The sequence below is a fragment of the Methylobacterium segetis genome, assembly GCF_004348265.1.
Taxonomy (GTDB): domain Bacteria; phylum Pseudomonadota; class Alphaproteobacteria; order Rhizobiales; family Beijerinckiaceae; genus Methylobacterium; species Methylobacterium segetis.
In genome coordinates this window covers 1-57,671 of record NZ_SMNT01000003.1, presented here as the reverse complement: position 1 = coordinate 57,671, position 57,671 = coordinate 1, and the positions used below count along the sequence as shown (strand labels likewise).

At 69.6% G+C, this 57,671-nt stretch carries 38 protein-coding genes (1 of these 38 running past the window's edge); 12 read left to right on the top strand and 26 right to left on the bottom strand.

Translation table 11 applies throughout. The features are described from left to right. The 6 genes from E1J50_RS01350 to E1J50_RS01325 all read right to left on the bottom strand — a co-directional run. Positions 1 to 471, bottom strand: the 5' portion of a protein-coding gene (locus E1J50_RS01350; protein WP_245516386.1) for a 5-oxoprolinase subunit C family protein. The gene continues 546 nt to the left of window position 1, outside the view; only the first 471 of its 1,017 coding nucleotides appear in the window; the start codon lies at positions 469 to 471; the stop codon falls past the left edge of the window. After that, a complete protein-coding gene (gene pxpB, locus E1J50_RS01345) occupies positions 468 to 1,199 on the bottom strand; it encodes a 5-oxoprolinase subunit PxpB (RefSeq protein ID WP_132249622.1) in 732 nt (243 codons plus the stop codon). The genes E1J50_RS01350 and pxpB overlap by 4 nt, the downstream gene beginning before the upstream one ends. Positions 1,200 to 1,298: 99 nt before the next feature. After that, positions 1,299 to 2,195, bottom strand: a complete 897-nt coding sequence (locus E1J50_RS01340; protein WP_132249620.1) for a hypothetical protein — start codon at positions 2,193 to 2,195, stop codon at positions 1,299 to 1,301. A gap of 62 nt (positions 2,196 to 2,257) precedes the next feature. Next, the gene (locus E1J50_RS01335; protein WP_132249618.1) at positions 2,258 to 2,638 is read right to left on the bottom strand and encodes a DUF3618 domain-containing protein; all 381 of its coding nucleotides are present in this window, start codon (positions 2,636 to 2,638) and stop codon (positions 2,258 to 2,260) included. 5 nt (positions 2,639 to 2,643) lie between these two features. Next, the gene (locus E1J50_RS01330; protein WP_132249616.1) at positions 2,644 to 3,054 is read right to left on the bottom strand and encodes a phage holin family protein; all 411 of its coding nucleotides are present in this window, start codon (positions 3,052 to 3,054) and stop codon (positions 2,644 to 2,646) included. Between the two features lie 11 nt (positions 3,055 to 3,065). Next, positions 3,066 to 3,557 (bottom strand): hypothetical protein, encoded by a 492-nt coding sequence (locus tag E1J50_RS01325; protein WP_132249614.1) that lies wholly within the window; start codon positions 3,555 to 3,557, stop codon positions 3,066 to 3,068. Positions 3,558 to 3,978: 421 nt separating this feature from the next. Between E1J50_RS01325 and E1J50_RS01320 the strand changes: the two genes are divergently transcribed. The 7 genes from E1J50_RS01320 to glgB all read left to right on the top strand — a co-directional run bounded on the left by E1J50_RS01320 (position 3,979) and on the right by glgB (position 23,696). After that, positions 3,979 to 5,400 (top strand): alpha,alpha-trehalose-phosphate synthase (UDP-forming), encoded by a 1,422-nt coding sequence (locus E1J50_RS01320; RefSeq protein WP_132249612.1) that lies wholly within the window; start codon positions 3,979 to 3,981, stop codon positions 5,398 to 5,400. Between the two features lie 39 nt (positions 5,401 to 5,439). Continuing rightward, positions 5,440 to 7,545 carry a glycogen debranching protein GlgX gene (glgX, locus tag E1J50_RS01315; RefSeq protein ID WP_132249610.1) on the top strand — a complete coding sequence of 702 codons (2,106 nt, stop codon included), beginning with the start codon at positions 5,440 to 5,442 and terminating at the stop codon, positions 7,543 to 7,545. 152 nt (positions 7,546 to 7,697) lie between these two features. Continuing rightward, entirely contained in the window at positions 7,698 to 9,500 is a 1,803-nt protein-coding gene (gene treZ, locus E1J50_RS01310) for a malto-oligosyltrehalose trehalohydrolase (RefSeq protein ID WP_132249608.1), read from the top strand. 124 nt (positions 9,501 to 9,624) lie between these two features. Beyond that, a complete protein-coding gene (locus tag E1J50_RS01305) occupies positions 9,625 to 14,529 on the top strand; it encodes a malto-oligosyltrehalose synthase (RefSeq protein WP_132249606.1) in 4,905 nt (1,634 codons plus the stop codon). A gap of 56 nt (positions 14,530 to 14,585) precedes the next feature. Next, on the top strand, positions 14,586 to 17,969 hold the full coding sequence (locus E1J50_RS01300; protein WP_132249604.1) for a maltotransferase domain-containing protein: 3,384 nt from the start codon (positions 14,586 to 14,588) through the stop codon (positions 17,967 to 17,969). Positions 17,970 to 18,128: 159 nt separating this feature from the next. Beyond that, the gene (gene treS, locus E1J50_RS01295) at positions 18,129 to 21,395 is read left to right on the top strand and encodes a maltose alpha-D-glucosyltransferase (protein ID WP_132249602.1); all 3,267 of its coding nucleotides are present in this window, start codon (positions 18,129 to 18,131) and stop codon (positions 21,393 to 21,395) included. Further along, a complete protein-coding gene (gene glgB, locus E1J50_RS01290; protein WP_132249600.1) occupies positions 21,396 to 23,696 on the top strand; it encodes a 1,4-alpha-glucan branching protein GlgB in 2,301 nt (766 codons plus the stop codon). A 154-nt stretch (positions 23,697 to 23,850) separates the two neighbouring features. On the opposite strand, the gene E1J50_RS01285 is transcribed toward glgB, so the two are convergent. The 4 genes from E1J50_RS01285 to E1J50_RS01270 form a co-directional block, all read right to left on the bottom strand. Then, complete coding sequence (locus E1J50_RS01285) at positions 23,851 to 25,548, bottom strand: methyl-accepting chemotaxis protein (RefSeq protein WP_245516385.1); 1,698 nt, start codon at positions 25,546 to 25,548, stop codon at positions 23,851 to 23,853. Positions 25,549 to 25,985: 437 nt separating this feature from the next. Continuing rightward, positions 25,986 to 26,171 (bottom strand): hypothetical protein, encoded by a 186-nt coding sequence (locus E1J50_RS01280; RefSeq protein WP_132249598.1) that lies wholly within the window; start codon positions 26,169 to 26,171, stop codon positions 25,986 to 25,988. A gap of 168 nt (positions 26,172 to 26,339) precedes the next feature. After that, a complete protein-coding gene (gene glgA / locus E1J50_RS01275; protein WP_132249596.1) occupies positions 26,340 to 27,875 on the bottom strand; it encodes a glycogen synthase GlgA in 1,536 nt (511 codons plus the stop codon). A gap of 188 nt (positions 27,876 to 28,063) precedes the next feature. Next, complete coding sequence (locus E1J50_RS01270) at positions 28,064 to 29,665, bottom strand: alpha-amylase family glycosyl hydrolase (RefSeq protein WP_132249594.1); 1,602 nt, start codon at positions 29,663 to 29,665, stop codon at positions 28,064 to 28,066. Between the two features lie 297 nt (positions 29,666 to 29,962). On the opposite strand from E1J50_RS01270, the gene E1J50_RS01265 reads away from it, so the two are divergent. After that, positions 29,963 to 32,494: a glycogen/starch/alpha-glucan phosphorylase gene (locus tag E1J50_RS01265; RefSeq protein ID WP_132249592.1), complete on the top strand. Its 2,532-nt coding sequence runs from the start codon at positions 29,963 to 29,965 to the stop codon at positions 32,492 to 32,494. Between the two features lie 94 nt (positions 32,495 to 32,588). Here the strand turns inward: E1J50_RS01265 and E1J50_RS01260 are convergent, their stop codons facing one another. The 3 genes from E1J50_RS01260 to E1J50_RS01250 all read right to left on the bottom strand — a co-directional run bounded on the left by E1J50_RS01260 (position 32,589) and on the right by E1J50_RS01250 (position 34,323). Beyond that, positions 32,589 to 32,930 (bottom strand): hypothetical protein, encoded by a 342-nt coding sequence (locus tag E1J50_RS01260; RefSeq protein ID WP_132249590.1) that lies wholly within the window; start codon positions 32,928 to 32,930, stop codon positions 32,589 to 32,591. Positions 32,931 to 33,009: 79 nt separating this feature from the next. Next, complete coding sequence (locus tag E1J50_RS01255; protein WP_132249588.1) at positions 33,010 to 33,939, bottom strand: ferredoxin reductase domain-containing protein; 930 nt, start codon at positions 33,937 to 33,939, stop codon at positions 33,010 to 33,012. Positions 33,940 to 33,975: 36 nt separating this feature from the next. Beyond that, entirely contained in the window at positions 33,976 to 34,323 is a 348-nt protein-coding gene (locus E1J50_RS01250) for a hypothetical protein (protein ID WP_132249586.1), read from the bottom strand. A 340-nt stretch (positions 34,324 to 34,663) separates the two neighbouring features. Between E1J50_RS01250 and E1J50_RS01245 the strand changes: the two genes are divergently transcribed. After that, positions 34,664 to 35,032 carry a response regulator gene (locus E1J50_RS01245; protein ID WP_132249584.1) on the top strand — a complete coding sequence of 123 codons (369 nt, stop codon included), beginning with the start codon at positions 34,664 to 34,666 and terminating at the stop codon, positions 35,030 to 35,032. Between the two features lie 3 nt (positions 35,033 to 35,035). On the opposite strand, the gene E1J50_RS01240 is transcribed toward E1J50_RS01245, so the two are convergent. From E1J50_RS01240 to coxB, 12 genes are all read right to left on the bottom strand, one after another. Next, a complete protein-coding gene (locus E1J50_RS01240; protein WP_132249582.1) occupies positions 35,036 to 37,921 on the bottom strand; it encodes an EAL domain-containing protein in 2,886 nt (961 codons plus the stop codon). A gap of 209 nt (positions 37,922 to 38,130) precedes the next feature. Next, a complete protein-coding gene (locus tag E1J50_RS01235) occupies positions 38,131 to 39,426 on the bottom strand; it encodes a M16 family metallopeptidase (protein WP_132249580.1) in 1,296 nt (431 codons plus the stop codon). Between the two features lie 3 nt (positions 39,427 to 39,429). After that, positions 39,430 to 40,842, bottom strand: a complete 1,413-nt coding sequence (gene thrC, locus E1J50_RS01230) for a threonine synthase (protein ID WP_132249578.1) — start codon at positions 40,840 to 40,842, stop codon at positions 39,430 to 39,432. A gap of 76 nt (positions 40,843 to 40,918) precedes the next feature. After that, entirely contained in the window at positions 40,919 to 41,332 is a 414-nt protein-coding gene (locus tag E1J50_RS01225) for a DUF4864 domain-containing protein (protein ID WP_132249576.1), read from the bottom strand. Positions 41,333 to 41,398: 66 nt separating this feature from the next. Further along, positions 41,399 to 42,163 (bottom strand): SURF1 family protein, encoded by a 765-nt coding sequence (locus E1J50_RS01220; protein ID WP_132249574.1) that lies wholly within the window; start codon positions 42,161 to 42,163, stop codon positions 41,399 to 41,401. Next, positions 42,160 to 42,531 (bottom strand): DUF983 domain-containing protein, encoded by a 372-nt coding sequence (locus E1J50_RS01215; protein WP_245516384.1) that lies wholly within the window; start codon positions 42,529 to 42,531, stop codon positions 42,160 to 42,162. The genes E1J50_RS01220 and E1J50_RS01215 overlap by 4 nt, the downstream gene beginning before the upstream one ends. Positions 42,532 to 42,684: 153 nt before the next feature. Further along, positions 42,685 to 43,560 carry a cytochrome c oxidase subunit 3 gene (locus E1J50_RS01210; protein WP_132249570.1) on the bottom strand — a complete coding sequence of 292 codons (876 nt, stop codon included), beginning with the start codon at positions 43,558 to 43,560 and terminating at the stop codon, positions 42,685 to 42,687. Between the two features lie 122 nt (positions 43,561 to 43,682). Continuing rightward, the gene (locus tag E1J50_RS01205; protein WP_132249568.1) at positions 43,683 to 44,294 is read right to left on the bottom strand and encodes a cytochrome c oxidase assembly protein; all 612 of its coding nucleotides are present in this window, start codon (positions 44,292 to 44,294) and stop codon (positions 43,683 to 43,685) included. A gap of 17 nt (positions 44,295 to 44,311) precedes the next feature. Next, positions 44,312 to 44,476, bottom strand: a complete 165-nt coding sequence (locus tag E1J50_RS27070; RefSeq protein ID WP_165937747.1) for a hypothetical protein — start codon at positions 44,474 to 44,476, stop codon at positions 44,312 to 44,314. Between the two features lie 15 nt (positions 44,477 to 44,491). After that, on the bottom strand, positions 44,492 to 45,457 hold the full coding sequence (locus E1J50_RS01200) for a heme o synthase (RefSeq protein ID WP_132249566.1): 966 nt from the start codon (positions 45,455 to 45,457) through the stop codon (positions 44,492 to 44,494). Positions 45,458 to 45,618: 161 nt separating this feature from the next. Further along, complete coding sequence (gene ctaD / locus E1J50_RS01195; protein WP_132249564.1) at positions 45,619 to 47,247, bottom strand: cytochrome c oxidase subunit I; 1,629 nt, start codon at positions 47,245 to 47,247, stop codon at positions 45,619 to 45,621. Between the two features lie 84 nt (positions 47,248 to 47,331). Continuing rightward, a complete protein-coding gene (gene coxB / locus E1J50_RS01190) occupies positions 47,332 to 48,168 on the bottom strand; it encodes a cytochrome c oxidase subunit II (protein ID WP_132249562.1) in 837 nt (278 codons plus the stop codon). Positions 48,169 to 48,525: 357 nt separating this feature from the next. Between coxB and fdhD the strand changes: the two genes are divergently transcribed. Then, entirely contained in the window at positions 48,526 to 49,377 is an 852-nt protein-coding gene (gene fdhD, locus E1J50_RS01185; protein WP_132249560.1) for a formate dehydrogenase accessory sulfurtransferase FdhD, read from the top strand. A 71-nt stretch (positions 49,378 to 49,448) separates the two neighbouring features. On the opposite strand, the gene E1J50_RS01180 is transcribed toward fdhD, so the two are convergent. Beyond that, positions 49,449 to 50,480, bottom strand: coding sequence for a hypothetical protein (locus E1J50_RS01180; RefSeq protein WP_245516383.1), 1,032 nt, complete (start codon positions 50,478 to 50,480; stop codon positions 49,449 to 49,451). A 645-nt stretch (positions 50,481 to 51,125) separates the two neighbouring features. Between E1J50_RS01180 and gltB the strand changes: the two genes are divergently transcribed. Beyond that, a complete protein-coding gene (gltB, locus tag E1J50_RS01175) occupies positions 51,126 to 55,841 on the top strand; it encodes a glutamate synthase large subunit (protein WP_132249558.1) in 4,716 nt (1,571 codons plus the stop codon). Positions 55,842 to 55,939: 98 nt separating this feature from the next. Continuing rightward, the gene (locus tag E1J50_RS01170; protein WP_132249556.1) at positions 55,940 to 57,370 is read left to right on the top strand and encodes a glutamate synthase subunit beta; all 1,431 of its coding nucleotides are present in this window, start codon (positions 55,940 to 55,942) and stop codon (positions 57,368 to 57,370) included. Positions 57,371 to 57,671: the final 301 nt, after the last annotated feature.

The window sequence follows — 57,671 nt, the reverse complement described above, 5'->3', positions numbered from 1 at the left end:
GACGGGCAGGCGGTCGCCCGCCCGCAGATTCCGGCCCTCGAGGCCTCCGAGTGCCGCCCGGAGATGAAGGGCGCGGCTTCCGAGGCTCTCGGGCACGTGGATGCCGCCGGCCACCGCGAGATAGGCGAACAGACCCTGACGCGGCGGCCGGAGCACCAGCGTCGCGCCGTCCGGCACCTGGAACGAGCGGTGATCGCCCACGGCCTCGCCGTCGATCGAGAGCCCGAAGGGTGCGCCGGCGAGCGCGAGGCGCACGCTGCCGCCGGCAGCGCGCAGGCGAGCGCCGGTGAGGGCGAGTTCGAGGGCCGCCACGCCCGGCGCGTTCCCGACGAGGGCATTGGCCGCAGCGAGGGCGAGGCGGTCCATCGGGCCGGAGCCCGAGAGGCCCTGGCGCTGGTAGCCCGGCCGCCCACCATCCTGCAGGCCGGTCGCCGGCCCGCATTCGAGCACGAGGAGATGGGCGCGGCTCACGCATCACGCTCCACGCGTTCCGCCACCCACTCGCCCGCGGCGGCGGCCCGGTCGAGGGCGTCCCACCGGGCGGGATCGGTCGGCATGAAGCGGATCGCGTCGCCGGGCTCGAACAGGAAGACGGGCTCCCGTCCCGGCGCGAAGCTGCGTACCGGGGTGCGCCCGAGGAGATGCCAGCCGCTCGGCGCCGCGATGCTGGCGACGAGTGCCTGTGCGCCGCCGATCGAGATCGTGCCGGCAGGCGTCACGGGCCGCGGGTTCGGGCGGCGGGACAGGGCGAGCCTAGGATCGAGGCCCGCGAGATAGGCATAGCCCGGCAGGAACCCGAGCATCACGACCCGATATTCAGGGGCGGCATGTCGCTCCACGACCTCCCGGGCCGGCATGCCGTGATGCTCGGCGACCCTGTCGAGGTCGATCCCGTGCTCGCCGCCGTAGACGACCGGCACGTGCCAGAGTCGCCGCCGCGCCGGGACGGGGAGGGCACCGCGCGCGAGTTCCCGCACCGCCTCCTCGACGGCGGCCGGATCGGTCTCGAGGGGATCGATGTGGAGCGTGAGCGATCGGTAGGTCGGCACCGTCTCGACGAGGCCGGCGGGGCGGGCCGCGAGGATCCGGGCCTCCAGCGCAAGCACGGCCGCATTCAGGGCGGGGTCGATCGCCTCTCCGAACTCGACCGTGAGCGCCGTGTCGCCGCAGGCGAGGACGCGGAAGCTGGGTTCGGTCAAGGGCATCGAGGCATTGGACGGCGTGAGCGACGCGGATCCTAGCACGATCCGCGTCGCTCACAGTGTTGCGGGGACAGAAACCTGCCCCGGCATGTGGTCTCAGAGCCGGTGCGCCGCCCGCTCCTCGCCCTGGTAATCCGAACCCGGCTGGGCTCCGGCACGCTGGGCAGTCGCGTTGAGATTGTCCGGATCGAGGGCGTTCTCGACGAATTCGCGGCCTCGGTCGGCGAAATCGCGGGCGTAGCGCAGGCCCTGCCCACGCAACTCGTCAGCGTAAGGTCCGAGATTGCGGTCTTCGCTCCGGGTACGCGGCAGCAGGGCTCCGAGGAGCAGACCTGCCGCCAAGCCGACCACGCCGACGAGGAGCGGGTTCTCCTGCACGAAGAGCTCCGCGCTGGAGCGGTGCTGGCGCAGCCGGTCCTGGCCGCGGGCCGCGAGATCCTCGACGCGGCGGCGCTGGTCCCTCTGCATGTCGGAGATCCAGGTCCGGGCGTCGTCGTAGGCTTCGGAGGCACGCTCGCGGACGTCGTCCGCCGCGCCGCGCAGCCGGTCGCCGGCCCCGCTCGCGAAGTCCGATGCGCGGTCGCGCGCCTGTCCCGCGAGGTCGGAGGCTTGACCGGCGGCCTGGGACGCGGCGCCTCGCGCGCGGCCCGCCGCGTCGCCCGCGGCGGAGCGCGTCTCCTGACCGGTCAGGCCTGCATGGCCGCCCGGATCGCGGCTCCCCCCGGCATCGGGGCGGAAGGAAAAGTCCTGCGGCTTGGCATGGGGATCGGTGCGCGCGGCCCCGAGCGGATCGTGGGCGCCGGTCGAGTCGGGGCGCAGGCTGAAATCCTGGGCCTGCGCGTGCGGGTCGAGGTTGCCGCCCGTGGTCCCGCCGGCGCCTCCGCCGGCGTGCTGGCTCCGCGCGGCGCCGGGGCCGCTCGGCATGCCCGCCGCCGCGGCGATGTCGTCGGGCAGGCTGCGGCCGTCCTTCTGGGGATTGCCCGATTCACTCATGGCGATACTCCTCTCGTCTCGTGTCCGGTGCCGCGTCGCGCTCAAGACGCGCGAAGGCGCCGTCAGATCTGTGTTTCCTCGGCGAGTTCGCGGGCCGGCCGGCCGGGTGGCAGGTCGGGGTCGTAGACGCGTGCCGCGCCGGTATTCAGAACGGGAACGCGGTCGGCCGAGCGGCGCGCCCGGCGCAGGCGCCCGGCCCGCGCCGCATCGTCCTGCATGCGGTAGAGGAGCCATCCGAGACCGGCCGCGATCAGCATCACCGGCACGGGATTGCGGCGCACAGCCTCGAGGGCGCCGTCGTAGGCGCCGTTGAGCGGCGTCCGGCGGGCACTGCCCAGCATCTCGTCGACGAGGCTTGCCGGGGACAGGCGGTTCTGGATGCGGTCGATCGTGCTGTCGAGGCGCGCGCGGCTCTCCTCGATCTCGCGCTCCAGCTCGTTCATCGAACTCATCCGGAAACCCTCTCAGACAGGGCGCGGGCATCCTGGCGGACTTGGCGCGTGGTGCGGGTCGGCGCGAGGGTGGAGAGCGACATCGCGCTCCGGCCCCAGAGCGCCAGACCCACCGCGACGATGAGGAGGACGCCGCCGACGATCAGCGCCGAGAGCCATTCCGAGCCGACGATCGTCGCGAGCCATTTGACGAACGCGTCGATCAGCACGAGCAGCGCCACGACCGCGAAGACCGCTGCACCCACGAGGCAGGCCAGGCCAATGAAGAGGGAGCGCACGTTGCTCGCCATCTCGGCGCGGAACAGGGCGATCTCCTTGCGCGCGAGCTCGTTCGTCTCGCGCAGGGCATCGCCGACGAGGCTCTGGATGCTCGTCGGCGCGCCGTTCGGATGGGATCCATTCGACATCTCGCGATCCCTCAGGAGGTGCGACCGTCGTACCGATCGCGGCCGAAGCGATTTTCCACCGGCAGGCTCGACGACTTGATGAACCGGGCCGCGATGAAGCCAGCCACGAAAGTGCCCACAGCGACGGCGACCGGCGCGCGGCGCGCGAAGGCCTCGGCATCCTCGTAGAAATCCGAGAAGCTGCGGGCATCGATCGAGCCGCCGAGCTGCTCCAGTCCCTCCGCCGCGCTATCGAAGAACGCCTTGATGTTCGGTCGGTCGTCGAAGGTCTTGCTCGAATCCCGGATCGTCCGGGCAAGATCGTTGACGGATTGCGCGGCATCGGACTTGCGGCGCTCGACGTACTCCTGCGCCTGGGCGCGGGCGGCGTCCATGAGGCCGCGGCCGCGCTCGACCGCGGTGTCGCGGATGTCCTCGACATCGTCCTTCAGGGTGCGCCAATCGGCCGGATCGCCCGTGCCCGCCGGCCCGTCGGATGGATTGGGAGACGCGTTGGCGGCCATGGGCTTACTCCTAGCACTGCAGGGCGGAGGGGCGTGTCGGCTGAGTAACCGCCCCGGTCGCCCCCGGTTCCGCCGCACCCCCTGCCGCCGTCGCAGCCGCGGTGCCGGCCTCCGTGCCGTTGCGCCATGGCGGCTCAGCCTTCGTTCAGGCAGGGCGGGGCAGGATTGTCGAGCTTGGCGGCACGGCTGGATTCCGGGGCTTGACGGGACATGAGAGAGGCCGCGATCCGCGGACGGCGATGCGGGACGACCCGCGACTTTCTTCGTGCACCTGCGAAAACTGCATCTTGACCCGAAGGGGACGATCGCGCTTGGCTAGTGCCAACGGATCGCGCTTGGCTTCCGCGCGTTCACCCGAGGACACGTTATGGCCGGGCGCGGGCACCCTCGCGCCCGCGTTCTGAGGACCGGAGCCGGCTTCGTGGCACGCCTTGTCATCGTATCCAACCGCGTTGCAGTCCCCGAAGAGGGCGGCAAGGCGGTCGCAGCCGGCGGCCTCGCCGTCGCCGTGAAGGAAGCGTTCACCGCCTACGAAGGTCTCTGGTTCGGCTGGAGCGGCAACATCGCCGACGATCCCTCCGAGGAGCCGACGCTGATCGACCGGGGCCGCGTCCAGTACGCCGTCGTCGACCTCTCACCGCAGGATCACCGGGAATACTACGCCGGCTTCGCCAACCGGGCGCTGTGGCCGATCATGCATTATCGGCTCGGGCTCGGCGCCTTCTCGCGCTCGGATTACGCGGGCTATTGCCGGGTCAACCGCATCTTCGCCCGCCAGCTCGCCAAGCTGATCGAGCCCGACGACATCATCTGGGTGCACGATTACCACCTGCTGCCGCTCGCATCCGAGCTGCGCGGCCTCGGCATCGCGAACCCGATCGGCTACTTCCACCACATCCCGTGGCCCGCCGCCGACGTGTTCAACTCGCTGCCCGCGAGCGGCGACCTCCTGCGCGCCATCGCCGATTACGACCTGATCGGCCTGCAGACCGACCCGGACGTGCAGAACCTGCACCGCAACCTCTGCGACACGCTGCGGGCGATCCCCCTCGGCGGCGGCTCCCTGATGGTGGACGGGCGCCGCACGCGCATCCGCTCCTTCCCCATCGGCATCGACGTCGCGGGATTCAGGGAGGCGGCCGAGCGGGCCGGCTCCAACAAGGTCGTGCGGGACACGATCGCGGGGCTGCGCACCCGCAAGCTGCTGATCGGCGTCGACCGGCTCGACTACTCGAAGGGTGTGCCCGAGCGCATGGAGGCGGTAAACCGCTTCTTCGCCTCGAACCCGGACCAGCGCGGCAACGTCGTCTACATCCAGATCACCCCGAAATCCCGCAGCGAGGTGCCGGAATACGAGCAGCTCTCGCGGGAGGTGAACGAGACGGTGGGCGAGATCAACGGCTCGCTGGGCGAGCCCGCCTGGACGCCCATCCAGTACGTCACCAAGGCCTATCCCCGCACCGTGCTCGCCGGCCTCTACCGGGCGGCCCGGGTCGGCCTCGTGACACCGATGCGCGATGGCATGAACCTCGTCGCCAAGGAATACGTCGTCGCCCAGAGCGAAGAGGATCCGGGCGTGCTCGTCCTCTCGAAGTTCGCGGGCGCGGCACGCCAATTGCCAGAGGCGATCCTCGTCAACCCGTACGACCATTTCGAGGTCGCGGAGGCGATCCGCACCGCACTCTACATGCCGAGGGGTGAGCGGCTGGAGCGCTGGAGGCCGATGGCCGAGCGGATGACGCGCGAGGACGTGGATTGGTGGGCGCGCAACTTCCTCTCGGAACTCGAGAATTTCCGCACCGTCGAGCGCGAGCCGCCGACGGCCGCTGCGGCGGCGGAATAGTCCCGCGCACGCCGCCGCCTGGCTTCTGAGCGCGCCCCGATGATCGGCCTCGACGACGGCGTGCCGGCTCCCCTCGGAGCGCATTTCGATGGCCGCGGCGTCAACTTCGCGCTGTTCTCCGAGCACGCCACCGCGGTCGATCTCTGCCTGTTCGAGCCGCACGAGCGGCACGAGACCCGCACGATCCGGCTGCCCTGCCGCACGGACGATGTCTGGCACGGGTATCTGCGCGGCGTGCTGCCGGGGCAGCTCTACGGATACCGCGTCCACGGGCCCTGGGACCCGGCAGCCGGGCACCGGTTCAACGCGGCCAAGCTCGTCCTCGACCCATATGCGCGGGAGATTTCGGGCCGCATTCACTGGCACGATTCGCTCTACGGCCACCGCCGCGGCCTGCAGCGGCCCGACCAGATCGACCGTCGCGACAGCGCGCTCCACATGCCCAAGGGGGTCGTCACCGCGCCCGAGGTGTCCGACCTCGCCCTCCAGCCCCTGCGCCGGCCGCTCTCGGAGACGGTGATCTACGAGGCGCACGTCAAGGCGCTGACGGAGATGCATCCGGACGTGCCCGAGGCCGAGCGCGGCACCTACGCCGCGCTCGCGCACCCCGCCATCATCGAGCATCTGTGGAAGCTCGGCGTCACCGCGCTGGAGCTCCTGCCGATCCAGGCCTTTGCCGACGACCGCTTCCTCGTCGAGCGCGGTCTCGTCAACTTCTGGGGCTACTCGCCGCTCAACTATTTCGCGCCCGATCCGCGCTACCTCGGCGAGACCGGCATTCCCGGCCTCAAGGCCGCGATCCGGGAGCTGAACGCGGCCGGTATCGAGACCATCCTCGACGTGGTCTACAACCACACCGCGGAGGCCGACCACACGGGGCCCACGCTCTCCTTCCGCGGCATCGACAACGCGAGCTACTACAAGCTGAACCCGGAGGATCCGCGCCGGGAGATCGACTGCACGGGCTGCGGCAACACCTTCGACGTGGCGCACCCGCGCGTGCTGCAGCTCGTGCTCGATTCGCTCCGCCACTGGGTCACGGCCTACGGCGTCGCGGGCTTCCGCTTCGACCTCGCCTCGTCGCTCGGCCGCGCGCCGCACGATTTCTCCCCCCGCGCCGCCTTCTTCCAGGCGGTGGCGCAGGACCCGGTTCTGGCCCGCGTGAAGCTCATCGCCGAACCCTGGGACATCGGCATGGGCGGCTACCAGCTCGGCGGCTATCCCCGCGGCTGGAGCGAGTGGAACGACCAGTTCCGCGACAGCGTGCGCGGCTTCTGGCGGGGTGATCGCGGCGAGTTGCCGAAACTCACGCAGGGGCTCGCGGGCTCGCGGGAGATCTTCGCACCCTCCGGTCGCTCGCCGCTGGCGAGCATCAATTTCGCAGCGAGCCACGACGGCTATACGCTCGCCGACGTCGTTGCCTACGAGGAGAAGCACAACGCCGCGAACGGCGAGGAGAACCGCGACGGCCACGGCCACAACGTCTCGCGCAATTATGGCGTCGAGGGTGCCACGGAGGACCCCGAGATCCTGGCCCTCCGCGCCCGGCAGGTGCGCAACATGCTGGCGACGATCTTCCTCGCGCAGGGCGTGCCGATGCTGCTGATGGGCGATGAGCGCGGCCGCACGCAGGGCGGCAACAACAACGCCTACTGCCAGGACAATTCGACGAGCTGGATGGACTGGGCGCAGGATCCGGACCCCGATCTCGGCCTCTTCGTGGCGAACCTGACGCGGCTGCGCCGGGAGCAGCCGGGCCTGCGCCGCCGCAGCTTTCTCGACGGAGCCCGCCTCGATCCGGACGAAGCCTTGCGTGACGTGCACTGGCTCGCTCCGACCGGCTCGGAGATGGAGCCCGAGGATTGGGCCGACGCGGATCGTCAGGCTTTCGGCATGCAGATCGGCAACGACCACGAGCACGGCGACCGTCTGCTCATCCTCGTCAACGGCGCCGAGGAGGGCTGCGCGTTCCAGCTCAGCGCGGCGATCGGCGGTCCGTGGAGGCCGATCTTCGACACGGCTTCGCCGACCGGCGCCGTGTCGAAGGCTCATCCTGCCTACCGGGAGGCAGCCCTCGTCGATCTGCCCGCGCGCACGATCCTCGTCCTCGCAGCGCCGAACGGCGCAGGGACTGGCGGCGCCTGAATTTTGAGCCTGGACCATTCCGGGCCACGGTTGCCGACCGTTGCGGACGCCTTAGTTGCGGTGCGGGGAACCAGACCGCTCGGGGCAAGCTTCTCAGGAAGGCGGAGCCCGACACGCCAGCTTCAATTGCGAGAGACGAGGATGGTGGCCTGATGCGGCGCGCCCACACGATGGCCTTTGGCAGCGAGATCGTCCCGGACGGCGTGCGCTTCCGTCTCTGGGCGCCCACGGCGCAGGACGTCGTCCTCGTCGCCGACGGGTCCGATCACGCTTTCCCGGACGTGGGGGAGGGCTGGCGCGAGGCGACGCTGCGTGACGCCCGGGCCGGCGCCCGCTACGGCTTCCGCGTCGATGGCAATCTCGTGGTGCCGGATCCCGCCTCGCGCTTCCAACCGGACGACGTCTCCGGCCTCAGCGAGGTGATCGATCCCGCCGCCTTCGCCTGGAGCGACGGCGCTTGGACTGGCCGCCCCTTCGAGGAAGCCGTGATCTACGAGGTCCACGTCGGCACCGCGACGCCGGAGGGCACCTATGCGGGCCTCGAGAAGCGCCTGGAGGAGTTGCGCGATCTCGGCGTCACCGCGATCGAGCTCCTGCCGATCGCCGACTTCAAGGGCAGCCGCAACTGGGGCTACGACGGGGTGCTGCCTTATGCGCCCGACGCCGCCTACGGCCGGCCGGAGGACTTGAAGCGGCTGATCGACCGGGCGCACGCCCTCGGCCTGATGGTCTTCCTCGACGCGGTCTACAATCACTTCGGCCCGGCCGGGAACTATCTCCACGCCTACGCCAAGACCTTCTTCACCGAGCGCCACCAGACTCCCTGGGGCGCGGGCATCAATTTCGACGGCGCCGAGAGCGGCCACGTGGTCCGCCAGTACTTCCTCCAGAACGCCCTCTACTGGCTGGAGGAGTACCATTTCGACGGGCTGCGCTTCGACGCGGTGCACGCGATCCTCGACGATTCCGAGCGCCACTTTCTGGCCGAGCTCGGCGAGACCGTGCGGGAGCGGCTGCCGAACCGGCATATCCATCTCGTTCTCGAGAACGAGGCGAACCAGGCGCGCTGGCTGGAGCGCGACGACAGCGGCACGCCCCGCCAGCACAGCGCGCAATGGGCGGACGACCTCCACCATTGCTGGCACGTGCTGCTGACGGGCGAGGATGCGGGCTATTACGAGAGCTTCAGCGACCGCCCGGTGGAGCACCTCGCCCGCTGCCTTTCGGAGGGCTTCGCCTACCAGGGCGAACCCTTCAAGACGCTCGACAACCACCCGCGGGGCGAGCCATCCGGCCACCTGCCTCCCTCGGCCTTCGTGACCTTCCTGCAGAACCACGATCAGGTCGGCAACCGGGCTCTCGGCGAGCGCCTGAGCGAGCTTGCCGCCCCGGATCGTCTCGCGCTCGCCAGAGCGGGCCTCCTGCTCGCGCCGCAGATCCCGATGCTCTGGATGGGGGAGGAATGGTCGGCCTCGACGCCGTTCCTGTTCTTCGTCGATTTCGCACCGGACGAGGACCTGAACAGGGCGGTTCGCGAGGGCAGGCGGCGCGAGTTCAAGAGCTTCGCGGCATTCGCCGACGATACCTCCGTGATCCCGGACCCGACCGAGGCGAAGACCTTCACGGATTCGAGGCTGGATTGGTCCGAGCGCGAGCGCTCGCCGCACCGCGAGGTTCTGGCCGATACGACGCGCCTGCTCGCCCTGCGCAGCGAGGTCGTGGTGCCGCTGACGAAGACCCGATACCTCGGCGCGACCGCCACGCTTCCGCGGCAAGACGTGGTGGATTGCACTTGGCGCTTCACGGGCGGCAGCTACCGCTTCGTCGCCAATGTCGGCTCGGAGCCCTTCGCGGCCGATTTGGCGGGCGGGCGCGTGTTCTGGACGAACGCCCCGGACGAGAGCGGGCATCTGCCCGGCTGGACCGGGATCTTCCTGAGAGGGAGCGAGGCGTGAGGGACGGGAGCGTCTTCGCCGCTCCCGGCGGGACGCGGCGTGTCATCGTCTCCGGTTCGGGAGAGGGTGACGGCGCGGACGCCTGCACTTCCGATTTTCCGATGCGCGAGATGGACCTGATACTTTGACCGGCAACCTCGAACGGCTCGCAGACCTCGTCGGCGTCGCGGCGGGCTACACCGACGCTTTCGGGCAGCGGGTCGAGACATCGCTCGACGCGCGGGCCGGCCTGCTCGATGCCCTCGGCTTCGCCGTCGGCGACGACGCGGAGATTGCCGGCAGCCTTCGCCGGGTCGAAGCCCTGCGCCGTGGCCTGATCCCGCCGCTCCTGCCCATCGAGGCGCGCCGCAGCCATCGGGTGCCGGTGCAGGCGGGAGAGGGGACGCTTGTCGACGGGATTCTCGTCTGGCGCCTCGTCGACGAGCGGGGACAGGCGCGCGAGGGTCGCGTCACGCTCGGTGGGTCGGATCCCACACTGGAGCTGCCGCCCCTGACGCCGGGCTACCACCACCTCTCCGTGACGCTCGGCGAGCGGAGCGCCGATTCCTGGGTCATCGCGGCACCCCAGCGCTGCTGGCGCCCGCGGGCCTACGCCGATGAGGGCGCCCGCGACTGGGGCCTCGCCGCGCAGCTCTATGGCCTGCGCTCGCCGGGCAATCTCGGCATCGGCACCTACGCCGATGCCGGCCGCGCCGCCAACGATGCCGGCCTGCGGGGCGCCTCCTTCCTGGGGCTGAGCCCGGTCCACGCTCTGTTCGAGAGCGACCGGACTAAGATCTCGCCCTATTCGCCCTCCTCCCGCCTGTTCCTGGAGACGCTCTTCATCGAGCCCGGCGCGCTGCCGGGCTTCAAGGGCTCGCGCGCCGACGCTCTCCTCGCGGAGCAGGGCAAGCGCGTCGAGGCCCTTCGCGATGCCGCCCTCGTGGACCATGCCGGGGTCTGGGAGGTGCTCTCGCCGGTTCTGCGCACCCTCTGGGCCGATTCGCCCGCTCGCGCCGGGACGGACCCCGGCTTCAACGCCTTCCGGGAGGAGGGCGGCGAGGATCTGCGCTCGCACGCCGTCTTCGAGGCCCTCTCCGAGCATTTCCGGGGGCAGGGCGCCCACTGGCTCGGGGATTGGCCGGAGGAGTATCGCCGCGCCGAGACCGAGGCCGTGCGCAGCTTCGCCGATTCGCAGGCCGACGAGGTGGCCTACCATGCCTGGCTGCAATATCTCGCCGACCGGCAGCTGGAGGAGGCGTCCGCGGCAGCTCTCAAGGCCGGCATGCGGATCGGCCTCTACCGGGATCTCGCCGTCGGCGCCGATCGCGGCGGTTCGGAGGTCTGGTCGCATCCCGAGCGCTTCGCCAACCGCGTCTCGATCGGAGCGCCGCCGGACCTTTTGGCGCCGAAGGGCCAGGATTGGGGCCTGCCGGCCTTCGATCCCCTGGAAATGGAGCGCGACGGGCTCGCGGCCTTCCGCGCGCTGGTGCGGGCCAACATGCGCCACGCCGGCGCAATCCGGATCGACCACGCCTTCCAGCTCGCCCGGCTCTACCTGATCCCGCTGACGGGGAGCGCGCGCGAGGGCGCCTACGTCGCCATGCCCTTCGAGCCCATGCTCGCGGTCCTGCGGCTCGAGAGCCACCGCAACAAGTGCCTCGTGATCGCCGAGGACCTCGGCACGGCGCCGGAGGGCTTCTCGGACGCGCTGATGCAGGCGGGCGTCCTGAGCTACCGCATCCTCGCCTTCGAGCGCGAGCACGAGGGCCGGTTCAAGGCGCCGGACGCCTATCCCCGCGACGCGCTCACGGCCATCACGACGCACGATCTGCCGACCTTCGTCGGCTGGTGGCGAGGCGTCGACACGGATACCCGCCAGTCCCTCGGCCTCTACGATTCCGATCGGGCGGATGCCGAGCGCGCGGAGCGCGTGAGCGAGCGCGCCCGCCTCACCGAGGCGCTGGCCGGGGAGCAACTCCTCGCCTCCTACGACCCGCCGGAAGCCGCGCCCTTCGAGGCCGCCGCGCGCTATCTCGCCCGCGCGCCCGCCATGCTGACGGCCGTGCAGTACGAGGACGTGGTCTCGGAACTGAGTCAGGCCAACGTGCCGGGCTCGACCGAGGGCTACCCGAACTGGCGGCGCAAGCTCGACCGCAACCTCGACTCCATCGCAGCGCCCGGCGGTCCGCTGGCCAAGCTCGCCGCCTCCCTCTCGGCGGAGGATCGCGGACCCCGCTCGGGCGCGGCACGCCTCGCCTCCGAGCCGCCGCGGGCAACCTATCGCCTGCAATTCCACAAGGACTTCACCTTCGCGGACGCGGAAGCCATCGTGCCCTATCTGGCGCGGCTCGGCATCAGCCACGTCTACGCCTCGCCGCTGCAGAAGGCGCGGCCCGGCTCGACCCACGGCTACGACATCGTCGATCACGGCGCGATCAACCCGGAACTCGGCGGGGAGGCGGGCTTCGTGCGCCTGTCCGATGCGCTGCGTGCCAACGGGTTGAGGCTCCTCGTCGATATCGTGCCGAACCATATGGGCGTCGGTGGCGCGGACAATCCGTGGTGGCTCTCGGTGCTCGAATGGGGGCCGCTCTCGCCCTTCGCACACGCCTTCGACATCGACTGGGAGCGACAGGGGGCGAACCGCAACCTCGTCATACCCTTCCTCGGCGATCGCTACGGCGAGGCCCTGGAGAAGGGGACGCTGGAGCTGAAATTCGACGCGGCCGCCGGCGCCTTCAGCGTCTGGCACTACGAGCACCAGTTCCCGATCCGCCCGCTCAACTATCCGACGATCCTCAACCGGGTTCTCGCGGCGCTCGGCGAGGTCGGCGACGACGCCTCGGCCGAGCTGCTCACCATCTCCGAGCGGCTGCGCCGCATGGGCGAGGAGACCACGCGCGAGCGCCGCCTCGCCTTCCCGGAGGAGGCGGAGGGGCTCAAGCAGCGGCTCGCGAAGCTGGTCCGGGGCACGCCCGCCATCGGCGACGCGGTGGCGCGCACCCTCAAGCTCCTCAATGGCTTCAAGGGCCATCCAGAGAGCTTCGGGCCGCTGCACCGGCTTCTGGAGAGCCAAGCCTACCGCCTCGCGCATTGGCGGGTGGCGTCCAGCGACATCAACTACCGGCGCTTCTTCGACGTGAACTCGCTCGCAGGGCTTCGCGTCGAGAAGTCCGACATCTTCCACCGCTCCCACGAGACGATCTTCCGGCACGTCCGCGAGGGCCGCATCGACGGATTGCGCATCGACCACATCGACGGGCTCGCCGATCCGCTCGGCTACGCGAGGGCGCTTCAGGCGGCGGTCGGCCCCGGCTTCTACGTGGTGGTGGAGAAGATCCTGGAGCCCGGCGAGCGGCTGCGGCCCTGGCCGGTCGCAGGGACCACCGGCTACGACGTGCTGAACCAGCTCGACGGCATCCTGGTCGACAAGGAGAAGCGCGCGAGGATCAAGCGCCTCTACGAGTGGGCGACGGGCTTCGACGAGCCCTACGGCTTCCAGCTTCGCGCCGCCAAGTCCGAGATCCTGGAGATCAGCTTCGCGAGCGAACTCGAGGTGCTGACCGCCGATCTCAAGGAGATCGCCGATTCCGACCGGCGCACCCGCGACTTCTCCCTCAACGCGATCCGCCGTGCGCTCATCGAGATCATCGCGCGCTTTCCCACCTACCGCAGCTACCTGCCGCCCGATCTCGACGAGAGCGAGGTGGAATCCGAGGACGTGCGCCTGATCGAGGGGGCGGTCGCCAAGGCCAAGCGCTGGAGCGCGCTGCCCGACCGCTCGGTGCACGATTTCGCCGCCAATGCCCTCCTCGGGCGCGTCGACACGTCGGGACCGGGCCGGCCGGACCCGCGCGTCGTGCTGCGCTTCCGCCGCCGCTTCCAGCAGCTCACCGGGCCGGTGATGGCCAAGAGCCTGGAGGACACGCTCTTCTACCGCTACGCCATGCTGCTGGGGCTGAACGAGGTCGGCGGCGATCCGGGCGAGTACGGCATCGACGCGGAGCATTTCCACGCGCTCCAGGCGGCTCGCGCCCGCGACTGGCCGAACGCCATGATCGCCACGGCGACCCACGACACCAAGCGCGGCGAGGATGCCCGCACGCGTCTCCTCGCCCTCTCGGAGCTGCCGGAGGAGTGGGCCCGCGCCTGGGACATCTGGCGGGAGGCCGCAGGCCCCCATCTCGGCAGCCTCGACGACGAGCCGGCACCCGACCCGAACGACCAGTGGATGTTCCTGCAGGCGATCCTCGGCGCGTGGCCCCTCGAACTCCTGGAGGGCGACGACGCAGGGGCCATCGAGGATTTCCGGGCGCGGCTCACCGCCTATTCCGAGAAGGCGATGCGCGAGGGCAAGCGCCGGTCGAGCTGGGTCAACGTCGACGAGGCGTATGAAGGCGCGGTGCGCGCCCTGTTCGAGGCGATCGTCGCACCGGGCTCGGCCTTCCTCACGAAGCTCCGCCCCTTCGCACGGCGCCTCGCCCATCTCGGCATGATCGCGAGCCTCGGGCGCACGGTTCTGAAAGCGACGCTGCCCGGCCTGCCCGACACCTACCAGGGCACGGAGTTCTGGGACTTCTCCTTCGTCGATCCCGACAACCGCCGTCCAGTGGATTACAAGGCTCGCGCAGCGGCTCTCGAGACGGGCCGGGCGGCGGCCGACCTGCTGCCGACCTGGCAGGACGGGCAGGTGAAGCAGGCCGTGCTGGCCGCCCTCCTGCGCGACAGGGCGGAGCGCGCGGGCTTCTACGCCGAGGCCGGCTACGAGCCACTCGCCGCGAGCGGCGCGCACGCGGATCATGTCATCGCCTTCACACGTTCCGATGGCACCGCGGAAGCCGGCGAACTGCTCGTCGCGGTTCCACGCCTCGTCTCGAAGCTGATCGGGGACGGGCCATGGACCGGCGAGACGCTCGCCGGCACGGGGCTCGACGCGCCGGGGGCGTGGCAGGATCTGCTGACGGGCGAGCATCACGCGGGCGGCCGGCTCGATCTGGGGCGCCTGTTCGCGCACCTCCCCTGCGCCGTCCTGCGGCGCGTGGGTTAGGGCGAAGCAGGCCGGCTCGCGCCGAACGACATCATGAGAGACACGCCGAGGGCAGCATGAACGCACCGACCACAGCCACGGGGACCCACAAGGCGACCGGCGCGAAGGCCGTCGCGCTGCCGGCGGGCCTCGCGCCGCGCGCGGAGGGCCCGCGGATCTACAACCTGTTCCCGCTCCTCGTGGGCCGGGTCTCGGATTGGACCCGCGAGTTGCCGCGGATCGCCCGTCTCGGCTTCGACTGGATCTACCTCAATCCGTTCCATCAGACCGGCGGCTCGCGCAGCCTCTACGCGGTGGCCGATACGGACGCCCTCGACGAGCGCCTGCGTGACCTCGACGGGACGCCCGACGACGAGCAGATCCGCCGCTTCTGCGCGGCCGCCCGCGCGGAGGGCCTGCGGGTGATGACAGACCTCGTCGTCAACCACACGGCCAATGACGGGCGCCTCGCCCGCGAGCGGCCGGACTTCTTCGTGAAGGACGAGACCGGCCAGCCCGCCAGTCCCTACGCGGTCGATCCCGACGACCCGACGAAGCGCACAATCTGGGGGGATCTGGCCGAGCTTGACTATCATTCCGAGCAGGCACGCCGCGAGTTGACCCGGATCTGGGACGAATACGTCGCGCGCCTGCAGGGGCTCGGGGTCGCGGGCTTCCGCTGCGACGCCGCCTACAAGGTGCCGCCCGACGTCTGGCGCGGGCTGATCGGCGGGGCGAAGGCGCGCGACCGCGCCTGCCTGTTCGCGGCCGAGACGCTCGGATGCACCTTCGAGGAGGCGAGGGCGACGGCGGGCGCGGGCTTCGACTACCTGTTCAATTCCTTCGCGTGGTGGGACCTGCGGGCACCCTGGGCTCTCGAGCAGTACGAGCGGCTGCGCACCATCGCGCCCTCGATCGCCTTCCCCGAGAACCACGACATGGCCCGGCTCGCCGCCGAGCTGCCGGGCGAGCCGGACGCCGTCGCGAAGGGCCTCCTCAACCGCTATGCGCTGGCCGCCTTCTTCTCCGCCGGCGTGCTGATGCCGATCGGGTACGAGTGGGGCTACCGGCGGGCGCTGCACGTGGTCGACACGAACCCGGGCGACCGCGAGACCGAGAGCGGCCTCGACATCTCAGTCGGAATCGCCGCGATCAATGCCCTGCGGGCGGAGCTGCCCGCCGCCAATGTCGAGGGCGCCCAGGCCCGGATCTCGGCGCCGGATGCGGGGTTCCTGGCCCTGGCGCGCTTCGACACGGGGCATCCGGCCTCGGCGCGCCACGCGATCCTCGTCCTGTTCAACCCCGGCTCGCGCCCGGTCCCGGTCGATGCCGGCGCGCTGATCGCCCGAACCGGCGGTCAGCTCGGCACCTTCGTCGACCGGACGCCGCAGGCCGAACCGATCGCCTTCCATCCGGGCTCCGCCATCGACCTCGTGCCGGGCGAGTTCCGCATCCTCGCCGCCGACCGGGCCGTCGTCACAGAATTGCCGAGCCGCGGCACCCCGCGGGGCGAAGGCCGTGTCGTGATCGAGGCCGTGAGCCCCGAGATCGACGGCGGCCGCTCCCCCGTGAAGCGGATCGTCGGCGAGACCCTGCAGGTCGAGGCGGACATCTTCTCCGATGGGCACGAGATCATCAACGCCGCGATCCTCTCGCGCCCCGTCGGCGAGAGCGCGTGGCGCCGCGACCCGATGGTGTTCATCGACAACGACCGCTGGGGCGGCCATTTCCCCCTGGAGCAGAATGGCCGCTACGAATTCACCATCGAGGCGTGGCGGGACGGCTTCTCGTCCTGGGTCCGCGACACGCTGAAGAAGCGGGATGCCGGCATCGATGTGACGCTGGAGACGATCGAGGGCATCGCCATCGTCGAGGCCGCCGCGAGCCTCGCCACGGGCCGCGACCGGGAGCGCCTCGCCGCCGTTGTCTCGGCGCTCGGCGCCGAGGAGACGGGCTCGGCCGCGCAACTCCGGCTGATCCTGGAGCCCGAGACCACGAAGCTCATCCGCCGCAATGCCGAGCGGGTCAACGCCTCGCGCTACCCCGTGACGATTCCGGTCATCGCGGATCGGCTCGCGGCCCGGTTCTCGGCCTGGTACGAGATCTTCCCCCGCTCGCAATCGGGCGATCCGAACCGCCACGGCACGTTCGACGACGTGATCCGGCGGCTGCCGGAGATCCGTGAGCTCGGCTTCGACGTGCTCTATTTCACGCCAATCCACCCGGTCGGTCGCACCAACCGCAAGGGCAAGAACAACACGCTCAAGGCAGAGCCGGGCGATGTCGGCTCCGTCTACGCGGTGGGCTCGGAGGAGGGCGGCCACGAGGCCGTGCACCCCGATCTCGGTACCTTCGCCGATTTCGAGCGCCTCGTGGCGGCCAGCCACGCTTACGGCATGGAAATCGCCCTCGACTTCGCGATCCAGTGCTCGCCCGACCATCCCTGGATCAGGGACCACCCGGAATGGTTCGAGTGGCGCCCGGACGGGACGCTCAAGTTCGCCGAGAACCCGCCGAAGAAGTACGAGGACATCTCGAACGTCCATTTCTACGGCGGCGCGCTGCCCTCCCTCTGGATCGAGCTTCGCGACATCGTGATGGGATGGGCCGCGCGGGGGGTGCGCATCTTCCGCGTCGACAACCCGCACACCAAGCCGATCCCGTTCTGGGAATGGATGATCGGCGAGGTGAACGGGCGCTATCCCGACGTGATCTTCCTCGCCGAGGCCTTCACCCGGCCGAAGATGATGAAGAAGCTCGCCAAGGCCGGCTACCAGCAGAGTTACACATACTTCACGTGGCGCAACACGAAGCAGGAGCTGACCGACTACGCCCTCGAGCTCGCGGGCGAGATGGGCGAGTATTACCGGCCGAACTTCTTCGCCAACACGCCGGACATCAACCCCTACTACCTCCAGACCAGCGGCCGGCCGGGCTTCATCGTGCGGGCGACGCTGGCCGCAACGCTCTCCTCCGTCTACGGCATCTACAACGGCTTCGAGTTGTGCGAGGCCGCGCCCTATCCGGGCAAGGAGGAATACCTCAACTCCGAGAAGTACGAGCTGAAAGCCTGGGACTACGACCGGCCCGGAAACATCCGCGAGCACATCGTCAAGCTCAACCGCATCCGCCGCGAGAACCCGGCCCTCTGGGACTTCCGGAACGTCGTCTTCACGGGCGCCTTCAACGATCAGATCATCGCCTACGCGAAGATGTCGCCGGAAGGGGACAATTGCATCTTCGTGATGGTCAACCTCGACCCGAAGAACCGCCAGGAATGCACCTATGAGGTGCCGCTCTGGCTGTTCGGGCAGGGCGATCACGGGGCCGTGGCGGTGGAGGACCTGCTGCAGAGCTACCGGTTCGAACTCTACGGCAAGTCGCACCGCATCGCCCTCGATCCCGCCGAGCGGTCCTGCATCGTCTGGCGACTCAGCCTGCCGCGGCGGGTTGCGGACTGAGGGCGTCGGTGTCACGAGATCGCAGCCGCGCGGCGCCCGTCGTCGCGCTGTCGCCAAGATGATGGGGTGGAAACCCCACCGAACGTTCACGGACCGACCGACCCCGTCGTGCGGCAGCCAGCGAACATCCAAAGTTCCGTTTCATGAGGCAGCGACGCGATGATCGATCGCAGCGATCCGCAGTGGTACCGTGACGCCATCATCTACCAGATCCACGTCAAGTCGTTCTTCGACTCGAACAATGACGGGATCGGCGACTTCGAGGGGCTCACCCAGAAGCTCGACTACGTGCGCGATCTCGGCGTCACCGCGATCTGGCTGATGCCGTTCTATCCCTCGCCGCTGCGCGACGACGGCTACGACATCGCGGATTACCGGGACATCAACGCCTCCTACGGCGACATGGACGCGTTCCGGCGCTTCGTGGAGGCGGCGCACGAGCGCGGCCTTCGCGTCATCACGGAGCTCGTGATCAACCACACCTCGGACCAGCATCCCTGGTTCCAGCGTGCCCGCGAGGCGCCTCCCGGCTCGCCGGAGCGCGACTTCTACGTCTGGTCGGACACGGACGAGCCCTACGCCGACACGCGGATCATCTTCCTCGACACGGAAGCCTCGAACTGGACCTGGGACCCGGTCGCCAAGCAGTACTTCTGGCACCGCTTCTACTCGCACCAGCCGGACCTCAACTTCGACAACCCGAAGGTGCTGGACGCCGTCATTGAGGTGATGCGCTACTGGCTCGACATGGGCGTCGACGGGCTTCGCCTCGACGCGATCCCCTACCTGATCGAGCGCGACGGCACGAATTGCGAGAACCTCGCCGAGACGCACACCGTCATCAAGAAGATCCGCGCAGCGCTCGACGCGAGCTATCCGGACCGGATGCTGCTGGCCGAAGCCAACCAATGGCCGGAAGAGACGGCGCAGTATTTCGGCGACGGTGACGAGTGCCACATGGCATTCCACTTCCCGCTGATGCCGCGCATGTACATGGCGATCGCCCGCGAGGACCGGCACCCGATCACCGACATCATGCGCCAGACCCCGGAGATCCCGGAGGGCTGCCAGTGGGCGATCTTCCTGCGCAACCACGACGAGCTGACCCTCGAGATGGTCACGGCGGAAGAGCGCGACTACCTCTGGTCGTTCTACGCCGCCGAGCGCCGCGCCCGCATCAATCTCGGCATCCGTCGCCGCCTCGCGCCGCTGCTCGAGAACGACCGCCGCAAGATCGAGCTGATGAAGTCCCTCGTCCTGTCGATGCCGGGCACGCCCGTGCTCTATTACGGCGACGAGATCGGCATGGGCGACAACATCTATCTCGGCGACCGCGACGGCGTGCGCACGCCGATGCAATGGGGGCCGGACCGGAACGGCGGGTTCTCACGGGCAAACCCGCAGAAGCTGTTCCTTCCTGCGATCCAGGACCCGATCTACGGCTTCGACGCGATCAACGTCGAGGCGCAGACCCAGGCGCAGACAAGCCTGCTCAACTGGACGCGGCGCATGATCGCGATCCGCAACAACAGCGTCGCGCTCGGCCGCGGCACGATGCAGTTCCTCTACCCGTCGAACCGCAAGGTGCTGGCCTGGATCCGCGAGTTCGAGGGCGAGCGGGTGCTGTGCGTGGCAAACCTCTCGCGCGCGCCCCAGGCCGTTCAGCTCGACCTCTCCGAGCTGCGCAGCGCCGTGCCGATCGAGTTGACGGGCGGCACCGAGTTCCCGCCGATCGGCGAGCTGCCCTACCTGCTCACGCTGCCCTCCTACGGCTTCTACTGGTTCACGTTGAGCGCCGCGAATACCGGCGCGGTCGGACCCCAGCCCGAGGCGCCGGAACTGTTCACCCTCGTGCTCACCGGCGGGATCGAGACCCTGATGGCGGGGCGCGAGCGCACGGCCTTCGAGCGCACGGTCGTGCCGCCCTTCCTGGCGAGCCGCCGCTGGTTCGGCGCCAAGGGCTCGCGCATCAAGGCCGTTCAGGTGACGGATACCGCCGCCCTGAAGGACGGTTCGGGTGAGGCCAGGTTCCTGCTGCCGCGGGTCGCGGTGCAACTCGCGAATGGCGAGCGGCAGGAATATTTCGTCCCCGTCGGCGTGGACGAGGGCCGCGAGGACGAGGGATTGATGCCGCACGCGGTCGCCCGCGTCCGCCGCGGTCCCCGCCTCGGCCTCCTCTACGGCGCGGCCGCCTCGCCCGCCTTCGCGATCAGCCTCGTCGAGAGCATGCGCGCCGGCCGCGAGATCCCGACGGAGACGGGCACCCTCGTCTTCACGGCGACCTCCGCCTTCGATCCCGAGATGCCCTTCGAGGAAGGCGAGGTGCGCCGCCTCTCGGCGGAGCAGAGCAACACGTCGATCGCCATCGGCGCCAAGATGATGCTGAAGTTGCTGCGGCGGCTCCAGCCCGGCACGCATCCAGAGATCGAGGTCGGGCGCTTCCTCACCGAGAAGGCGCATTTCGCCAACACGCCCGCCCTGCTCGGCACACTGGAACACGTCGCGGCGGACGGGACCCGCACGGCGCTCGCTCTCCTGCAGCGCTACGTGCTCAACCAGGGTGATGCGTGGACCCTGATGCTCGAGGGATTGCGCCGCGACTTCGACACGGTGGTCCTCGCTCCCGAGAGCGAGGCGCCGACGCCGGACGAGGCCTTCAACGCCCACCTGCGTTGGGCCGACCTCCTCGGCCGCCGCACGGCGGAGATGCACAACGCCTTCGCCCTGGAGACCGACGACCCGGCCTTCGCGGCGGAGCCCTTCACGAGCGAGGATCTCGACGTGCTCGGGCGCGACGCCCGCCATCAGGCGGAGCGGGCCTTCCGCGGGCTGTCCGCGATGGCCGATCGCGGCCTCGATGCCGGCCGGCCCGCGAGCGCGGCTCTGGCTGCCCGCCGGGGCGAGGTCGAGGGGTTGATCGAACGTCTCACGGCCGAGCCGCCGCGAGGCGCCTGGAAGACGCGCATCCACGGCGACTATCACCTGGGCCAAGTGTTGGCATCCGAGGGCGACCTCGTCATCGTGGATTTCGAGGGCGAGCCCTCCCGCCCGGCGGACGAGCGCCGCGCCAAGTCGACGCCCCTGCGGGACGTGGCCGGCATGCTGCGCTCCTTCGCCTACGGCGCGGAGACCGTCACCCGCGAGATCGCGAGCCGCTTCGCCGATTCGGAGGAGCGCGCCCGAAACGCCTCGATCGCGTGGCGCGGCATGATCGATGCAGCCTTCCTGGACGGCTATGAGACCGCCGTGCGCACGAGCCGGGCCGCCGTGACCGATCCGGAGACCCACGCGCGGCTGCTCAAGCTCTGCGTCCTCACCAAGGCGCTCTACGAGGTCGACTACGAGGCGAACAACCGGCCGGACTGGATCGAAATCCCGGCCCGTGGGGTTCTCAACATTCTGGACGAAGCCAAGAGAGGCATGTGAATGACGGGCATCGACGAGACCTTCGCGACCAAGGCCGCTCCAGCATCGGGCGCGGCTCGTGCCACCGAGGTCCCGCCCACCGCCCCGAAATCCGCGACGACGACCGATGAGGCGAAGACGGTCCACAAGGACGCCGTCGCCGCCGTCATGGCGGCGAACCACGGCGACGCCTTCGCCGTGCTCGGTCCTCACCAGATCGGGCCGAAGGCCTGGGAGGTGCGCGCCGTGCTGCCCGAGGCGAAGGGCGCGACGCTCGTCGTCGGCGACGCGCGCATTCCGTTCGAGCGCCGCCATCCCGACGGGTTCTTCGTGGCCAAGGTCCCGAGCGAGGGCCGTCCCCTCTATGAGATCGAGGTCGAGCTCTGGGACGGGCAGAAGCGGCGCCGACACGATCCCTACAGCTTCGGCTCCTCTCTGGAGCAGCACGACGTCAACGCGCTCCGCGAGGTCGGCACCAACGTCGTCTACCGGATTCTCGGCGCGCAGGCCGGAAAGCTCGACGGCATCGACGGGTTCCGCTTCGCGGTCTGGGCTCCGAACGCCAAGCGCGTCAGCGTCGTCGGCGAGTTCAACGACTGGGACGGCCGCCGCCACCCGATGCGCCTGTGGCGCGACGGCGGGATCTGGGAATTGTTCGTCCCGGGCCTGAAGGCCGGCGCGACCTACAAGTACGAGGTGCGCGGACCGGACGGCGCCCTGCTGCCGCTCAAGGCCGATCCCGTCGCCTTCGCGGCCCAGCAGCCGCCGGAGACGGCCTCCGTGCTGCACGGCCTGGGCGAACCGGACTGGCGGGACGCGGCGTGGATGGAGAGCCGCGGCCGGAAGGACCCGCGTCACGCGGCGATCTCGATCTACGAGGTCCATCTCGGCTCGTGGGCCCGGGTGCCAGACGAGGGCAACCGCTACCTGACCTACAAGGAGCTCGCCGCCCGTCTCATCCCCTACGTCAAGGAGATGGGCTTCACCCATATCGAGCTTCTGCCGATCACCGAGCACCCGTTCGACGGGTCGTGGGGCTACCAGCCCGTCTCGCTCTTCGCCCCGACGAGCCGGTTCGGCTCACCGGAGGATTTCGTGCACTTCGTGAACGCGGCGCACGAGGCCGGCATCGGCGTCATGCTCGACTGGGTGCCGGGCCACTTCCCGCTGGACGCGCACGGGCTCGGCCAGTTCGACGGCACGCACCTCTACGAGCACGCCGACCCGCGCCAGGGCTTCCACCAGGATTGGGGCACCTACATCTACAATTTCGGCCGCACGGAGGTCTCGACCTTCCTCGCCGCCAACGCCCGCTTCTGGCTGGAGCATTACCACCTCGACGGTTTGCGCGTGGATGCCGTCGCCTCGATGCTCTACCTCGACTACTCGCGGCGCGCGGGCGAGTGGATCCCGAACCAGTACGGCGGCAACGAGAACCTCGACGCCATCCACTTCCTGCGCAAGACCAACGAGGCGACCTACAGCCACGCGCCAGGCACCCTGACGGTGGCCGAGGAATCCACCTCCTGGCCCGGCGTCTCGCACCCGACCTACACGGGCGGTCTCGGGTTCGGCTTCAAGTGGAACATGGGGTGGATGCACGACACCCTGCAGTTCATCTCGAAAGAGCCGGTCCATCGGCGCTATCACCACCACGACCTCACCTTCGGCCTGCTCTACGCCTTCTCCGAGAACTTCATCCTGCCGCTCTCCCACGACGAGGTGGTGCACGGGAAGGGTTCGATGCTCGGCAAGATGCCGGGTGACCGCTGGCAGAAATTCGCGAACCTCCGGGCCTATTACGGCTTCATGTGGGGACACCCGGGCAAGAAGCTGCTCTTCATGGGCGGCGAGTTCGGCCAGGAGCGGGAGTGGAACCACAACCAGTCGCTCGACTGGCACCTGCTCGACGATCCCCTGCACAGGGGCGTCAAGGACGTGATCCGCGACCTCAACCACCTCTACGTATCGACTCCGGCCCTCTACAGCCGCGACGTCGAGGCAAGCGGCTTCCAGTGGCTGGTGGCAGACGACCAGGACAACAGCGTCATCGCCTGGGCGCGCAAGGGCAAGCAGCCGAACGAGATCGCGATCGTCGTCTCGAACTTCACCCCCGTGCCGCGCGAGGGCTACCGCATCGGCGTGCCAGCGCCCGGCTTCTACCGGGAGGCGTTCAACTCCGACGCCGCGGGATATGGCGGCTCGAACGTCGGCAACATGGGCGGCCTCCACGCCGACGGCAGCGAGAGCCACGGTCAGGCACAGTCCCTCTGCCTGACGCTGCCTCCGCTCGGGACGATGATCTTCGTGCTGGAGGCCTGAACTCGGCGGGGGTTCGGGACCTCGGAGGCGATCCTCGGCCACCCGAGGGCCGACCCGCGCCGGGCTGATGCTCCTCGTCACGACGCCTCAGGGCGCGGGGATGCGGCAGTGCCGGCAGGCGTCGGCCTTCAACTGGTCGAGGAGCGGTCAGCGTTCAGGCCGCGCGCACTTCGGCCAGGAAGCGCGCCACCTCAGTGCCGAGATGCTCGGCTTGGCGCGACAGGCCGGAGGCCGAACCCAGCACCTGCGCCGCCGCCGCTCCGGTCTCGCCGGCCGCATCGGCGACGCCCGCGATATTCCGCGTCACCCCGCCCGTGCCCGAGGCGGCCTGCTCGACGCTGCGCACGATCTCCCGGGTCGCCGCACCCTGCTCCTCGACCGCCGAGGCGATCGTCGTCGCCACCGTGCTTATCTCCTCGATTCGGGCGCCGATGCCGCCGATTGCGGCCACGGCCTGACGGGTCGCGTCTTGGATACCGCCGATCTGACGCGAGATCTCGTCGGTGGCCCGCGCCGTCTGGCTCGCGAGTTCCTTGACCTCGGCGGCGACGACGGCGAAGCCGCGGCCCGCCTCACCGGCCCGCGCCGCCTCGATCGTCGCGTTGAGCGCCAGAAGGTTGGTCTGCCCGGCGATGGCCGAGATCATCGCCACCACGTCGCCGACCTGCGTGGCCGAGTTGCTGAGATCGCCGATCAGAGCCGCGGTGCGGCCCGCCTCCGACACGGCCGCTCTCGCGAGAGTGGCCGATCCCTCCACCAGTCGCGCGATCTCATCGACGGAGGCGCCGAGCTCTTCGGCCGCCGAGGCCACGCTCTCCACGTGGGCGGATGCCGCCGAGGCTGCCGAAGCGACGTCAGCGGACCGGCCGGTCGTCTCGGCGGCCGTCTCGCTCATGCTCCGGGCCGTCGATTGGAGTTCGTCGGCGGAGGCCGCGAGCCGCCCGACGATCGTGCCGATCGTCGCCTCGAAGGCGTCCGCCATCGCGGCGGTGCCGGCACGCCGCGCACGCGCCTGCTCGACCCCCTCGCGCAGGCGCCGCTCCTCCTCGGCTCGGATCAATCCCTGCTGGAGCGCTTCCAGGCGCCGGGCCATGTCGCCGACCTCGTCGGAGCGCTCACGCCCCGGAACCGCGTGCTGGTAATCGCCCTCTGCGACCGTGGCCATCGCCGCTCCCACGGCCGCGTAGCCGCCCACAAGGGCCCGGTAGGCGAAGAAGCCCAGCGCCAACACGGACGCGATCGTGAAGGCGAGTGCCCCGAGCACCACCCGGGACCACAAGGCCGCATCCGCCTCGTAGCGCGAGACGGTCTCCGTCGTACGGACCTGGAGGAGCACGTAGAACTCGTCCAACGGCCGCATGATCGCGGCCTTGAAGCGATGGTACTCTCCCGAATGAACGAGAGCCGCCGCGCGCGTCCGTGCCGCCTCGCGGTCCAACTGCGCGAGGGGAGCGCCCTGGGCATCCTTGCCCTCGACGAGGTTCATGGCCTCGACCTCAAGTCTGACGAGGCCGTCCGAGTTGCGCACGGCCTCCGCCAGCTTGCTCGTCTCCTCGGCGGTGAAGCCCAGCCGGTCCATCAGGGTGCCGATGGCGACCGCCTCGCCGTCCGGGCGTGGCCTCGCCTCGCCGCCGGCCACGAGGTCCCAGTAGATGCGGTGATAATCCGTGGGCCGCGGGCGCCGCCCCGCGCGGATGGCCAGCACATCCTCATAATGCTGCTTCCAGACGGGATCGCCCGTGACCACGTAGGTCCGGCCGAGGCGCGTCAGGTCGTCGGAACTCTGGCGGATCTCGTCGGCGAGAAGGAGCGATTGGAGCCGGGTCTCGTGAGCCCGCACCACGCGCGCCACGGCCGCCTCATTCTGGTAGATAGCTCCCGCCAGAGTTGCGCCCGCGATTATACTGACAACGCACAGTGCAGAAAATGATCTGACCAGCTTACCCACGGCATTACCCCCAAGATTGTGAGGAATAAGACAATATACCCGTCAACAAACGCTTATGATACGGGGCCGGCGGAGAGACCGCCGGATGGCCCCTCGGATTGGTCCGCCTTCTTCCGTACTGGAGGGACGATGGCCGGGCCGCTCCCAGGCTCTCCCGAGCCGATGCGCCTGCTCCCTGCGAACCGTGAGCCTCGTCGCTCCGGAGTATCCCCAGACGTCGCGGAGGAGGGTGAGGAGTTCCGCCGCGAGCGCCGCGTCGGCGATCTCGTCGAAGCCGTAGGTCCGCCAATCGTTCAGGGCTCGTCCCGGCGGCGCGAAGCCCGCTGCGCAGGCGTTCCACCCTATCGGGCGTCAGGAGCCTTGTTGCCGTCCCAGAATGTGTCGTGGCCGACCCGCTTCTCTCGGACGATCGCCGTGACGTTTTGCGGGGCCTCGTCGATCAGGGCGTCCGCCTCGGCGCAGAGGGCAGAGGTCTCTTGCGAGCGCCGCGAGAAGTCGAGCACCGGCCGGAGGATGGGAAACCGCATGACGGGAATGTCGCGCTCCGCCTGGGCGGGAACCGCGGCAAGGCCGGGAGCGGACGCGCAACTGCTCGCTCCGGCGCCGAGAACCGGCGACGCGGGAGCGGACAAGAAACGTTCGGGTGAACGAAGGAGCGAATTCCTCAGGGCGATCGGAGGATCGCGGATCGCGATCTAGGCCGCGCGCCAGCGCACGGCCGCGTTGTTGCCGAAGGCCCGCGTGTAGAGCGACGTGTAGCTCGTGGCGGCCTCGTCCCAGCCGAAGGTCTTCGCCATCGCGTTGCGCCGCATCGCGTTCAGGCGCTTCTTCTCGCCGAAGGTGTCGAGGGCCCGGCGGACGGCGCCGAGGAAGCCCTTCGGCGACGAATCGGCGAAGGTGAAGCCCGTCACCCCGTCCTCGACCGTGTCGGCGAGGCCACCCGTGCGGCGCACGATCGGCAGAGACCCGAAGCGCTGAGCGTACATCTGCGCGAGGCCGCAGGGCTCGAAGCGGGAAGGCATGAGCAGGAAGTCGCTGCCCGCGAACATGCGGCGCGCATCGGTCTCGGCGAAGCCGACATGGACGCCGACCGAATCCGGATGGAGCCGGGCCAGACCGCGCAGGGCCTCCTCGAACCGGCTCTCGCCCTGGCCGATCACGACGAGCTGCCCGCCCTCGGCCACGATGGTCTCGGCGGCCTGGATCGAGAGGTCGATGCCCTTCTGGTGCACGAGGCGCGAGACGATGGCGAAGAGCGGGCCACGTGAGACGGCGAGGCCGAACTGGTGCCGCACCGATTCGGCGTTGGCGCGCTTGCCCTTCCAATCGTCGGCCTCGAAGCGCGTGACGAGGTGCGGGTCCGTGCGCGGGTCCCAGGTCTCGTCGATGCCGTTGAGGATGCCGGTGAGCCGGCCCTGGCCGGCGCGGGTCCGCAGGAGCCCGTCGAGGCCGCAACCCGATTCCGGGGTCATGATCTCACGGGCGTAGGTCTCGCTCACGGTGGTGACGTGCGACGCGTAGTAGATGCCGGCCTTGAGGAAGGAGAGCTGCCCGTAGAACTCGACGCCGTCGATCTGGAAGGCGTGCTCGGGCACGCCGAGGCGGGCGAGGTTGTCCCGCGGGAAGAGGCCCTGATAGGCGAGGTTGTGAATCGTCAGGACGCTCGGCACCCGCAGCTGGCGCCAGGCGAGATAGGCCGGGGCGAGCGCCGCCTGCCAGTCGTTGAGGTGGAGAAGGTCCGCCGCCCAGGCGGGGTCGGCGCCGAGCGCAATCTCGGCCGCCGCGAGGCTGAGTCGGGCGAAGCGCAGATCGTTGTCGGGGAAGTCGCCGGCCCCATTCCCGTAGGGCGTGCCGTCGCGGTCGTAGAGGTCAGGGCTGAGCAGTACGTAGATACGCAGCCCGTCGCCCGTCTCGACGAGGCCGAGGTCGCAGGGCGGCACGGCGGCCTGGGCCTCGAGGCGCGCCACGACCGGGATCTCGGTGAAGGCGTCGACCACCTGCCGGTAGCCAGGGATGAGCACCCGGACATCGAAATTGTTTCGCAGCGCCCGGGGCAGGGCGCCCGCGACCTCGCCGAGTCCACCGGTCTTCACGAAATCCGCCATCTCGGGGGTCGCGTAGAGGATGCGGGGCTGAAGGGAAGTCCGGAGGTCGGGGAGGGAGGCGCGGAAGTCGGCAGGCGGAACGGGCGCTCCGAACCTCGGAGCGTCCGCGAAACCGGCATAGGCCATCAAAGCGTCCCCACGGCGAGCGATTAGCTCGTGACGGGCGCCCCTGCCCGCGACCGACGTCGTCATCGTCAACGTTCCTGTGCCGCACTCGTTCCGCTGCAATGCACAAGTCAGGCCACGATGTCGGTTAACGCTTCCTTGCTGCGAGGGCAACCGGCATCGCATTGCAGCAAGAAGGACGCCTGCTCTCAGGACAGCAGCAGGAGGACACCCTCAGAGGGCTCCAGAACCAGATCGCCGCGGAGCCGCGTGCCGGCCTGCCCGGCCCGGCTCGACAGGAGCACCGTCCAGCCCGTGCCCTCAGGCAGCGGCAGGCGGTGGGCGGCTTCGCCGAAGTTCAGGATCACGCGGATCGTCGTGCCGTCCTCGAAACGCTCGTAGGCGAAGACCTCGTCGACGCCGAGGGGCACCGTCCGATAGCTGCCCACCGAGAGGGAGGCGTGCTCGCGGCGCAGGCCGAGGAGCCGGCGGTAGAGGGTCAGGATCGAGTCGGCGGCGTCGCGCATCTCCTCGACGTTGCGGGAGACCGCGTCCGCCGAGAGCGGCAGCCACGGTTCCACGGTTGAGAAGCCCGCATACGGCCCGTCGTCCCACTGCATCGGCGTGCGCTCGGGGTCGCGTCCATGCCCGGGCTCGTTGCGCTCCCAGGGGTCCTGCACCCGGTCCGGCGGGATCGAGACGTGGTCGAGGCCGATCTCGTCGCCGTAATAGAGCGTCGGCGTGCCCCGTAGCGTCAGCAGGAGGATCGCCGCGATGCGAGCCTGCGGCAGGCCGATCCGCGCGGCGATGCGGGGTTGGTCGTGGTTGCCGAGCACCCAGTTGGGCCAGCCGCCCGGGGGGAGTGCCGCCTCGTAATTCTCGACGAGGTCGGCGACCGCGTCGGCGCGCCAGGGCGTCTGGATCAGCTGGAAGTTGAAGGGCAGATCCGCGCAGTCGAGGTCGGGGCCGTAATAGGCCACGAGCCGCTCCATCGGCAGGTAGATCTCGCCGATCAGCACCCGGTCGCCGTAGGGCGCGAGGACGCGCCGCATCTCGGCGATGACGTCGAAAACCTCCGGCCTGTCGGCGGAGTAGACCTGCGCGAAGCGGTTGATCTCGGGCTGGTGGGGCAGGAAATCCGGGTTCTCCGGATTGTCGCGGAACCCCTCGTCCTTGATCAGGTGCCAGATCACGTCGACGCGGAAGCCGTCGACGCCGCGCTCCAGCCAGAAACGCAGCACGTCGTGCATCGCCGCCCGCACGGCGGGGTTGCGCCAGTTCAGGTCCGGCTGCTCGCGCAGGAAGGCGTGATAATAGTACTGGCCGGTCGCCTCGTCCAAGGTCCAGGCCGGGCCGCCGAAATTGCTGAGCCAGTTGTTGGGCGGCCCGCCATCCGGGGCCGGGTCGCGCCAGATGTACCAGTCGCGCCGGGCATTGTTGCGGGACGCGCGGGCCTCGGTGAACCAGGGATGGGCGATCGAGCTGTGGTTCGGGACGAAGTCGAGGATCACCTTGAGGCGGCGCCGATGGGCCTCCGCGACGAGCTCGTCGAAATCGTCGAGCGTCCCGAAAATTGGATCGATGCCGCAATAATCGGCGACGTCGTAGCCGAAATCAGCCATCGGCGAGGGGTAGATCGGCGAGATCCAGACCGCGTCGACGCCGAGCCAGGCGATGTAGTCGAGCCGGCGCGTGATGCCCCGCAGATCGCCGATCCCGTCGCCGTTCGAGTCCTGGAACGAGCGCGGATAGACTTGATAGACGGTGCCGCTCCTCCACCAGACCGTTGGGCTGCAGACGGTGCCGCTCATGCGTCGTCTCTCCAGTAGGAAGCAGGCCCGGCGGAGGTTGCCTCATTCAGCTTCTCTTCAAGACCGGCGCGCCAAATTGATGACGGGTTTTGCAGGCAGGCTCCGATCTGTGTCCACGCGGTCACAGGCGCGGGGCGGACCGCTCGTCGCCGCGGGCGGACGCCGCTTCGGCACTCGACAGGGCGGCCGCGCGAACTCACGATGTCTGGTTTCACATCCCGGGTCGACCGCCGCCGGAAGAAGCGGGCGGGGCCTGGACTGGATGCTCGAAGAGCAGCCGCGAATTGGGGGTTTCCCGTGTTGAACGACCTTCTGACCGCTACCGACAAGGCCGAGGACAAGAGCCCCGCCGCGTCCCGCCCGCCGGAAGCGAACGCGGTCCCGGCCTGGAGCGCCCCCGTTCGCGCCACCTCCGGCGACGCCGTGGCCGACCTGCGCGAGGCGATCCTCGCCAAGCTCGCCTACGGGATCGGCAAGAGCCCGACGACCGCCCGCGAGCGCGACTGGTTCGCCGCGACCGCCCTGGCGCTGCGCGACCGGATCGTCGATGCCTGCATGGGCGCGGGCCAGGCGGTACCGAACAAGCGCGTCTATTATCTCTCCCTCGAATTCCTGATCGGACGCCTGCTGTCCGACGCCATGAACAATCTCGGCCTCGTCGAGACGACGCGCGCGGCGCTGGCCGATCTCGGCATCGATCTCGGCACCGTCGAGGGCGCGGAGCCGGACGCGGCGCTGGGCAATGGCGGCCTGGGGCGCCTCGCCGCCTGCTTCATGGAGAGCATGGCGAGCATCGGCATCCCGGCGATCGGCTATGGCATCCGCTACGACCACGGCCTGTTCCGGCAATCGCTGGAGGACGGCTGGCAGCGCGAGGCGCCGGAGACCTGGCTCGCCGAAGGCAATCCCTGGGAGTTCGTGCGTCCGGAGGCGACCTACACGGTGGGCTTCGGCGGGCACGTCACCATGTCGGCGGTGTCCGAGGGCGTGATCCGCCGGCAGTGGCACCCGGCCGAGACGGTTCGGGCCGTCGCCCACGACGTTCCGGTCGTCGGCTGGCGCGGAGCGCACGTGAACACCCTGCGCCTCTGGAAGGCGGAGGCCGAGGCGCCGGTCGATCTCGCCCAGTTCAACGGCGGCGACCATGTCGGCGCGGTCTCGAGCCGTTCCCGGGCCGAGGCGATCTCGCGGGTGCTCTATCCGAGCGATTCCTCGATGGCCGGCCAGGAGCTGCGCCTGCGCCAGGAATATTTCTTCACCTCCGCATCCCTGCAGGACCTGATCCGCCGCCACGTGGCGGAGCGCGGCGATGTGCGCAGCCTGCACGATCACGCCGCGATCCAGCTCAACGACACCCATCCCGCCATCGCCGTTCCGGAGCTGATGCGCCTCCTCCTGGAGGATCACCACCTGTCCTGGGAGGATGCGTGGCACGTCACCTCGAACACGCTGCACTACACGAACCACACCCTCCTGCCCGAGGCGCTCGAGACCTGGCCGGTCGAGCTGATGGAGCGGCTGCTGCCGCGCCACATGCAGATCATCTACCTGATCAACTGGATGCACCTCGAGGAGCAGGGCAAGCACGGGCGGCACGATGCGGCCCATCTCGCCTCCGTCTCGCTGATCGACGAGAGCCACGGCCGGCGCGTGCGCATGGGGCATCTCGCCTTCCACGGCGCGCGGCGCGTCAACGGCGTCTCGGCCCTGCACACGGAGCTGATGCGCTCCACGGTGTTCCGGGACCTGCACGCCCTCGAGCCCGAGAAGATCGTCAACAAGACGAACGGCATCACCTTCCGGCGCTGGTTCCACAACGCCAATCCGGGACTGACGCGCCTCGCCGTCGAGGCGGTCGGCCCGCGCGTCCTCGACGATCCGGAGGCCCTGCGCGACCTCGAGCGCTTCGCCAGCGACGCGGGCTTCGTCAGGCGCTACGCGGCGGTGCGCCGGGGCCGCAAGGAGGCCCTCGCGCAGATCGTTTCCGACCGCACCGGGATCGACATCGATCCGTCGGCGCTCTTCGACGTGCAGGTGAAGCGCATCCACGAGTACAAGCGCCAGCTCCTCAACGTCATCGAGACGGTGGCGCTGTACCAGGCGATCAAGGCTGAGCCGCACCGGGACTGGACGCCGCGCGTCAAGATCTTCGGTGGCAAGGCGGCCCCGAGCTACACCCAGGCGAAGCTCATCATCAAGCTCGCCTGCGACGTGGCGAAAGCGGTCAACGACGATCCCGAGGTGGCCGACCGCCTCAAGGTCGTGTTCATGCCGAACTACTCGGTGAGTCTCGCCGAGGCGATCATCCCGGCCGCCGACCTCTCCGAGCAGATCTCGACCGCCGGCATGGAGGCGTCGGGCACCGGCAACATGAAGTTCGCGCTGAACGGCGCGCTGACGGTCGGCACGCTCGACGGCGCCAACATCGAGATCCGTCAGCATGTCGGCCCGGAGAACATCTTCATCTTCGGCCTCGACGCGGCCGGAGTGCAGACCCGGATGGCGGTGCCGAACTACGCCCGCGACGCGATCTGGGCCTCGCCGCGCCTCGCGGCCGCCCTCGACATGATCGCCTCCGGCCGGTTCTCGCCCGAGGAGCCGAACCGCTTCCGGCCTCTCGTCGACGATCTGCGCCACCGCGACCAGTACCTGCTCACCGTCGATTTCGACGATTACTGGCGCGCCCAGCGCGAGATCGACGCGGCCTGGGCCGACCCGGCCGGATGGTGGCGCAGGGCGATCCTCAACACCGCCCGGATGGGCTGGTTCTCCTCCGACCGCTCCATGCGGGAATACGCCGACGAGATCTGGCGGGTCCGGCTCGGCTGAGGCCGCGCGGGGGCGGGGCGACACGCTCGCGTCCCCGCGAACCGTTCCGCTCGGGCGCCGGCGCTTCCACCTGATCGCTCGGCGGCCAGGCTTTTCAGTGCAGGGTCTTCCCCTCGGCTCCGGAACTCTCGCGCGCGCCGATCTTCCGGCCGATCAGCCAGAGGGCCGTTCGGATCAGGGAATCCACGGCAGGGTCGCCGTAGGCGGCGCTGTGCTCGCACGCATAGGCCAAGCCGTCGATGACGCCCTCGACCGGATCGTGCGGTTCGGAGATGAGCAGGCTCTTCAGGGAAGTCCGGCCGGCCTCGCCGCGGGCCTCGGCGCGCGCCGCGATGGCGCGCGAGGTCTGCACGGTGGCGCGCAGCTTCTCCGTGAGGTCGTGCAGATCCCTCACGAGATCACGGGTCCGTCTGGCTTCGGAGAGGTCGAACGGCACGGAGGGCTCCCGCCACGCGGCCCGAAAGGTGCCCCGCCTTGGCCTTAGGGTCAATCGCGCGAGAGGCCTCGGCCAGCCCTCATGCCCCGGGGACGAGGAGCGGATAGCAGCGCGCTCCGGCGGCAGCCGCGAGGACCTCGACGGCGCCGACCGTCGAGCCCGATCCGGCCACATGCACCACGTCGGTGGTCCGCAGGGGCGGCACGTGCGCGGTGAGGGGTCCCGGACGCACATCCGGCGGTCGCTGGCGGCTCCGGTCGGCCACGAGGGTAATCCGTCCGATGCCGGTTGCGCGCAGCCAGTCGATGGACGGGCGCATGTAGAGGTCGAGCGGGTCGCGGGCGCCGATGACGAGCGCCATGTCGCGGGCGGGCTCGATGTAGCGCGCGGCCCGCGCCACGGCCCAGACGGGTGCGAAGCCCGCCCCGTCCGAGACGAGGATCAGACGCCCGCCACCCGGCCGGTACTGAGCGCGCCCGACAGGGCCCCGCACCTTGGCGGCGGCGCCGACCGCGATGGAGGCGGCCGGTCCCGGTGCGGCGGGATCGTGCGGAAGGTGGAAGACGAGTTCGTTCAGCTCCGCGGAACCGTCCACGCGCAGGGTCGGGGAGAGGGTCAGCGGCTCAAGCCCATCGAGCGCGAGGACGACCTGATGGCCGGGCTCGAGCGGCAGGCGCCGGGTCACCGTGACCACCACCTCGATCACGCGGGGCGAGAGCGCGCGCATCTCCGTGACCGTGCCCGTGCGCTTGACCGGCGCAGTGGCCGGCACGGCCGGCAACGTGATCGTGGGCTGCGGCCGGGGCAGCGGCAGCTTCGTCATGTCGGGCCGGTGACCGCGTCCGGGCATCCGTCGCGCTGCCGGCGCGGCGTGGCCGGGCGCTGCGGCCCCGTGCATCCCTTGCGGGGACGCGATCATACCCTCGGCGAGCGCGGCCTCCAGAGGCGTATCGCCGGTGGAGACACGCACGGACTTGCCGTTGACGACGAGTGAGCAGCGGGCGCTCATGGTCGTCTCCTGGTTCTTGTCGATGATCGGTGCGGGTCAGCGCTGCGCGTTCAGGATGCCGTCGACGAGCGTCGCCCAGCGGTCGCGGACGGCGCGTGCCTCCTCGCCGACCGGCTCGGGGCCGGTGACGCTCCGCACCGTCGCCCGAAGCTTCGCCGTCTCGCGGCGTTCGGCATCGAGGACCGCCTTCATCACGGTCATCTCGGCCCGCAGGCGAACGAGATCGCCGGGCTCGTCGGAATCCTCGTCCATCGGCGTCGCCGCCGGCGAGGATACCGGGACCGGCACGTGCCGCGCGACGTCGAAGCGGATCGGCCGCGCGATCAGCCGCCGCACGAGGTCGGACCCGCCGCCATCACGTACCCGCCGCGCCACATCGGCCATCACGCGTCTCCCACAGGGCCGGACTCCGCAGACGGACGCCGCGACCGAACCGAGATCCAGTCTTCGACCATCATGGTTAAGGGAGGTTTAAATGCATCGCTCAAGATGCCAGTCACCGCGGCCTGAAGGTTCCGCGAGCCGGCAAAAATAAATCTCGCGCCGCGCCTCCCGCCGTTCCCGCAATCGCGTTGACGCGCCCGGTTGCCCGCCGCATCCTGACCCGGCAGCGCGGCGGTGCTTCGGCAGCGGCCGGGAGGCCGCGACGCGGCGCTGTGCAAACCCCTTTCGCACGACATGGAACGAGCCGCGGCTCGCTCAGGCGCCTGTCTGGGAGCGATCGATGTTGACTGGCCGAAAGGTCCTCATCGTCGAGGACGAGATCCTGATCGCGATGGAACTGATGGACATCGTCGAGGACGTGAACGGGTGCGTGGTCGGCCCCGCGCGCACGAACCGCGACGCGATCCGCCTGATCGAGGCGGAGCGCCTCGATGCCGCCATCCTCGATCTCAACCTCGCCGACGGAGAGGCGACGCCCGCGGCCCACCGGCTCATCGCGGCGCGCATACCGGTGCTCATCTGCACGGCCGGCATCCTGCCGCGCGAGATGCGCCTCGCGTGGCCGGACCTGCCGATCCAGCGCAAGCCGGTCGAGGCCCGCCGACTGGTTGCGGCCCTGGCCTCGCTCTGCGCGCGCGCGCCGGCCTGAATATCAGGCGGCTTCCGGCGCCGCGCCGACGAGTTGGCGGGCCTGATGCATCGTCATCGGCTCGCCGAACGCGTAACCCTGCGCGTACTCGCAGCCGAGTTCGGCCAGCGCCTGCGCGTCGGCCTCCGACTCGGCGCCCTCGGCGATGATGGCGAGGCCGAGCTCGGTCGCCATCTTCACGATCGAGCGCAGGATCACGCTCTTGCCCGAGGCCATCTGGCGGACGAACGACTGATCGATCTTGATCGTGTCGAAGGGGAAGCGCTGCAGGTAGGACAGCGCCGAGTAACCGGTGCCGAAATCGTCGAGCGACAGCCCGGCGCCGAGGTCGTGGATCCGCGCCAGCATCTGGGCGGCATATTCGGGGTTCTCCATCACGAGGCTCTCGGTGAGCTCGAGCTTGAGCGAGCCCGGCAGCACGCCTGAGCGGGCGAGCACGGTCTTCACATCGTGCAGGAGATCGTGCCGGAGAAGCTGGCGCGAGGAGACGTTGACGCTCGCGAAGATCGGCGGCTCGACATCGAGCGAGCGTTGCCAGGCAGCGAGTTCGAGTGCCGTTCGCTCCAGCGCGAACACGCCGAGATTGACGATGAAGCCGCTCTCCTCGGCGATCGGGATGAAGGTCGAGGGCGGGATCCGGCCGAGTTTCGGGTGGTCCCAGCGCAGCAGCGCCTCGAATCCGGCCACCGTGCGATCCTCGAGCCGCACGATCGGCTGGAACAGGACCTTGATCTCGTTGCGCTCGATCGCCCGGCGCAGGTCGCTCTCCAGCATCAGCCGGTCCGAGCGCTCGTTGCGCATATGGGCGCGGAAGACTTCGAGGCGGTCGCCGCCGCCGCGCTTGGCCTGGACCATCGCGATCTCGGCGTTCTTGAAGACCTCCTCGCGCTTCTGCGCCGCCCCGGTCTCGTGCAGCGCGATGCCGACCGAGACGGTGAGGAAGATCTCGCGGTCCGCGTAGGTGATCGGCGTGGCGATCGTCCGCCGGATCATCTCGGCGAAGGCGAGGATCCGGTCGGGATCACGCTCCGAGACCAGGATCACGGCGAACTCGTCGCCTGCGACCCGGGCGAGGGTGTCCTGCGGGCGCAGCAGGCGGCCGAGGCGGCGGGAGAGCGTGAGCAGGATCGAATCGCCGGCCGAGAGACCGATCGCGTCGTTGATGGCCTTGAACCGGTCGATGTCGAGCACGATCACGGTGGGCTTCAGGCGTGGGTCCTGGCTCGCGAAGGCGAGCGCCGCGTCGAGGCGGTCACCAAACAGCTCGCGGTTCGGCAGGCCCGTGAGGCTGTCGTGGACCGCGTCGTGCAGGAGCCGTTCCTCGGCGGTCTTGAGCTCGGTCACGTCGGCGATGGTGCCGACGATGCGGATGACCTCGCCGTCCGAGCCGATCACGGGCCGGGCCTTCAGCCGGTACCAGTAATAGGCACCCGAGGCCGCGCGCAGGCGGAAATCGTGGACGATGCGGCCGCGCCGCTCCTCGATCACCGTGTCGAGGGCCGCGGAGTAGCGCTCGACGTCGAAGGGGTGGAGGAGGTTCAGCCAGTTGGCGGCCGGACCCTCGAGGGCGCCCCGCTTGAGGCCGAGCTGGCCCTCGATCTCCTGGCCGGCGAAGACGCGGTCGCCCGGCACGTCCCAGTCGAACACCACGTCCCCGGCGCCTGTCAGCGCGAGCGCCCGCCGCTCGGTGTCGGAGACGAGGGCGTGGGTGAGGCCGCCACCCGCGAAGGCGTGCTGCATCACCGTGAAGCCGATCAGCATGACGACGAGGACGAGGCCGCCGATCAGCGCCGGCTGCACGAGGTCCGATCCGATCTGCCCCGTGATGGCGAAGCCCGCCGCCACCACCCAGACGAGAAGGAGCGCCCAGGTCGGGACCAGGAGGATCGCCCGGTCGTAGCCGTTATGCGCGGCGAGATAGACGATGAGCAGCAGGCCGACGCCGGCGACCGCTGCCATCGAGATGCGGGCGACGCCCGCCGCCACCGGCGGATCGAACACCGCGAGCCCGACGAGCCCGGCGAGGAAGGCGAGCCAGAAGAAGGCGACGTGGCTGTAGCGCACGTGCCAGCGGGCGAGGTTCAGGTAGGCGAACAGGAAGACGAGGAGCGTGGCGCCGAGGATCGCCTCGGCGGAGGCCCGGTAGACCCGCTCGGCCACCTCGGTGACGGGGAAGACCCGCTGCAGGAAGCCGAAATCGATGCAGGCATAGGCGAGCACGGCCCAGGCGAGCGCGGCCGCGGCGGGGAAGATGATCGCGCCCTTCACCACGAAGATGATCGTCAGGAACAGGGCGAGGAGCCCCGCAATGCCGATGATGATGCCCTTGTAGAGCGTCAGGCCCGTCGACTTCTTGCGGTAGGCTTCTTGGTCCCAGAGGTAGACCTGCGGGATGTTCGGCCCTCTCAGCTCCGCCACGAAGGTGACGGTCGTGCCGGGATCGAGGGTAATGACGAACTGGTCGGCTTCCGGGTTCTCGTCCCGCTCCGGCCGGATGCCCTGGCTCGCGGTGATGGCGGCGATGCGCGAGCCGCCGAGATCGGGCCAGACCACGCCCGAGCCGACGAGGCGGAAATGCGGGGCGACGAGGAGCCGGTCGATCTGCTCGTCGGTGTCATTGGTGAGGGCGAACACCATCCAGTCGGGCCGCGCGCCCGCATCGCGCGCCTTCACCACGATGCGGCGAACGATCCCGTCCTTGCCCGGCGCCGTCGAGATCTGGATCAGGTCGCCGTCCGAGCGGTAGCGCTCGATCATCGGCGTCAGGTCGATCACGGGGGAGTCGAGGGTGACGCGGACCGCCTCGACCGCGCGCGCCGGAGCGCTGAGGAGCAGCGATCCGACGAGAGCCGTGACGAGGGCGGCGAGGACGGTGGCGAGGATGCGCAACGGGCGTGAATTCCGGCCGGGCGGCGGCAACGATACGGCTCAGGTTCCGGGCAGTGGTAAAGGCCGCCCCCGCCAGCGGCAAGGCGAGCAGCCCGGGCCGGGAGAGGGCGCCCACCGCTTCCTGCCGCGACACCGGGGGAGTCGATCGCGCGCTTTTGCGGCCAAAACAAGTTGGGGACGGGAGGCGGATTCCGCTTCCCAGCCGGGGCTCAGGCCGCCTTCAGCTGCGCGGCGACCCGATCGAGACTCGGCAGCTTCGCGATCGGGCCGATCGCGGCAAGGGTCGGCGCGCCCCCGAGGAGCGCGCGACCGGCTGCCCGCACGTGGTCGACCGTGACCGCATCAACCTTGGCGATCACCTCGTCGGAGGGGATCACCCGGCCCCAGGCCAGAAGCTGGCGGGCGTTGCGCTCGATGCGCCCGCCCGGAGTTTCCAGCGCCGTGAGCAGGGCGACCTTGAGCTGCGCCTTGGCCCGGGCGAGTTCAGCCGAATCGAGGTCGCGCGTTGCCCGCACGGTGGCGTCCAGCGTCACCTCGACGAGTTGCGGCAGGTCGCGGGCCGAGGTGCCCGCGCCGATGCCGAACAGGCCGCAATCGGAGAAGGGCCAATGGAAGGCCTGGATCTCGTAGGCGAGACCCCGGGTCTCGCGGACCTCGTGCCAGAGCCGCGAGGTCAGGCCGCCGCCCAGCACCTGCGCGAAGATGTGGAGGGCGTAGTAATCGTCGTGGCGGAAGGAAAGGCCGGGCAGGCCGAGGACGAGGTTCGCCTGCTCCAGGCGGCGCTGCAGGCGCCGCTCGCCGCCGCCATACACGCCCGGCGCCGCCTCGGGCGCGGTCGCGCCCCCGAGGCCGCCGAAATGCCGCTCGGCCGCCGCGACGATCTCGTCGTGCTCGACGGCGCCCGCCGCGGCCAGCACCATCCGGTCCGGCGTGTACTCGCGGGCGAGATATCTCTCGATGGCACCGCCGTCGAAGCTCGCGATCGTCTCGGGGCGACCCAGGATCGGGCGGCCGATCGGCTGGTCGGGGAAGGCCGCCTCGGTGAAGGCGTCGTAGACGACGTCGTCCGGCGTATCCTCGACGGCGGCGTATTCCTGCAGGATCACGCCCTTCTCGCGGGCGAGCTCGTCCGCGTCGAAGACCGAGTTCGTGAGGATGTCGCCGATCACGTCGAGGGCGACGCCGGCATCCTCGCCGAGGACGCGGGCGGTGTAGCTCGTGCTCTCCGCGCTGGTGGCCGCGTTGATCTCGCCGCCGACATTCTCGATATCCTCGGCGATGACCCGGGCCGAGCGGCTGCGCGTGCCCTTGAACGCCATGTGCTCGAGGAGGTGGCTCAGCCCGTGCTCGTCGGCCCGCTCATGGCGGGAGCCCGCGCCGACCCAGACCCCGAGCGTCGCGGTGGCGACGCCGGGCATCGCTTCCGTGGTCACGGTCAGGCCGTTGGCGAGGCGGCTCACCTTCAGGCCGGGGGAGGCTCCGTGCGTCGCGAAGTGCCGGTTCATCGCTCAGGCCCCCTTCGTGATGCGGGCGCGCTCGCGGATGAAGGCCTCGACCGACGCTTGGTCATTGGCGACCCGCGACAGGCGTTCCGGACGATCCATGAGGTCGGCGAGGTGGGGCGGCAAGGCGGGCCGGCCGGCGCCGGTCGCCCTGACGACGGCGTCGGGGAATTTCGCCGCGTGGGCGGTCGCCAGCGCCACGACCGGGGTCGCGGGGTCCTTCTCCAGAAGGCGGCGGCCGGCGCGCACGCCGATGGCGCTGTGCGGATCGAGCACGATTCCGGTCGCCGCGTAGGTCTTGGCGATCTCGTCGGCAACGTCGGGCTCGGGCACGGCAACGGCGTCGAACTCGGAGCGCACGGTGGCGAGCACCGCCTCGTCCAAGGTGAAGCCGCCCGATTGCTTGAGGCCGGCCATCAGTCGGCTCAGGGTCGAGGCGTCGCGGCCGAGGGCCTCGAACAGCAGGCGCTCGAAGTTCGAGGAGATCTGGATGTCCATCGAGGGCGAGGTGGTCGGCTCGACGCCGCGGACCTCGTAGGCGCCATGCTCCAGCGTGCGGGCCAGGATGTCGTTGGCGTTGGTGCCGATCATCAGGCGCCCGACCGGCAGGCCCATGCGCTTGGCGACCCAGCCGGCGAGGATGTCGCCGAAATTACCGGTCGGCACCGCGAAGGAGACGGGCCGGTGCGGCGAGCCGAGCGCCACCGCGCTCGTGAAGTAGTAGACGGCCTGCGCCGCGACCCGGGCCCAGTTGATCGAGTTGACGCCGGACAGCCGCACGGCGTCGGCGAAATCGGCATGCTGGAACATGCCCTTCACGATGTTCTGGCAATCGTCGAAGGTGCCGTCGATGGCGATGGCGTGAACGTTCGCATCCGCCACCGAGGTCATCTGGCGCCGCTGCACCTCGGAGACGCGGCCGTACGGGAACAGCACGAAGACATCGACCTGATCGAGCCCGCGGAATGCTTCGACCGCGGCCGAGCCGGTGTCACCGGACGTTGCCCCGACGATGGTGGCGCGCGCATTGCGGGCGCGCAGCACGTGGTCCATCAGCCGCCCGAGGAGCTGCATCGCCACGTCCTTGAAGGCGAGCGTCGGGCCGTGGAAGAGCTCGAGCAGGAACAGGTTGTCGTCGAGCTGCGTCAGCGGGCAGACCGCCGGGTGGCGGAAGGTGGCGTAGGAGGCCTCGATCATGGAATCGAGGGCCGCGTCGTCGATCTCGCCGTCGATGAGGGGACGCAGGACGCGCTTGGCGGCATCCGCGTAGCGAACTCCGGCGAGCCCGGCGATCTCGCCCCGGCCGATCTGCGGCCAGCTCTCGGGCACGTAGAGGCCGCCGTCGCGCGCAAGGCCGGCCAGCAGGGCATCGGAGAACGAGAGCGGCGCGGCGGCGCCGCGGGTCGAGACGTGAAGCAAAGGGGCCTCCGGAGAAGGCGCTCCCTCTACACGAAGCGGGCGCCCCTGTCGAAGCCGGGTTGCGAGAGGCAGGTCCTCAGAGCGACGTCCCCGGCGCCTTCGTCAGGCGGCAGCCCGTGATGCGCCACTCGCCGTCTGCCTGGCGCTGCAGGCTGTAGGAGGCCGTCCAGTCGACGCCGTAGGCATCCTGGATCGCGACATCCTGTGAGAGGCCGGTCTCGCCATCCTCCCGCGCCTCGCCGAACACGAAGCGGCGGTGTCGGTAGATCGCGCCGTAATTCGTGCGCACCATGCCGATGAACACGTCGGGGGTCGGGAACAGGGCCTGGATCGCCGGGGCGGCGAGCGCATAGGCCGCGGGCGCGTCGTCGCGGCCGAGTGCCTCGACCTGCCGGGTGATCGCGGCACGCGCAGCCTCGCGCGAGGCCTCGTCGGCGGCGAGGGCCGGGAGCGTCAGGAACGCCAGGACGAGACAGAGGATCGCGCGCATCGAAAGCCACTCCGCTCCGGAGGAGAGGAGTGTAAGGCGCGGACCGGCCGCGGCAAGCTCCGCAATTCAGGTCGGCGGGCCGTCCTGAAGGCGCCGCCAAGCATAGACGGAGAAGACGCCGACGAGGCATCCGGCGATGCCGAACCACGTGAACGCGTATTGCAGGTGGTTGTTCGGCAGGTCGACACGCAACTGGCCGCCCCGCGGCCAGCTCGTCTGGCCCGGCACCGCATCCGCCTCGACGAGGACGGGCGCCGCGTCGGCGAGGCCGCGGGAGGCCGCGATCCCCGCGACGTCTCGGTTGAACCACTCGCCGCGAGCAGGATCGGGGGCGGGCACGAACATCGAGCGCGCCTCGCTCGCCCGCAGGATGCCGGTCACCGTGGTCTCACCCTCCACGATCCCGTCCTGACGGTCCTCGGGCCGCTTCAGCTCCGTCGGCACGAAGCCGCGATTGACGAGAACCGGACCGCCCTCTGCCCGCACCAGGGGCGTGATCACGTAATATCCCTGCAGCGCCCGGCCCGGCGTGTCGCCCGCCGCGAGGCCGTGCACCAGGGTCTCTTGATCGTTGAGGAATCGCCCCGTGACGCGCACGTGCCGGAACTCGTCGCGGCCCGCATCCCAAGCACCCGGGGCGGGGAGGGGGCCGGGCTCGGCTTTCGAGCGGGCGACGATACGCCCGATCAGCGCCTCCTTCTCGGTCTTGCGCCCCACCTGCCATGTGCCGAGGCCGAGCAGGATCGCGAGCGCGACGAGAGAGGCGAGCCCCGGCGCGAGAAGATCGCGCCAGGCGGCACGGGGAGCGGCACGGGGAGCGGCCTGCGTCACTGGCGGAAGCGGCCCTCCTCGGCCTTGTTGGCGAATTGCAGGGCGATCAGCAGGCCCTTCAGCGGGCGCACCAGCAACAGGCTGAGGCCGATCGAGAGGGAGCCCGCGACCAGGGCATGGACCCAGATCGGCGGCTCGTAGGTGATCTCGAGGAAGAGGGCGAGCCCGACGACGAGAAGCCCGACGATCGACATGACGAAGAAGGCTGGCCCGTCCGCGGAGTCGAAGCTCGAATAATCGAGGCCGCAGGCCTCGCAGGAGGGGCGCAGGGTCAGGAATCCCTGGAACAGGTGGCCGTCGCCGCAGCGGGGGCAGCGACCGCGCAGGCCCGTCGGGATCGGGGGCGGAAGGCTGTGAGTATGGTCCAAGACGGCTCCTCGGATTCCTGTGTCGCACGCGAGGCCGAGTGGCCGCGTGCCCGCATTCCCCCCACCCGCCGATATGGGGTTTCGGGCGACGGCGCGCATGAAAAAGGGCGGCTTGCGCCGCCCTTCCCCTGCATGCCTTGCATGCGGACCCGGTCAGTGGGCGGCGTGGCCGACGCCCGAGCCCCAGACGTAGATGGCGGCGAAGAGGAACAGCCACACCACGTCGACGAAGTGCCAGTACCAGGCCGCGAACTCGAAGCCGAGGTGCTGCTGGGGGGTGAACTGGCCGGCATAGGCGCGGAACAGGCAGACCGCGAGGAAGATCGTGCCGATGATCACGTGCGCGCCGTGGAAGCCGGTCGCCATGAAGAAGGTCGACGAGTAGATGCTGCCCGAGAAGCCGAAATGGGCGTGGCTGTACTCGTAGGCCTGGCAGGCGGTGAAGAGCACGCCGAGGATGATCGTCAGCCACAGGCCGTATTTCAGGCCCTTGCGGTCGCCGTGCAGGAGGGCATGATGCGCCCAGGTCACGGTGGTGCCGGAGGTGAGCAGGATCAGCGTGTTCAGGAGCGGCAGGTGCCAGGGATCGAACGCCTCGATGCCCTTCGGCGGCCAGACGCCGCCCGTGAACCCAACGCGGGTCGCCTGGATCGGGTCGGCGGTGTAGAGGGCCGCCTCGAAATAGGCCCAGAACCACGCGACGAAGAACATCACCTCGGAGGCGATGAACATCATCATGCCGTAGCGGTGGTGCAGCTGGACGACACGGGTGTGATCGCCGGAATTGGCCTCGTGGACGACGTCCTTCCACCACGAGAACATGGTGTAGAGCACGCCGATCGCGCCGGCGCCGAAGATGTAGGGGCCGACGGCGAGATTGCCGATCGAGAGGCTCTTCATCCAGAAGACGGCGCCGAACGCCATCAGGAAGCCGGAGAAGGCGCCGATCAGCGGCCACGGGCTCGGGTTGAGGATGTGATAGTCGTGATTCTTGGCGTGCGCCTCGGCCCTCTGTCGTTCTCTCCTCACCCCCGGCCCTTCGCCGTTCCCGGCCTAGGCCCTTGTTGTCGCGACCCGGAGGGCGGAACTCTCCGAACCCTCAAGCTTGGAACCCATTAGGTGCGCGGCGTGCCCTTGTCACGCGCACGCGATCAGAAATTCGACTTCTTGCCCGCCTCTCCGCCGGTCGCAAGCGCGGCCGTCGCAGGCGCGCCATTCTTCGAGGGGAAGTAGGTGTAGGAGAGTATCATCTCACTGAGATGGCTCGTGTTGGAATCCTGGCGCATCGCCGGGTCGATGTAGAACACGACCGGGAAGTCCATGGTCTCGCCGGGCTGCAGCGTCTGCTCCTTGAAGCAGAAGCACTCGACCTTGACGAAGTAGCCGCCCATCAGGCCGGGCTGCACGTTGAAGGTCGCGATGCCCGTCGAGGGCGTCGGGCTCGTGTTCGTCGCGCGAAAGAACACTGTCGTCGTCTCGCCGAGGCGCGCCTCGACCTTGCGGGTCTCGGCCTTGAACGACCAGGGCAGGCCGCCGCCGACATTCGTGTCGAAGCGCACGACCATGCTGTCGTCGACGGAGGGAGCCGCAGCGCTCCGGCGGACACCCTGGATCGGCGTCCCGTCGAACCCGGTCGCCTTGCAGAACGCGTCGTAGAGGGGGACCGACGCGAAGGCGAGCCCAGTCATGCCCGCGACGAGAGCGGCGCAGGCGAGCGCCGTGCGGTTGGCTTTCCGGTTCGAGTTATTTTGCGGGTCGGACATGGTTTCCGAGGTCGAAGCTAGAGCGGCCGGTTGAGGACCTGCGGCCCGAGCTTGGCGATGGTCAGGACGAAGAAGATGAGGACCATGGCGCCGAGCGCGAGGGCGATGGCGATGGAGCGCTTGCGGCGGCGGCGCTCCTCCTCCGGAGTCAACGGCCGGTAGCCGGGTAGGGGATCCTGCATCGGGAACTCAAACACTCAGGCGAACGTCACGGGCCGGAACAGGCCGAGCCCCTGCTCGGCGAGGAGCGCCGAGAAGAGCAGGAACAGGTAGAGGATCGAGAAGGCGAACATGCCCATCGCCGCGCGCTTCTCCGCCTCGCCCGCGCGATGGCGGAACACTTGGACGCTGAAGGCCAGCATGCCGAGGCCGCCGAGGGCGCCGACGATCGCGTAGAGCAGGCCGCCGAAGCCGAGGAAGACCGGCGCGAGACCGAGCGGCGCCAGCAGCAGGGTGTAGTAGACGATCTGGCGGCGGGTCGATTGAGGGCCCGCCACGTTCGGCATCATCGGGATGCCGGCCTTGGCGTACTCGCCGGCCTTCACGAGAGCCAGCGCCCAGAAATGGGGCGGCGTCCAGATGAAGATGATCAGGAACAGCACGATCGATTCGATGCCGACCGTGCCCGAGACCACCGCCTGACCGATCACCGGGGGGAGGGCGCCGGCGGCGCCGCCAATGACGATGTTCTGCGGCGTCGCCCGCTTCAGCCACATCGAGTAGATCACGGCGTAGAAGACGATCGTGAAGGCGAGGAGCCCGGCGGCGAGCCAGTTCGCGGCGAGCCCCAGGATCAGGACCGAGCCGACCGACAGGGTCAGGCCGAAGGCGAGAGCCTCGCCGGGCTGGATGCGGCCGTCCGGGATCGGTCGCTTGGCGGTCCGGGTCATCACCGCGTCGATGTCGGCGTCCCACCACATGTTGAGGCAGCCCGAGGCGCCGGCCCCGACCGCGATCATCAGGAGCGAGATAGCGCCGATGGCCGGGTTCACGTGGCCGTGCGAGACCACCATGCCGACCAGCGCCGTGAAGATCACGAGGACCATCACGCGGGGCTTCAGGAGGGCGAAGTAGTCCGGCACGTCACCGCCGACGATCGACGGGGCGTGGGCGAAGCCCTGGGCCTCGGCGCCGACGGGCAGGCTGTTCGTCAGGCTCGTCATGGTACTCGCGGATCTCGGTTCAGGTGGCTCGCTTCGCGCCATCCGCGGCGCCGCCCCTTGCCGGATACCCCCGAAAGCGGGGCCGTGAGGGTATCCGGGAAAGAGCGAGGACCGCCGGGGCGGTCCTCGCGAGGGTTTCTCGACGGATCGGATCCCGACCGTCAGTGGTGGCCCGGCTCGTCGACGATGCGGGGCAGCGTCTCGAACTGGTGGAAGGGCGGCGGCGAGGACAGGGTCCATTCCAGCGTCGTCGCACCCTCGCCCCAGGGGTTGTCCGCGGCGCGGGTCTTCGAACGGAAGGCGAGGACGACGCCGATCACGAAGACGAACATGCCGAGGGCGAAGATGTGGCCGCCCCAGGTCGCGACCTTGTGCCAGCCGGCAAACGCCTCCGGGTAGTCGGCGTAGCGGCGCGGCATGCCGGCCAGTCCCAGGAAGTGCATCGGGAAGAACAGGACGTTCGCGCCGATGAAGGCCAGCCAGAAGTGCAGCTTGCCGGCCCATTCCGGGATGACGTGGCCGGTCATCTTCGGGAACCAGTAGTAGACGCCGGCGAAGATGATGAACACGGCGCCGAGCGAGAGCACATAGTGGAAGTGCGCCACGACGTAATAGGTGTCGTGCAGGTACTTATCGACCGCGGAGTTCGCGAGCACGACGCCGGTGACGCCGCCGACGGTGAACAGGAAGATGAAGCCGACCGCCCAGTGCATCGCGGCGGTGAAGCGGATCGAGCCGCCCCACATCGTCGCGATCCACGAGAAGATCTTCACGCCGGTGGGCACCGCGATGACCATCGTGGCGAAGACGAAGTACGACTGCGTCTGAAGCGAGAGGCCGACCGTGTACATGTGGTGGGCCCACACGACGAAGCCGACGACGCCGATCGCGACCATCGCGTAGGCCATCGCGAGGTAGCCGAACACGGGCTTGCGCGAGAACGTGGCGATGATGTGCGAGACGATGCCGAAGGCCGGCAGGATCATGATGTACACTTCGGGGTGGCCGAAGAACCAGAACAGGTGCTGGTAGAGGATCGGGTCACCGCCGCCGGCCGGGTCGAAGAACGTCGTGCCGAAGTTGCGGTCGGTGAGCAGCATCGTGATCGCGCCGGCGAGAACCGGGAGCGACAGGAGCAGCAGGAAGGCGGTGACGAGCTCGGCCCAGGCGAAGAGCGGCATCTTGTGCAGCGTCATGCCGGGGGCGCGCATGTTGAGGATCGTCGTGATGAAGTTGATCGCGCCGAGGATCGAGCCGGCACCCGAGAGGTGCAGGGCGAAGATCGCGAAGTCGACGGCAGGGCCGGGATGGCCCACGGTCGAGAGCGGCGGGTAGACGGTCCAGCCCGTGCCGGCGCCGCTGGCGCCCGGTGCGCCCTCGACGAAGAGCGAGCAGAGCAGGCTGCAGAAGCCCGCCACCGTCAGCCAGAACGAGATGTTGTTCATGCGCGGGAACGCCATGTCCGGCGCGCCGATCATGAGCGGCACGAACCAGTTGCCGAAGCCGCCGATGAGGGCCGGCATCACCATGAAGAACACCATGATGAGGCCGTGGCCGGTCACGAACACGTTGTAGGTGGCCGGGTTGGAGAAGTACTGCAGGCCGGGCTCCTCCATCTCCATGCGGATGCCGAAGGAGAGGAACGCGCCGATGATGCCGGCGCTGAAGGCGAACAGCAGGTAGAGCGTGCCGATGTCCTTGTGGTTCGTGGAGAGGAACCAGCGCGCGAAGAAGGAGGGTTTGTGATCGGCGTGGGCGTCATGCCCCGCATGTGCTGCGGCGGTAGCCATCGATGCTGACCTTGCTCGTTTCTCGTAATCTCTCGAATGGGTGCGATCGGAGCCGGCCCCGCCGGCCCCGATTGGGCCGGGCCGTTAGCGGGCGTCGGCGAGCTTGGAGCCGTCGTCGATGCGGGCGTACTTGGTCTTCGCCTCGGTGAGCCACTGGGCGTAGGCCTCGTCGCTCACGACGCGGACGGTGATCGGCATGTAGGCGTGGCGCTGGCCGCAGAGCTCGGAGCACTGGCCGTGATAGGTGCCCTCGCGCTCGGCCTTGAACCAGAACTGGTTGAGGCGGCCGGGCACGGCGTCGATCTTGAAGCCGAAGGAGGGCACGGCCCAGGAGTGGAGCACGTCGGCGGCGGTGACCTGGATCTTCACCACCTTGTTCACCGGCACGACCATGTCGTTGTCGGTGCCGAGCAGCTTCGGCTGCTTGTCCTCGTCGAGGTTGGCGTCGAAGGTGAAGCCGCCGCCCTGGTCGGCCGGGTACTCGTACGACCAGTACCAAGCGTGGCCGATGACCTTCACGAGCACGTCGGCCTTCGGGTCGGAGAGCTGCGTGCGCAGAAGGCGGAAGGAGGGGATGGCGACCGCCACGAGGATGAGCACCGGGACGATCGTCCAGGCCACCTCGATCAGGGTGTTATGAGTGGTCTTCGAGGGGGTGGGGTTCGCCTTCGCGCTGAAGCGGAAGACGCAGTAGAGGATCAGCGCCAGCACGAAGAGCGAGATGCCGAGCGAGAGCCAGTGCAGGGCCACCTCGAAGTTCAGGATGTCCCGGGCGTTCTCGGTGACGGGCACCTGGCGGTCCATCTGCCACGGCTCCGGCTGGCCGATGCCGGCCGCGAGCGCCGGGGAGGTCGAGGCCAGGATGGCGCCGAGCGCGGCGCCCCCCCAAGTTGAGCGAGTGTGCGTCTTCGCCGTCCGCATGTGCCTTCCCGTGGCTCCCCTTGGCTTGGCCTCGATGGCCGACCGCGCGCGCCCCGATTGTCCCGGGGTCTGCGCGCTGCTGTCGTGACGTGGTAGGACGTCGGCGGGTGCGTGAACCCGGCCGGCCTCCGATCGCGGTGTCAGACCACAAGGAACGTCAAGGTGCAACCGCAACAGCGTCGCATCGGCTGTTTTCTTAGGCTCGTTCCAGGGTTTCGGGCCGTTTCCGGGCGCTCCCGCCAAGCCGCCTCGGCGCGGGCGGGACACGGCGTCGCACGCGGATCAGGATAGCCGGAGCATCGCCGCACGCCCGTTGCTATATGTCCGCCATCCCTCTCGATCCCGCGACGGACCCGCATGCCGCCCATCGAACCGAGCCCCGCCGCCGAACCCCTCCTGCCCGATCCTGCGATCCGCGTCCCGACGCAGGTCATCGCCTACGAGGAGGCGGAGCCGCGGAACGATGCGCGTCCGCTCGCTGTCGAGACGCCGGTCAATCTCGTCTACGGCAGCGTGCCCTACGCGGTCATGATGACGAGCCCTTCGGACCTGGAGGATTTCGCCTACGGCTTCAGCCTGACCGAAGGCATCGTCGCCTCGGCCGGAGAGATCCGCTCGGCCCGGGTGGAGGAAGGCGAAGGCGGATTGCGGCTCCTCGTGGACCTCGTGCCGGGGCGCCTGCGCGAGCACCTCGCCCGCAAGCGCGCGATCAGCGGGCGCACCGGCTGCGGCGTCTGCGGCATCGACGATCTCGCATCGCTCCCGGTGGCCGAGCCCCGCGAGGCGCCGCGCACCCGGGTCTCGATGCGGGCGATCAGCGCCGCGCTGACCGCGCTCGGCCCCGCTCAGACCCTCAATCGGGAGACGCGGGCCGTGCACGCCGCGGCCTGGGCGCGGCTCGACGGCAGCCTCGTGGCGGTGCGCGAGGATGTCGGCCGCCACAACGCCCTCGACAAGCTGATCGGCGCGCTGATCCGCACCGGCACCGATCCGGCCGAGGGGTTCCTCGTCATCACGAGCCGCTGCTCGTTCGAGATGGTGGAGAAGGCGGCCCATCTCGGGGCGGCGGTGCTGGTGGCGATCTCGGCGCCGACCTCCCTCGCCCTCGACCGGGCGAAGCTTCACGGCATGACGATGTGCGCCATCGCCCGCTCGGACACGCTGACCGTGTTCACGGGCGCCGAGCGCCTGATCCTCGAAGGGACGTGATCGAGCTCACGCCGCCGATCGCATCAGCCGGTCGACGCGTCGCGCCGATAGCCCTCGACGGACGGTTTCGCTCAGTCCGTGCTGCTGGCCTCGCCCGAGGGTCGCGTCACGACGGTTGCACCGCCGATCACGCGGACGTTGCGCTTGCCCTCCGGGGGGTCCTGCCAGCCGGAGGTGCCGGGCTTGTGCTCGGCCTCGGCGGCCTTGACCTCGGGAGCCTTGGGCTCGGAAGCCTTGGCCTCCGCGGGCTTCGCCTCGGCCGGCTTGATCTCCTGCGCCTTCTCGGCGGCTTCCTTCGGCGGCGGCTGCACGGCGGCGGGCGTCTGGGGTGCCGGCGCGGCCTTCGGCGGCTCGGCCGCCGCGACCGGCGCCTCGCGGGTCTCGGGCTTCGCCTGCTCCGGCGCCCTGGGAGCCTCCTTCGCGGCTTCGGCCGGCTTCAGGCTCGGCTGCGGCGCCTCCGGCGCGGTACGGGCCGCCGGCCGCGTCTCGGCGGGCTTGGCCGCCGGGGGAGGCGCGAGGCGCGCCGTGCGGCGCTGAGGCTCGGGCCGGGCCTTCGCGTCCGGGTTCACGCTGAGGGGATTGCCCTCCTGCAGGTCGCGGCCTTGCATGTCGCGGCCTTGCATGTCGCGGCGCGGCGCGGGCGCCCCCTCGATGCGGCCATAGAGTTCCGGCCGGGGCGGCAGGATGCGCCCACCGGGCTGAGGGATATCGGCCGGGGGAACGAGGCGGGCATCGGCCTCGGTCCAGCCGTAGCCGGGCGCCGGCCGCACGAGCCGCGCGACGGGGGCAGCGTCCAGGCGCTGGCGTCCGACGATCGCCCCGTCGCGGGCATCGACGAAGAGGCGCACCCGCGCCCCGTTCGGAGCGAAGGCCTCGACCACGTAATCCTGCCCGTCGAAGCGTGGCCGCGAGAACCCGCTGAAGCCGCGATCGGTGAGGCGCCATGCCACGGCGCGCGGCGAGAGAATCGCGTCCTCGTAGAGGTATTGCGCCTGCGCGGCGCCGGCCGTCAGCAGGAGGGCGCCTGCCGCGAGCCCCGCCCGAAGGTGGCGGGCGATCTCCTGCGCAGTGCCGTTGGCTTGCCCGTGGGCTCGTGCCGCCATGTCGCCTCGTCCCGTTGCTGTCGGGGGCGACCTCTCGGCCGGGGTCAGGGTGCCGCGCCCGTGTTCGGACGTCGCGCCCGGCGCGTGCCGAAGGCCCGCTTGTCCCGCGGGTCCTTCGGCTGTCCCGGCGAGGTCGTTGCCCCGCATGCCGCTTGTGCTCGGCAAGACTTTGTTAACGCAAGGATTGGGGCGAGATTGCGGGCCGATCCGGGCGAGACCCGTTCGAAGCTTGCCGTCGAGATGCGGCGTTTGATCTCCGTCCCGCAGGGGCGCCATGCGCCGGATTCGCGCGTTCACGCCTGCGCAGCCCCTTGCTGGAACGGTTGAAATCTGTCACGTTCCAGCGTTAGGACAGTATGACTGTCCCATTTTTCGGTTGGGCGCGCCTCCTGGGAACAAGACCCGGCGGGCTGGGGATTTCGGCACGTGACGATCGTGACGTCGAAACGAGATCTGAAGCCGGTCGCCATCGCGGCGATCCGGGCCCACGCCGGCTGAGCGGAGCCGGCGTCGAGCCCGCGGGTTGGCGGGCGCTTCCTCACCGAAGACCCGGCTGAACCCGACGAAAATGTTACCTGGACCCGGCATCGGTTGATGGCCGGGCACGAAACATGCTCGCATGCGGGCAGGGTCGGCAGACGAGGGATGAAGAGCGTGGCTGCATCTGAAGGCTTCGGGACCGTTCCGGCATCCATCCCGGCCACCCGTGATACTGGCAAGCCGCTGACGGTGCGCGACCCGGCCCTGCCGAAGGCGCAAGGGTCCTACGATCCCGCCCAGGAGCGCGACGCCTGCGGCGTCGGCTTCGTCGCGGACATGCACAACCGCCAGAGCCACGCGATCGTCCAGCAGGGCCTGAAGATCTTGGAGAACCTCGACCATCGCGGCGCGGTCGGCGCCGATCCGACGATGGGCGACGGTTGCGGCATCCTCGTACAGATCCCGCACGCCTTCTTCGCGGAGGAATGCTCGCGCCTCGGCTTCGAGCTGCCGGCCGCTGGCGAGTACGCGATCGGCCAGTTCTTCATGCCGCAGGAGGCGGATGCGCGCCGGACGATCGAGGAGATCGTCGAGAAGGCGCTCGCCGACGAGGGGCTGCCGCTCATCGGCTGGCGCGACGTTCCGGTCGATTCGGAGGATCTCGGCGCCGCCGTGCGCAAGACCGAGCCGCATCACCGCCAGGTCTTCATCGGCCGTCCCGCGTCGATCGCCGACGCCGATGCGTTCGAGCGGCGCGTCTACGTCGCCCGCAAGGTGATCTCGGGCAAGGTCTACGGCGCGCAGGACGAGCGCCTGATGGAGTTCTACCCCGTCTCGGTGTCGAGCCGGACCATCGTCTACAAGGGCATGGTGCTGGTGCACCAGCTCGGGCGTTACTTCCTCGACCTCAAGGACGAGCGTTTCGTCTCGGCGCTGGCGCTCGTGCACCAGCGCTTCGCCACCAACACCTTCCCGACCTGGCGCCTGTCCCACCCCTATCGGATGGTGGCGCATAACGGCGAGATCAACACGCTGCGCGGCAACGTGAACTGGATGGCCGCCCGCCAGGCGAGCGTCGATTCGGAGCTGTTCGGCAACGACATCTCGAAGCTCTGGCCGATCTCCTACGAGGGCCAGTCCGACACGGCCTGCTTCGACAACGCGCTCGAATTCCTGGTGATGGGCGGCTACCCGCTCGCCCACGCGATGATGATGCTGATCCCGGAAGCCTGGGCCGGCAACCCGCTGATGAGCGAGGAGCGGCGCGCCTTCTACGAGTATCACGCCGCCCTGATGGAGCCGTGGGACGGGCCGGCCGCCGTCGCCTTCACGGATGGCCGCCAGATCGGCGCCACCCTCGACCGCAACGGTCTCAGGCCCGCCCGCTACCTCGTCACCGACGACGGGCTTGTCGTGCTCGCCTCCGAGATGGGCGTGCTGCCGATCCCCGACGAGAAGATCGTCCAGTCCTGGCGCCTGCAGCCGGGCCGGATGCTGTTGATCGACCTGGAGAAGGGCCGCATCGTCTCGGACGAGGAGATCAAGGGCGAGCTCGCCGCCGCACATCCCTACCCCGAGTGGCTGAAGAACACCCAGATCGTGCTGGAGGACCTGAAGCCCGTCAGCCCGCGCGCCTCGCGCTCGGACGTGTCGCTCCTCGATCGCCAGCAGGCCTTCGGCTACAGCCAGGAGGATCTGAAGCTCCTGATGCAGCCCATGGCCGTGACCGGCCAGGAGGCGGTCGGCTCGATGGGCTCCGACACGCCGCTCTCGGCGCTCTCGGACAAGCCGAAGCTCCTCTACACCTACTTCAAGCAGAACTTCGCGCAGGTGACCAACCCGCCGATCGACCCGATCCGCGAGGAGGCCGTGATGAGCCTCGTCTCGTTCATCGGGCCGCGGCCGAACCTGCTCGACATGGAGGGCGCCTCCCGCAAGAAGCGGCTCGAGGTCCGCCAGCCGATCCTGACGAACGGCGATCTCGAGAAGATCCGCTCGATCGGCCATTTCGAGGACCGCTTCGACACGAAGACCCTCGACATGACCTACCCCGCCGAGACGGGCGCGGCCGCCATGGAAGGCGCGCTCGACCGGCTCTGCGACCGGGCCGAGGTCGCGGTGCGCGGCGGCTACAATATCATCATCCTGTCCGACCGCGCGGTCGGCCCGGACCGGATCCCCATCCCGGCGCTGCTCGCCACCGCGGCCGTGCACAATTACCTGATCCGCAAGGGGCTTCGCACCTCGGTCGGCCTCGTGGTCGAATCGGGCGAGCCACGCGAGGTGCACCATTTCGCGTGCCTGGCCGGCTACGGCGCCGAGGCCGTGAACCCCTATCTCGCCTTCGAGACCCTGATCGCGATGAAGGACGAGTTCCCGCCGGACCTCACCGACGACGAGATCGTCTACCGCTACATCAAGTCGATCGATAAGGGCCTTCTGAAGGTCATGTCCAAGATGGGCATCTCGACCTATCAATCCTATTGCGGCGCGCAGATCTTCGACGCGGTCGGCCTCAACTCCGATTTCGTGGCGCGCGACTTCTTCGGCACGGCGACCACCATCGAGGGCGTCGGCATGGCCGAGGTCGCCGAGGAGACGGCCCAGCGCCACTGCGACGCCTTCGGCGACGCGCCGGTCTACCGCAACGCCCTCGATGTTGGTGGCGAGTACGCCTACCGGCTGCGCGGCGAGACCCACACCTGGACGCCCGACACCGTGGCCACGCTGCAGCACGCGGTCCGTCTCGGCGTGCCCGAGCGCTACCGCGAATACGCGCGCCTCGTGAACGAGCAGGAGAACCACCTCAAGACGCTGCGCGGCCTGTTCCGGATCAAGGGCGCCGACGAGATCGGCCGGAAGCCGATCGACCTCGCCGAGGTGGAACCGGCCTCCGAGATCGTGAAGCGGTTCGCCACCGGCGCCATGTCGTACGGCTCGATCTCGAAGGAGGCGCACGAGACGCTGGCGATCGCCGTCAACTCCTTCGGCGGCCGCTCGAACTCGGGCGAGGGCGGCGAGGAGGTGGAGCGCTTCAAGCCGCTCCCCGACGGGCGCTCGCGCCGCTCGGCCATCAAGCAGGTGGCCTCGGGCCGGTTCGGCGTCACGACGGAGTACCTCGTCAACGCCGACATGATGCAGATCAAGGTCGCGCAGGGCGCCAAGCCCGGCGAGGGCGGCCAGCTGCCCGGCCACAAGGTCGACGCCAAGATCGCCAAGGTCCGCTACGCCACACCCGGCGTCGGCCTGATCTCGCCGCCGCCCCATCACGACATCTACTCGATCGAGGATCTGGCCCAGCTCATCTTCGACCTGAAGAACGTGAACCCGGCCGCCGACGTCTCGGTGAAGCTCGTCTCCGAGGTCGGCGTCGGCACGGTCGCGGCGGGCGTTGCCAAGGCGCGGGCCGACCATATCACGATCTCGGGGTTCGACGGTGGCACGGGTGCTGCCCCGCTCACCTCGATCAAGCACGCGGGCGGCCCCTGGGAGACGGGTCTCGCCGAGACGCAGCAGACGCTCGTCCTCAACAACCTGCGCGGCCGCGTGGCGCTGCAGGCGGACGGGGGGCTTCGCACCGGCCGCGACGTGATGATCGCCGCGCTCCTCGGGGCCGACCAGTTCGGCTTCTCGACCGCTCCGCTCATCGCGGCGGGCTGCATCATGATGCGCAAGTGCCACCTGAACACCTGCCCGGTCGGCGTCGCGACCCAGGACCCGGTGCTGCGCAAGCGCTTCAAGGGCACGCCCGAGCACGTGGTGAACTACTTCTTCTACGTGGCCGAGGAGGTGCGCGAGCTCATGGCCGCGATGGGCTTTGCCAAGCTCGAGGATCTGGTCGGGCGCTCCGATCTCCTCGACAAGGTGGAGGCGATCGCCCACTGGAAGGCGCGCGGCCTCGACTTCTCGAAGCTGTTCCACCGTCCGCAGGTCGGGCCGGAGATCGCGATCCGCCACGTCGAGACGCAGCACCACCCGATCGAGCACGTGCTCGACCGGCGCCTGATCGAGGGGGCCCGGCACGCCATCGAGACCGGCGAGGCGGTGACGCTGCGCGACACGATCCGCAATTCGGACCGGGCCGCGGGCGCCATGCTCTCGGGGCTCGTCGCCAAGGCGCACGGCCATGAAGGCCTGCCCGACGACACCATCGTGGTGAAGCTCTCCGGCACCGCCGGCCAGAGCTTCGGCGCCTGGGTCGCGGCGGGCGTCACGATCGAACTGACGGGCCACGGCAACGACTACGTCGGCAAGGGCCTGTCCGGCGGCAAGCTGATCATCCGGCCGAGCGACGAGCTGAAGGCGTCGCCCAGCCGGACCATCATGGTCGGCAACACCGTGCTCTACGGAGCGATCGCGGGCGAGTGCTACATCCGCGGCTCGGCGGGCGAGCGCTTCGCCGTGCGCAATTCGGGTGCCATCGCGGTCGTCGAGGGCATGGGCGACCACGGCTGCGAGTACATGACCGGCGGCGTCGTGGTGTCGATCGGCGAGACGGGGCGCAACTTCGCGGCCGGCATGTCCGGCGGCATCGCCTACGTGCTCGACGAGGACGGCTCGTTCTCGGCGCGCTGCAACCTCTCGATGGTCGACCTCGAGCCCGTGGAGGAGGAGGACGATCTGATGCGCCGCTTCCACCAGGACGGCGACCTCGAGACCAAAGGCCGCGTCGACATCCTGGCCGACATGTCCGGCCACGACGAGGAGCGGCTCTCGCAGCTCATCACCAACCACCTGAAGTATACGGGCAGCCCCCGCGCGCAGGAGATCCTCGACAATTGGTCGGCCTATAGGACCAAGTTCGTGAAGGTGATGCCGGTGGAGTACCGCCGGGCGCTGCGCGAGATGGAGATGGCCCGCATGCCGGTGGCGGCGGAATAAGAACGACAGAGGCGGCCGGCGCGGAAGCCGGCCGCTCCGATCAGGGCGACGACGCAAGGGGGCCGGATCGGGTGATCCGCCATCCCAGGGACGGATCGATGGGCAAGGTCACAGGCTTCCTCGAATACGACCGGCAGGAGCAGAAGTATCAGCTCGCCGCCGACCGGGTTCGGCATTTCCGCGAATTCACGCTGCCGCTCGACGAGCACGACCTGAAGAAGCAGGCGGCGCGGTGCATGGATTGCGGCATCCCGTTCTGCCACGGCCCGACCGGCTGCCCGGTCCACAACCAGATCCCGGACTGGAACGACCTCGTCTTCCAGTCGGATTGGGAGGAGGCGATCCGCAACCTCCACTCGACGAACAACTTCCCCGAATTTACCGGCCGCGTCTGCCCCGCCCCCTGCGAGGAGGCGTGCACGCTCAACCTCGAGAACCAGCCGGTCGCGATCAAGACGATCGAGCAGGCCATCGCCGACCGCGCCTGGAACATGGGCTGGGTGAAGCCCGAGCCTGCCGAGACGCGCACCGGCAAGCGCGTGGCGGTCGTCGGCTCGGGCCCGGCCGGCATGGCGGCGGCCCAGCAGCTCGCCCGCGTGGGCCACGACGTCCACGTCTTCGAGCGGGAGCCGAAGGCGGGCGGCCTGCTCCGCTACGGCATCCCCGACTTCAAGATGGAGAAGCGCCACATCGACCGGCGCGTGAAGCAGATGGAGGCCGAGGGCGTCGTCTTCCACTACAACCAGAATATCGGCGTCACGAAGTCGGTCGAGGAGCTCACCGCCGAGTTCGACGCGGTGCTGTTCGCGGGCGGCGCAGAGGACCCGCGCAACCCTCAGCTGCCGGGCCAGGAAATGGAGGGCGTGCACTACGCCATGCCCTACCTCGTCCAATCGAACCGGCGCGTCGGCGCCGAGCCGATGCCGGGCAACGGCGAATTGCCGATCTTGGCGAGCGGCAAGAACGTCGTGGTGATCGGCGGCGGCGACACGGCCTCGGACTGCGTCGGCACCGCCTTCCGCCAGGGCGCGCTCTCGGTGACCCAGCTCGACATCCGCCCGCGCCCGCCGGAGCGCGAGGACAAGCTGACCGTCTGGCCCTACTGGCCGACCAAGATGCGCACCTCCTCGAGCCAGGCCGAGGGTGCCGAGCGCGAGTTCCAGGCGGCGACGCTGCGGCTCGAGGGCAAGAAGGGCAAGGTCACGGGCGTCGTCTGTGCCCGGGTCGATGCCAAGCGCCAGCCGGTCGAGGGCACCGAGTTCGTGCTCCCCGCCGATCTCGTCTTCATGGCGATCGGCTTCGCGGGCTCGGTGCGCAAGGGCCTGCTGGAGCAATCCGGCGTGGCCATGGACAAGCGCGGCAACGTGACGGCGAACGAGAACGATTACCGCACCTCGCACGAGAAGATCTACGCGGCGGGCGATATGCGGCGCGGCCAGTCCCTCGTGGTCTGGGCGATCCGGGAAGGCCGCCAGGCCGCTCGCTCGATCGACGAGGCGCTGATGGGGTCGAGCGTCCTGCCGCGCTGATATAAGGGAAGCGGGCCGTTTCGCGCTGGCCCGATCGCCTGTTGGGGCAAGGCGGATCCCGGTTCGCGGGACGGATCGGCGCCGGATCAGACAGGTGGAGCGTGGCCGGCGCCTGAGGCGCCGGCCACGCTCGTTTCGTGCGGGCGGAGCCCGGATCGGGAGCCGCTCAGGCCAGGAAGGTGCCGTCGTCGACGGCGGCGCGCCCTTCGTAGAACCCGTATTGCAGGTAGTGCGTCATCGGGTTGATTCCCGCCGATGCGACGTCGCCATTGGCGGCAAGGTAGCCCGACGTGTCGAAGTT

What these genes read in the sequence shown, in the direction of transcription:
- E1J50_RS01235 (WP_132249580.1), bottom strand. Translation starts at nt 39,426, where the DNA reads ATGAACCGGCACTTCGCGACGCACGGAGCCTCCCCCGGCCTGAAGGTG.
- glgB (WP_132249600.1), top strand. Translation starts at nt 21,396, where the DNA reads ATGACGGGCATCGACGAGACCTTCGCGACCAAGGCCGCTCCAGCATCG.
- E1J50_RS01225 (WP_132249576.1), bottom strand. Translation starts at nt 41,332, where the DNA reads ATGCGCGCGATCCTCTGTCTCGTCCTGGCGTTCCTGACGCTCCCGGCC.
- E1J50_RS01335 (WP_132249618.1), bottom strand. Translation starts at nt 2,638, where the DNA reads ATGAACGAGCTGGAGCGCGAGATCGAGGAGAGCCGCGCGCGCCTCGAC.
- E1J50_RS01300 (WP_132249604.1), top strand. Translation starts at nt 14,586, where the DNA reads ATGAACGCACCGACCACAGCCACGGGGACCCACAAGGCGACCGGCGCG.
- E1J50_RS01205 (WP_132249568.1), bottom strand. Translation starts at nt 44,294, where the DNA reads ATGTCCGACCCGCAAAATAACTCGAACCGGAAAGCCAACCGCACGGCG.
- coxB (WP_132249562.1), bottom strand. Translation starts at nt 48,168, where the DNA reads ATGCGGACGGCGAAGACGCACACTCGCTCAACTTGGGGGGGCGCCGCG.
- E1J50_RS27070 (WP_165937747.1), bottom strand. Translation starts at nt 44,476, where the DNA reads ATGCAGGATCCCCTACCCGGCTACCGGCCGTTGACTCCGGAGGAGGAG.
- E1J50_RS01340 (WP_132249620.1), bottom strand. Translation starts at nt 2,195, where the DNA reads ATGAGTGAATCGGGCAATCCCCAGAAGGACGGCCGCAGCCTGCCCGAC.
- gltB (WP_132249558.1), top strand. Translation starts at nt 51,126, where the DNA reads ATGAAGAGCGTGGCTGCATCTGAAGGCTTCGGGACCGTTCCGGCATCC.
- ctaD (WP_132249564.1), bottom strand. Translation starts at nt 47,247, where the DNA reads ATGGCTACCGCCGCAGCACATGCGGGGCATGACGCCCACGCCGATCAC.
- E1J50_RS01325 (WP_132249614.1), bottom strand. Translation starts at nt 3,557, where the DNA reads ATGGCCGCCAACGCGTCTCCCAATCCATCCGACGGGCCGGCGGGCACG.
- E1J50_RS01200 (WP_132249566.1), bottom strand. Translation starts at nt 45,457, where the DNA reads ATGACGAGCCTGACGAACAGCCTGCCCGTCGGCGCCGAGGCCCAGGGC.
- glgA (WP_132249596.1), bottom strand. Translation starts at nt 27,875, where the DNA reads ATGGCCTATGCCGGTTTCGCGGACGCTCCGAGGTTCGGAGCGCCCGTT.
- E1J50_RS01245 (WP_132249584.1), top strand. Translation starts at nt 34,664, where the DNA reads ATGTTGACTGGCCGAAAGGTCCTCATCGTCGAGGACGAGATCCTGATC.
- treS (WP_132249602.1), top strand. Translation starts at nt 18,129, where the DNA reads ATGATCGATCGCAGCGATCCGCAGTGGTACCGTGACGCCATCATCTAC.
- E1J50_RS01250 (WP_132249586.1), bottom strand. Translation starts at nt 34,323, where the DNA reads ATGGCCGATGTGGCGCGGCGGGTACGTGATGGCGGCGGGTCCGACCTC.
- E1J50_RS01330 (WP_132249616.1), bottom strand. Translation starts at nt 3,054, where the DNA reads ATGTCGAATGGATCCCATCCGAACGGCGCGCCGACGAGCATCCAGAGC.
- E1J50_RS01180 (WP_245516383.1), bottom strand. Translation starts at nt 50,480, where the DNA reads ATGGCGGCACGAGCCCACGGGCAAGCCAACGGCACTGCGCAGGAGATC.
- E1J50_RS01255 (WP_132249588.1), bottom strand. Translation starts at nt 33,939, where the DNA reads ATGAGCGCCCGCTGCTCACTCGTCGTCAACGGCAAGTCCGTGCGTGTC.
- treZ (WP_132249608.1), top strand. Translation starts at nt 7,698, where the DNA reads ATGCGGCGCGCCCACACGATGGCCTTTGGCAGCGAGATCGTCCCGGAC.
- E1J50_RS01280 (WP_132249598.1), bottom strand. Translation starts at nt 26,171, where the DNA reads ATGCGGTTTCCCATCCTCCGGCCGGTGCTCGACTTCTCGCGGCGCTCG.
- fdhD (WP_132249560.1), top strand. Translation starts at nt 48,526, where the DNA reads ATGCCGCCCATCGAACCGAGCCCCGCCGCCGAACCCCTCCTGCCCGAT.
- E1J50_RS01270 (WP_132249594.1), bottom strand. Translation starts at nt 29,665, where the DNA reads ATGAGCGGCACCGTCTGCAGCCCAACGGTCTGGTGGAGGAGCGGCACC.
- E1J50_RS01170 (WP_132249556.1), top strand. Translation starts at nt 55,940, where the DNA reads ATGGGCAAGGTCACAGGCTTCCTCGAATACGACCGGCAGGAGCAGAAG.
- glgX (WP_132249610.1), top strand. Translation starts at nt 5,440, where the DNA reads ATGATCGGCCTCGACGACGGCGTGCCGGCTCCCCTCGGAGCGCATTTC.